The sequence below is a fragment of the Desulfatiferula olefinivorans genome, assembly GCF_054657895.1.
This window is the reverse complement of the sequence record NZ_BAAHXV010000033.1, coordinates 1-47,255: the sequence shown is the minus strand read 5'-3', so window position 1 is coordinate 47,255 and position 47,255 is coordinate 1. Positions and strand designations below refer to the sequence as shown.

36 protein-coding genes and 1 tRNA gene are annotated in these 47,255 nt (G+C 57.5%); 22 read left to right on the top strand and 15 right to left on the bottom strand.

Annotation, left to right across the window (positions count from 1 at the left end; translation table 11 throughout):
* The first annotated feature begins 412 nt into the window (after nt 1–412).
* The 5 genes from ACYQ11_RS17945 (at nt 413) to ACYQ11_RS17925 (ending at nt 6,772) form a co-directional block, all read left to right on the top strand.
* Nucleotides 413–2,218, top strand: a complete 1,806-nt coding sequence (locus ACYQ11_RS17945; protein WP_459925190.1) for an acyl-CoA dehydrogenase — start codon at nt 413–415, stop codon at nt 2,216–2,218.
* A gap of 194 nt (nt 2,219–2,412) precedes the next feature.
* Nucleotides 2,413–2,709: a phasin family protein gene (locus tag ACYQ11_RS17940; RefSeq protein WP_459925189.1), complete on the top strand. Its 297-nt coding sequence runs from the start codon at nt 2,413–2,415 to the stop codon at nt 2,707–2,709.
* Nucleotides 2,710–2,724: 15 nt separating this feature from the next.
* A complete protein-coding gene (locus ACYQ11_RS17935; protein ID WP_459925188.1) occupies nt 2,725–4,422 on the top strand; it encodes an ABC1 kinase family protein in 1,698 nt (565 codons plus the stop codon).
* A gap of 146 nt (nt 4,423–4,568) precedes the next feature.
* Nucleotides 4,569–5,720 carry a hypothetical protein gene (locus ACYQ11_RS17930; protein WP_459925187.1) on the top strand — a complete coding sequence of 384 codons (1,152 nt, stop codon included), beginning with the start codon at nt 4,569–4,571 and terminating at the stop codon, nt 5,718–5,720.
* 50 nt (nt 5,721–5,770) lie between these two features.
* Nucleotides 5,771–6,772, top strand: a complete 1,002-nt coding sequence (locus tag ACYQ11_RS17925) for a tRNA 4-thiouridine(8) synthase ThiI (RefSeq protein WP_459925186.1) — start codon at nt 5,771–5,773, stop codon at nt 6,770–6,772.
* 84 nt (nt 6,773–6,856) lie between these two features.
* On the opposite strand, the gene ACYQ11_RS17920 is transcribed toward ACYQ11_RS17925, so the two are convergent.
* Complete coding sequence (locus tag ACYQ11_RS17920; protein ID WP_459925185.1) at nt 6,857–8,032, bottom strand: LysM peptidoglycan-binding domain-containing protein; 1,176 nt, start codon at nt 8,030–8,032, stop codon at nt 6,857–6,859.
* A gap of 275 nt (nt 8,033–8,307) precedes the next feature.
* On the opposite strand from ACYQ11_RS17920, the gene ACYQ11_RS17915 reads away from it, so the two are divergent.
* From ACYQ11_RS17915 to ACYQ11_RS17885, 7 genes are all read left to right on the top strand, one after another.
* Complete coding sequence (locus ACYQ11_RS17915) at nt 8,308–8,859, top strand: HD domain-containing protein (RefSeq protein ID WP_459925184.1); 552 nt, start codon at nt 8,308–8,310, stop codon at nt 8,857–8,859.
* 263 nt (nt 8,860–9,122) lie between these two features.
* Nucleotides 9,123–10,469, top strand: coding sequence for an HD domain-containing phosphohydrolase (locus ACYQ11_RS17910; protein ID WP_459925183.1), 1,347 nt, complete (start codon nt 9,123–9,125; stop codon nt 10,467–10,469).
* A 7-nt stretch (nt 10,470–10,476) separates the two neighbouring features.
* A complete protein-coding gene (locus ACYQ11_RS17905) occupies nt 10,477–11,253 on the top strand; it encodes a motility protein A (protein ID WP_459925182.1) in 777 nt (258 codons plus the stop codon).
* Nucleotides 11,254–11,256: 3 nt separating this feature from the next.
* Complete coding sequence (locus tag ACYQ11_RS17900) at nt 11,257–12,078, top strand: OmpA/MotB family protein (RefSeq protein WP_459925181.1); 822 nt, start codon at nt 11,257–11,259, stop codon at nt 12,076–12,078.
* 219 nt (nt 12,079–12,297) lie between these two features.
* Entirely contained in the window at nt 12,298–12,987 is a 690-nt protein-coding gene (locus ACYQ11_RS17895; protein ID WP_459925180.1) for a PTS sugar transporter subunit IIA, read from the top strand.
* Complete coding sequence (locus tag ACYQ11_RS17890) at nt 12,984–14,711, top strand: chloride channel protein (RefSeq protein ID WP_459925179.1); 1,728 nt, start codon at nt 12,984–12,986, stop codon at nt 14,709–14,711. Before ACYQ11_RS17895 ends, ACYQ11_RS17890 begins: the two co-directional genes overlap by 4 nt.
* 46 nt (nt 14,712–14,757) lie before the next feature.
* Nucleotides 14,758–15,588 carry a universal stress protein gene (locus ACYQ11_RS17885; protein ID WP_459925178.1) on the top strand — a complete coding sequence of 277 codons (831 nt, stop codon included), beginning with the start codon at nt 14,758–14,760 and terminating at the stop codon, nt 15,586–15,588.
* Nucleotides 15,589–15,591: 3 nt separating this feature from the next.
* Here ACYQ11_RS17885 and murI read toward each other — a convergent pair whose 3' ends face one another.
* Nucleotides 15,592–16,389: a glutamate racemase gene (gene murI / locus ACYQ11_RS17880; protein ID WP_459925177.1), complete on the bottom strand. Its 798-nt coding sequence runs from the start codon at nt 16,387–16,389 to the stop codon at nt 15,592–15,594.
* A 100-nt stretch (nt 16,390–16,489) separates the two neighbouring features.
* Between murI and ACYQ11_RS17875 the strand changes: the two genes are divergently transcribed.
* Entirely contained in the window at nt 16,490–16,756 is a 267-nt protein-coding gene (locus tag ACYQ11_RS17875) for a hypothetical protein (protein ID WP_459925176.1), read from the top strand.
* Nucleotides 16,757–16,771: 15 nt separating this feature from the next.
* On the opposite strand, the gene ACYQ11_RS17870 is transcribed toward ACYQ11_RS17875, so the two are convergent.
* The 5 genes from ACYQ11_RS17870 to ACYQ11_RS17850 form a co-directional block, all read right to left on the bottom strand.
* On the bottom strand, nt 16,772–17,206 hold the full coding sequence (locus ACYQ11_RS17870) for a YkgJ family cysteine cluster protein (RefSeq protein WP_459925175.1): 435 nt from the start codon (nt 17,204–17,206) through the stop codon (nt 16,772–16,774).
* Nucleotides 17,196–17,795 (bottom strand): recombination mediator RecR, encoded by a 600-nt coding sequence (gene recR, locus ACYQ11_RS17865; RefSeq protein WP_459925174.1) that lies wholly within the window; start codon nt 17,793–17,795, stop codon nt 17,196–17,198. Before recR ends, ACYQ11_RS17870 begins: the two co-directional genes overlap by 11 nt.
* A gap of 1 nt (nt 17,796) precedes the next feature.
* The gene (locus ACYQ11_RS17860; RefSeq protein WP_459925192.1) at nt 17,797–18,108 is read right to left on the bottom strand and encodes a YbaB/EbfC family nucleoid-associated protein; all 312 of its coding nucleotides are present in this window, start codon (nt 18,106–18,108) and stop codon (nt 17,797–17,799) included.
* A gap of 19 nt (nt 18,109–18,127) precedes the next feature.
* Nucleotides 18,128–19,852: a DNA polymerase III subunit gamma/tau gene (gene dnaX / locus ACYQ11_RS17855; RefSeq protein ID WP_459925173.1), complete on the bottom strand. Its 1,725-nt coding sequence runs from the start codon at nt 19,850–19,852 to the stop codon at nt 18,128–18,130.
* A gap of 183 nt (nt 19,853–20,035) precedes the next feature.
* Nucleotides 20,036–20,125: transfer RNA gene (locus ACYQ11_RS17850), tRNA-Ser, on the bottom strand.
* Nucleotides 20,126–20,457: 332 nt separating this feature from the next.
* Here ACYQ11_RS17850 and ACYQ11_RS17845 point away from each other — a divergent pair.
* Both ACYQ11_RS17845 and ACYQ11_RS17840 read left to right on the top strand, forming a co-directional pair.
* Nucleotides 20,458–21,777: a DUF1015 domain-containing protein gene (locus ACYQ11_RS17845; RefSeq protein WP_459925172.1), complete on the top strand. Its 1,320-nt coding sequence runs from the start codon at nt 20,458–20,460 to the stop codon at nt 21,775–21,777.
* Nucleotides 21,778–21,910: 133 nt separating this feature from the next.
* Nucleotides 21,911–22,186 carry a hypothetical protein gene (locus tag ACYQ11_RS17840; protein ID WP_459925171.1) on the top strand — a complete coding sequence of 92 codons (276 nt, stop codon included), beginning with the start codon at nt 21,911–21,913 and terminating at the stop codon, nt 22,184–22,186.
* Nucleotides 22,187–22,212: 26 nt separating this feature from the next.
* On the opposite strand, the gene ACYQ11_RS17835 is transcribed toward ACYQ11_RS17840, so the two are convergent.
* Complete coding sequence (locus ACYQ11_RS17835) at nt 22,213–22,635, bottom strand: hypothetical protein (RefSeq protein ID WP_459925170.1); 423 nt, start codon at nt 22,633–22,635, stop codon at nt 22,213–22,215.
* Nucleotides 22,636–22,895: 260 nt separating this feature from the next.
* Complete coding sequence (locus ACYQ11_RS17830) at nt 22,896–24,590, bottom strand: acyl-CoA dehydrogenase family protein (RefSeq protein ID WP_459925169.1); 1,695 nt, start codon at nt 24,588–24,590, stop codon at nt 22,896–22,898.
* Between the two features lie 281 nt (nt 24,591–24,871).
* Here ACYQ11_RS17830 and ACYQ11_RS17825 point away from each other — a divergent pair, with 281 nt between their 5' ends.
* The 6 genes from ACYQ11_RS17825 (at nt 24,872) to ACYQ11_RS17800 (ending at nt 32,647) form a co-directional block, all read left to right on the top strand.
* The gene (locus ACYQ11_RS17825; RefSeq protein ID WP_459925168.1) at nt 24,872–26,047 is read left to right on the top strand and encodes a MerR family transcriptional regulator; all 1,176 of its coding nucleotides are present in this window, start codon (nt 24,872–24,874) and stop codon (nt 26,045–26,047) included.
* Between the two features lie 203 nt (nt 26,048–26,250).
* The gene (locus ACYQ11_RS17820; protein WP_459925167.1) at nt 26,251–27,666 is read left to right on the top strand and encodes a hypothetical protein; all 1,416 of its coding nucleotides are present in this window, start codon (nt 26,251–26,253) and stop codon (nt 27,664–27,666) included.
* Between the two features lie 100 nt (nt 27,667–27,766).
* The gene (ptsP, locus tag ACYQ11_RS17815) at nt 27,767–30,058 is read left to right on the top strand and encodes a phosphoenolpyruvate--protein phosphotransferase (RefSeq protein ID WP_459925166.1); all 2,292 of its coding nucleotides are present in this window, start codon (nt 27,767–27,769) and stop codon (nt 30,056–30,058) included.
* Nucleotides 30,059–30,091: 33 nt separating this feature from the next.
* Nucleotides 30,092–30,358, top strand: coding sequence for a DUF4405 domain-containing protein (locus ACYQ11_RS17810; RefSeq protein WP_459925165.1), 267 nt, complete (start codon nt 30,092–30,094; stop codon nt 30,356–30,358).
* Between the two features lie 5 nt (nt 30,359–30,363).
* Nucleotides 30,364–30,798 carry a nucleoside 2-deoxyribosyltransferase gene (locus ACYQ11_RS17805; RefSeq protein ID WP_459925164.1) on the top strand — a complete coding sequence of 145 codons (435 nt, stop codon included), beginning with the start codon at nt 30,364–30,366 and terminating at the stop codon, nt 30,796–30,798.
* A gap of 4 nt (nt 30,799–30,802) precedes the next feature.
* Complete coding sequence (locus ACYQ11_RS17800; RefSeq protein WP_459925163.1) at nt 30,803–32,647, top strand: peptidase U32 family protein; 1,845 nt, start codon at nt 30,803–30,805, stop codon at nt 32,645–32,647.
* A 293-nt stretch (nt 32,648–32,940) separates the two neighbouring features.
* Here ACYQ11_RS17800 and ACYQ11_RS17795 read toward each other — a convergent pair whose 3' ends face one another.
* The gene (locus tag ACYQ11_RS17795; RefSeq protein ID WP_459925191.1) at nt 32,941–36,546 is read right to left on the bottom strand and encodes a DUF3683 domain-containing protein; all 3,606 of its coding nucleotides are present in this window, start codon (nt 36,544–36,546) and stop codon (nt 32,941–32,943) included.
* 55 nt (nt 36,547–36,601) lie between these two features.
* Nucleotides 36,602–38,203, bottom strand: coding sequence for a peptide chain release factor 3 (locus ACYQ11_RS17790; protein WP_459925162.1), 1,602 nt, complete (start codon nt 38,201–38,203; stop codon nt 36,602–36,604).
* Nucleotides 38,204–38,551: 348 nt separating this feature from the next.
* Here ACYQ11_RS17790 and ACYQ11_RS17785 point away from each other — a divergent pair, with 348 nt between their 5' ends.
* Nucleotides 38,552–40,615 (top strand): response regulator, encoded by a 2,064-nt coding sequence (locus ACYQ11_RS17785; RefSeq protein ID WP_459925161.1) that lies wholly within the window; start codon nt 38,552–38,554, stop codon nt 40,613–40,615.
* A gap of 27 nt (nt 40,616–40,642) precedes the next feature.
* Here ACYQ11_RS17785 and ACYQ11_RS17780 read toward each other — a convergent pair whose 3' ends face one another.
* The 4 genes from ACYQ11_RS17780 to ettA all read right to left on the bottom strand — a co-directional run bounded on the left by ACYQ11_RS17780 (nt 40,643) and on the right by ettA (nt 46,955).
* Nucleotides 40,643–40,924 carry a hypothetical protein gene (locus ACYQ11_RS17780; RefSeq protein ID WP_459925160.1) on the bottom strand — a complete coding sequence of 94 codons (282 nt, stop codon included), beginning with the start codon at nt 40,922–40,924 and terminating at the stop codon, nt 40,643–40,645.
* A 214-nt stretch (nt 40,925–41,138) separates the two neighbouring features.
* Entirely contained in the window at nt 41,139–42,638 is a 1,500-nt protein-coding gene (locus ACYQ11_RS17775; protein ID WP_459925159.1) for a sigma-54-dependent transcriptional regulator, read from the bottom strand.
* 168 nt (nt 42,639–42,806) lie between these two features.
* Nucleotides 42,807–45,251: a PAS domain-containing sensor histidine kinase gene (locus ACYQ11_RS17770; RefSeq protein WP_459925158.1), complete on the bottom strand. Its 2,445-nt coding sequence runs from the start codon at nt 45,249–45,251 to the stop codon at nt 42,807–42,809.
* Between the two features lie 18 nt (nt 45,252–45,269).
* Nucleotides 45,270–46,955 carry an energy-dependent translational throttle protein EttA gene (ettA, locus tag ACYQ11_RS17765; protein ID WP_459925157.1) on the bottom strand — a complete coding sequence of 562 codons (1,686 nt, stop codon included), beginning with the start codon at nt 46,953–46,955 and terminating at the stop codon, nt 45,270–45,272.
* Nucleotides 46,956–47,255: the final 300 nt, after the last annotated feature.

Here is a 47,255-nt window from a genome sequence, read left to right as displayed (position 1 = left end):
CCTGAGTACCTGATCAATCCCTGCCAAAGATGGACGTCATACCGACACGCCTTTCGAAAAAGGACAGGATAGCTGTTTCTTTTTTGTACCGGCACGAGCGGGAAACGGCTCGAGGAGGACGTTTTTGGGCGTTTCGGTTCAAAAGGAATGCGCTGATGACGAATTTGGGTTTATGCGGCGTGTCCATCTTGGATGGGGAAGGGATGTGGGGTCGGTACGGACGACTTTGGTATATAATTTGACTGTCCCCATTGGAATGATTTCCCAGGCTTGACAAGCATTGGTCTATATTTTAATATAACGGGTTCTTAAAGTCTGGTGGTTTGGTGTGACGGATATATTCAAGAAATGATTTTTTCTTAATTTTTATATTACACACAGGATTAATTTTAAAGAAAAAGGAAGAAGAATTATGGCACAGCCGATTGCGGATCGTAGAGATGTGGATTTTGTTCTTCATGAACAACTGAACGTGACCCAGTTGACGGAAAAGGAAATATTCGCCGATTTCAACCGGAAAACGGTGGATATGATCGTTTCCGAAGCCCGTTCTCTGGCCATCAAGGAAATCATGCCCACCCAGAAACCCAGTGACGAGGGATGTACCTTCTCAGGCGGTCAGGTGACGGTTCCCGAATGTTTCAAACGTCCCTGGGACCTGTTTATGGAAGGCGAATGGCTGGGCATGAGCGATGATCCCAAATGGGGCGGGGGCGGCATGCCCAAGACCGTGGCCCTGGCCGCCAGCGAATACTTTCAGGGCGCCAATGTGGCCTTTATGCTCTATCACGGCCTGACCCACGGCGCTGCCAAGATGATTGAGGAAATCGGCACCGAAGAGCAGAAAAATCTGTATCTCAAGAAACTCTACTCCGGCGAATGGGCCGGCACCATGCTGCTGACCGAAGCCTGTGCCGGTTCAGACGTGGGCGCCCTTGAAACCGTGGCTACGAAAAATGCCGACGGGACTTACAACATTTCCGGCAACAAGATTTTCATCTCCGGTGGTGAGCAGAACATGACGGCCAACATCGTGCATCCCGTTCTGGCCCGCATCGAAGGCGCACCGGCCGGGACCCGCGGTATCTCCCTGTTCCTGGTGCCCAAATACCGCGTGAATCCCGACGGCAGCCTGGGCGAGTTCAACGACGTGGTCTGCACCGGTATCGAGCACAAGATGGGCATCAACGGCAGTGCCACCTGTTCATTGACCCTAGGCGGCGCCGGCAAATGCATCGGTACTCTGCTCGGTCAGGAAAACAAGGGGATGAGCTCCATGTTCATCATGATGAACGACGCGCGTCAGCTGGTGGGGCTTCAGGGCTTTTCCGTGGCCACCACATCCTACATGCATGCCCTGGCCTATGCCCGGGAACGGATTCAGGGCGCCAACATGCTCAAACCCAAAGACGGCGGCGTTCCCATCATTCAGCATCCCGATGTTCGCCGTCAACTGCTTGAAATGAAATCTCTGGTCGACGGTATGCGCAGCCTGATCTACTTCTCCGGGATCTGCCACGACACGGTGAAAACGGCCGAAACGCCCGAAATCAAGGAAGAGTACAGCCAACTTCTGGAGATCCTGACCCCGATCATCAAGGGTTACATCACCGACAAGGCCAACGAGGTGTGCAGTCATGGTGTTCAGGTTTACGGCGGTTACGGCTACTGCAAGGATTTCCCGGTGGAACAGCTGCTGCGCGACAGCCGTATTTTCCAGATCTATGAGGGGACCAACGGCATTCAGTCCATGGACCTTCTCGGACGGAAAGTCGGTATGAACAAGGGTAAGCCCTTCATGGGCTTCCTCGGCCGTATCAAGGCCAGTATCGACCAGGCCAAACAGACGGCGGGTCTTGAAGCTCTTGCCGCGCGGGTCGAAGCGGTTTACACCAAATACACCGAAGTGGTCGGCACCATTGCCCAGGCAGCCATGAGCGACAAGGTTCTCAACGCCTTTGCCCAGTCTCATCCCCTGTTGACGGTCACCGGTGATCTGACCATGGCCTGGATGCTGCTCTGGCGCGCCCAGACCGCCCAGAATGCCATCTCAGGCGGAGCGAAAAAGAAGGATATTCCGTTCTATGAAGGCCAGGTCAAGACCTGTGAATATTTCGTCAACAACACTCTTTTCGTGACCGAAGGCCGCCTGAACGCCATCACGAACATGAACGGCGCGGTCAACGAGATGAGTGAGGAGGCGTTCGGCAGCAAGTAAGACGACGTAGGGATCGTTCGGGTTCATCATAACGATCATTCGGGGGAACACGGCCCATGGGACCGCGTTCCCCTTTTTTCTTTGCGTTCAGGACAAAAACCTTCTAAGATAAGCCATTTCCGGCCATAAGGGGGAGACAGACGCCCCGAGTCGATTATTCAACCCGCCGATTTATCAGAACAAAGGAGTGAACCATGCCATTGGAATTCATGAAAAAAGCCATGATGACGGGACTGGGGATGGCCCTCAAGACCCAGTCGGAAATCGAGGAATTCACACGCGAAATGATCAACAAAAGCAAGATGAGTGAGGATGAGGGCCGGAAATTTATCGATGACATGATGAAACGATACGAGGACGCCCGCAAGGATATGGAAAAACAGATCAGGGACGGCATTGCCGATTACATGTCCAAGGCCGACATCGCCAGTAAGAAAGAACTTGATGCCCTGAAAAAAGAGGTTGAAAAACTCAAGAAAGCCGGTAAGTAGGGGATCGTCCCGTAGATGGTAAGCATCCGAAAAATCGGTGTGATCGGGCGGACTTACCGCCATTTCAACCGCTATCGCCAGGTTCTGGCCATCGTGTTTCGTTACGGTTTCGATGACGTGGTTGAACGCCTTCGCATCGATCAGTATCTGGAAATCGGTCTCCAGATGATCTCCCGAAAAAAACGGGACAATGTGGAAAAGCTCAGCCGGGCCGTGCGGATCAGGCTTCTGTTCGAAGAACTGGGACCGACGTTTATCAAATTCGCCCAGATTCTGTCCACCCGCCCCGATATTATCCCCGCCGACGTGATCGAGGAGTTTGAAAAACTCCAGGACGAAGTCCCTCCTTTCCCCTTTGAGGAGGCGTGTCACATTATCGAGCATCAGCTTGGGGAGACCGTCGAATCGCTTTTTGCATCCATCGATGAACGCCCGCTGGCTTCGGCCTCCATCGGTCAGGTTCACCGGGCCGTTCTCCCCGACGGCGACGTGGTGGCGGTGAAGGTGCAGCGCCCCCGGATCCGCAAGGTCGTCGAGGTGGATCTTGAAATCATGCTTCACCTGGCCACACTGATGGAACGTCATGTGGAAGAGCTGGCGTTTCAGCGTCCCGTGCAGGTGGTCGAGGAATTTGCCAGGACCCTGGAGCGTGAACTCGACTACGGTATCGAAGCATCGAGCCTGGAGCGGACGGCGGTTCAGTTCCTGAGGGATCGCACCGTGTATATCCCCAAATTTTATCCGGACTATTCGGGCTCACGGGTGCTGACCCTGGAGTTTATTCAGGGCATCAAGGTCTCTGATGTGGGCCGGTTGGATGAGGCCGGCCTGGATCGGAAGACGATAACGGCCCGGGGCGCGGATTTCATCATGCGTCAGGTGTTCGAGTTCGGTTTTTTTCATGCCGACCCCCATCCGGGCAATGTGTTTGTCCTGCCCGGAAACGTGATTTGCCCCATCGATTTCGGCATGACCGGATGCGTGGACCGAAGGCGGCGCGATCTGTTCGTCGATATTCTGGAGAGCGTGGCCCGACGTGATCCGGCCCGCTCCGCCAGGTTGCTGCTGGAACTCGGTGAATACGACGAGGAACCGGATCTTCGGATATTCGAAAAGGAAATCGAGGATTTCATGGGGCGCCATCTGTTCAAATCCCTCAAGGATATCGATGTGGCCCGTCTGCTTCAGGATTTTCTGGATATCGCCACCCGGAACCGGGTCCGGGTGCCTCCGGTGATTTTTCTGATGATGAAGGCCTTTGCCGCCGTGGAAGGCATTGCCCGGCTTCTGGATCCGGGGTTTGACATGATCGCCCACGCCGAACCCTTTGTGAAACGGGCCAAAATGTCGCGTTACTCACCGCGTAAAATCACCGAAGGGGTTCTGGCCGTCCTGGCCGACTCCTTTACGGTGTTTCAGGACCTGCCCCGGGAAATCCTGCAGGTGGCCCGGAACACCCGGCAGAACAAACTGACCGTGAATGTTGAAATCAAGGGGCTGTCCGATTTTCTGAGAACCCATGACCAGGTGAGCAACCGCGTGTCGTTTGCCATCATCATCGGCGCTCTGATCATCGGATCGGCCCTGCTTCTGGCCTTCAAAACCCCACCCCTCTTTTACGGGGTCTCTCTGGTGGGCATGATCGGCTTTTCCGCAGCCGCCGTCTTCGGCGTCTGGCTGTTGATCGCCATCTTGAAAAAAGGGATGCTCTGAGGGCCCCCGCTCATTCATGGTTTGATTTTGTGCTCAATTCTGTTATAAATCCCGAAAAAATAATTGGGAACTATTGATATTCATTCAAAACCGGTTTGTCTCGTTTGATGATGATTGATGTCTGTAAGAGGTGCCTTGGCGCCCTTGTGTGTGTTTTTTTTGTCTGCTGTTCGATTCCGGTCCTGGGTGAACCCTGCGCCGGCCGATTGCCCCTTGATGGGTTTGCCCATTTGAGGGCCCTGGTGGGCGAGAGCCCGGAACCCTTTGATCCCGAAAAGATTCGCCTTCTTCTCGATCATGTGGATTCCGACGGCTTTGCGGAAGAACCCCTTTTCCGGGGCGGGCTCGACCGTGCCGCATCGGCGTATCACGCCTTTGAGTTCCGGTCGGATATGGCCCGGCTGATCCGCTACTGCTACAATCCCCGTATTCCCTCCTGCGCCGTGATGCCGTCGATGATCCGGCTGTCCGCCTGGAAGAGCCTTCACGATCTTTCGGCTCCGTCCGAGCTCGCTCATCTGGAACGCCGTCTGCCGGGTCTTGTCGAACCCGTGGTGATCCGCAGCGTCTATTACATGCAGAACACACCCGATCCCCATACCGGTGCCTACTACGGCTACGACTCCTATCGCACCGTAATTCTCATGCCGTACAAGGGGCGCAGGGTCCTGTTGTCCATTCTCAAGCAAAAGGATGTGTCCGATGTGGGCAGGAAAGGGTATATTCTGGGCAGGGAACAGGAACTCGATTTTTTTTATTCGGGTGAAAAGGGCCTGACCGCCCGGGGCCTGGGCTGGGTGAAGTCCTACGTATACGATTCGTTTTCGGTATCCGTTTACATGGAGAGCCCCGGTTCTGCCGACCGGCTGCGCTGCGCCACGTTCAAATGGCTCCGGGCGGGGTGGGCCGGAAAGAACATGGCCGGGGATCATCATGTGCACCAGGGCTTGCTGCGTTTTGCCGAGATGTTTCGACAGGTTATGGAAGCCGACGATTTCCCGTCTCCGGATCAGCTGGCAGACATCTGTACGGGGTATACGGGTCTTTCCGATTCGGAGTTGAAGTCGAAAATGGAGGAGTACCTGGCGTTTCTTCAGGGCAAGTGCGCCTCGCTGTCCGGCTGTCCCCGTTATCTCAGGTCGGCCGAGGCGGCGGCCCGCTACGTCGATTCCCTGAGTCCCATGGAAATGAGCGCCACCCTCATTGTGGACCATGTCAAACACATGATCACCCGTGATGAAAAAACGGGTGACGTGGCCCTGGGGCCGTCCGGCTTATCGGACGGGGTGGTGTTCTGATTTTTTCTTCATGCCGTATCCCCAATGACCCCAACGATGGAAAGAGGTTCATGAAAGATAATGAAAAACAGGTTCGCGCCCTGGGATTGTGCTCCGGCGGCCTGGACAGTATTCTTGCCGGTCTGGTTTTGAAGCATCAGGGGATCGATGTCACATGGCTGAGTTTTGAGACCCCCTTTTTCAATGCGGACAAATCCCGGAAGGCGTCGCGTCGCACCGGTATCCCCCTGATCACGATGGATATCACCGACACCTATCTGGCCATGCTCAAGGATCCTCCGCTGGGCTACGGGAAGCACATGAATCCCTGCCGGGACTGCCATGCGCTGATGTTTCGTCTGGCCGGCGACATGATGGCGGATTCGGGGTATGATTTTTTGTTCAGCGGGGAGGTGGCCGGCCAGCGGCCGCTTTCCCAGACCAAGCAGGCCCTCCGGTATGTGGAAAAAAAATCGGGGTTTGACGGCATGATTCTCCGTCCCCTGTCTGCCCGGATTCTTCCGGAAACCGAGGTGGAAAAGCTGGGACTGGTGGACCGGGAACGACTGATGGATTTCTCCGGACGATCCAGAAAACCCCAGATTCAACTGGCCGCCGAACTTGGGCTCACCGACTACCCCTCACCGGCGGGCGGCTGTCTTTTGACGGATAAAAATTATTCGATCCGGTTGAAGGATCTGTTCGACCACGACACGCCCTTCGGCATCGGCGATCTGCATCTGCTTCAGTTTGGCCGTCATATCCGTCTGAATCCCTCGGTGAAAATTATCGTCGGAAAAACCCGGGGAGACAATCAGTCGATTCTCAGCCATTACGACCCGGCCGCCTATGCCGTTCTGGATGTCAGGGGGGTGGGCAGTCCGGTGATTCTCGTTCCGGTCCATGCGGACCGGCAGAGTCTGGCCGTGGCGGCGGCCGTCGGGGCCGGATATACCCGGATTCCCGCCGGTCAGGAGGCCGAGGTTCGCGTCCGGTGGCCGGGAGGACGGGTGGAGACGCTGACGGTGACCGCCATGGCGTCCGATCAGGTGAAGCCCATGATGCTGGGCTGATACGGGCACGCGCCTCTACGAAAAAAAGCGGCCATCTCCGACAGTCCGGAGATGGCCGCTTGACGTTGCAGGGGCGTGATGGTTCTATTCCTGGGGATAATGCCAGGTGTCGCCGGAACTGACGCCCTGATAGGCGCTGGTGATCAGGACCGTTGAGGTGGTGTCCTCGGTGTGAAGGACAAGGATGGAGGCGAAATCCACCGGAACGAACAGCTTCTTGCCGCCGATCAGTTCGGCCGAGGCTTTTTCTTCGGGATAGAAGACGTTGTACATCTGGCCCGGTTTTACGCCGTCGTTGGCGCCCTTGTCGATGAAGGCGACCTTGTCGTCGCCCATCAGGCCCTCATCTTCTTCGGAACAGATGATGGTACCGGTCAGGCCTTCGACGCTGGCCGACAGGGTGATGTCCGGTGACCGGTAGATGTAGGGAATGACCAGGTCGTTCAGGTAGATGGTCCGGTAGGACTGAACGATGGTGCCCACGGCGTAACCGGATTGCTTGCCGGTGATCTGGACGATCCCGGTGATGTAATGCTGGTGGCCGACCCGGGTTTTTTTCGCTTTTTTCTCAAGGTTGTGAAGCCGCGCATCGTTTTCGATTTTTTCCTTGATGTCTGCGGCGTCCTTCAGGCGATAGATGAAATACTTGGCTCCCGGTACCAGTTCCTTGTCGTTGTCTTCCGTGATGAAGACCTCGTCGCCCTTGCTGATCATCAGGCGTTCGGGGCCTTTGAGCTTGAAGATGTAGCCATGGGATTCCGCCGGTTTGGGCCGCATGAACCCGACGCCGCCGATTTTGGAGTAATGGTAGAAGGGCAGCCGGATATCCGAGGGTTTTTCTTCGGTGCTTTCGGCCGTGTCGTCAATGACCACGGCGTCGACGGCTTCCACGGTTTTATCCGTTTCTTCGGGCTCCACCACCGCCGTGTCTTCTTCGACGGCCTGTTCGAGCTTTTTGATCTGATCGATATCACTCCGGAAGAACAGCTTGATTTTCTGGCCGGGGTAGATCCGGTGGGGATTGGTCAGCTGCTGGTTGTCACCCCACATGCCCGGCCATTTCCAGGCGCTGTTGTTGAATCGCTGGGACAGGTCCCAGAGGGTATCTCCCTTTTTCACGGTGTAATAGATCGCCGATTCGCTGTTGAGTTCGGGAGAGCCTTCGTCGTTTGCGGTTTCGGCAAAGCAGGGAGTAAAACTCGAAACAAGGAACAGCGTGCAGAAAATAACTAACGAAAATGATTTTATTGTGGTGTTCATCAGGCGCCCCAGTGTGTGTTGGTTAATATGGAAAAAGGACCAGGCAATGATAATGCATCATCTATAACCCGTACTTTGTTGATTTGTCAAGGTTTTCAATGGCGGGGGAAGCAATGACCCCAAGATAGTCCGTGGCGGGCGACCGATGATTACGGTTGCAAAAAGACCGCTCTTCGAATATGCCTGAAGTCCGAAGGCCGAAAAGGGCTCAAGTCCCTGTCCTTTCCGGCCGAAATACCGTTAGATTCCGTTGACGCTCAGACCGGGAACACGCCATGGACAATATTGCCAATCTTCTTTTCGAAGCAAAAATGCTCAAGGAAATACCCCGGTCGGGGTATCATTTTCTGGGTTCGGGACGCGAATCGGTGGCCGAACATTCGTTTATGATCACCTTTATCGCCTATGTCATGGCATCCATGGAGCCGGAGGTGGATCGGGGCCGGCTGATCAGCATGTGTCTGATGCACGACCTGCCCGAAGCACGGACCGGCGACATGAATTATGTTCAGAAAAAATACGTAACGGTCGATGAGACTAAAGCGGTGAATGATCTGATTCGCCATATCCCTTTCGGTTCCGCCATCCGGGAGCTGATCGACGAGTTCAACGCGTCGAGGACGAGGGAGGCGAAGCTGGCCCGGGACGCGGACCAGTTGTCTTTTATCCTTGAGCTGAAAACCCTGGCCGACACCGGTCGCAAGGGGCCGGAAACCTGGCTGCCCATCGTGATGGACCGGCTTCAGACCGAAACGGGAAAACAAATCGCCGAAAGTATTGTCACCACTAACTGGGATGAATGGTGGAAGAAGAATTATGTTGACTGATAGGGCTAAATATTTTATTTTTATGACAAATTTTGTTTTTTTGTTCCGATGATGCCGTGGGCCGGGCGGAACGAAACGGTTCCGCGCCGGGCCGTTCGGCTCAGGCCTTTGACGTTCGGCATTTTTCGCATACCGTCACCATCCGTTGAATGAAACCCATGGGGATCACGCATGACGGCCGACGCCGGCGGAACCGCCGGGACCCGTCGCCACAGGGATCGGCCGACTGCCCATGACCCCGGAGCGGTATCGAGGAGATGTTCATGGAACAACGCCCCAACAAGGACCGGACCCGGGTTCTCTATATCGACGACGATCCGGATCTGGTCGCCATCTATCACTGTTTCTTCGAAGATTCCGATTACGAGCTGTCCACGGCGGGAAGCGCCGAAGAAGGACTTGACCTGGCCCGGGACCTTCTGCCCGCTCTGATCATCTGCGACGTGATCCTTCCCGGCATGAACGGGCTGGACTTCTGCCGGCACGTTCGAAGCGAATCGTCGCTCAGGGACGTCGTGCTCATGCTGGTCACCGGCATGGACCTGGAGTCCGGAGACATTGTTGCGGGATTTCAGGCGGGGGCCGATGAATACCTGATGAAACCCTTTTCACGGGAGGAACTTTTCGCCCGGATCAACGCCATGATGAAATCCCGGCGATTTTCCCGTGACGGTGCGACGGACGATGTGCCGCCTTCGGACGGGGATTCGGACCGTCTCCGGCGAGAGCTTGAAGACACCCGGGCCTATCTGGCCAAGGAAAAAGACGCCCTGAACGGCGCCCTCCGTCAGGTGGCGCTGATGGCCGATGAACGGGAGAGCAGCGGTCGCGAAATTGAGCGCCTGGAAGGGTGTCTGGCCCAGGATCGCCGGGCCCTGATCGATCTTTTGTCCCGGCTGATCGAGGACAGGCCCCAGTATCACCGGGGACACAGCACGGCCGTGGCCGAGACGGCGGCGTCCATGGCCCGGATGATGGGTCTTCCCGATGATCAGATCGAGGATATTCACAGTGCGGCCCGTCTTCATGAGCTGGGCCGCCTGAGTATTCCCGAGTCGCTGGCGCTCAAACGTCCCCAGGACTATACCCCGGCCGAGAAGGATCTTCTGGCCCTTCATCCGGTGGTCGGGTCGGACATGCTCCGGCGGTTCACCGGGCTCGAACGCGTGGCCCGGATGATCCGCCACATCCATGAACAGGTCAACGGCGAAGGATTCCCCGACGGCCTTGTCAAGGATCGGATTCCTTTGGGTTCCCGGATCATCGCGGCGGTCAACCTGTACGACAACCTGGTCAACCGGGGCGGGGGCATGACGGTTTCCGAGGCCCTGGACGCTCTGGACGCCCTGATCGGCGTGGTGCTTGACGCTTCGGTCATGGGAACCCTGCGGCGGTTTGTCAATCGCCACGTGCCGGATGAAACCCGCAACACCGTTGAACTTCGTCTGTACGAGGTCAAACCGGGCATGACCCTGGCCGCCGGTCTGTACACGGCCAAGGGGGCCAAACTTCTGTCGGAAAACACGGTGCTCACCGAAGACACCATCAATCAGCTGGCACGGTACAACAAAATCGATCTTCTTGACGAGACGGTCTTTGTAAAGGGATAGACGAACCATGGATATTGCCTCTTTAATCGGTGCTCTGGCGGGAACGGCCTTTGTTGCGATAACCATTCTTCTGGGAAGCAGTCTTCTGCTGTTCTGGAACCTGCCCTCGGTGATGATCGTGGTGGGCGGAACCCTGGCCTCAGCCATGATCGCCTACCCTCTCAATGATTTTTTGGGTGTCTTCAAGACCACGGTCAAGGTGTTCATGTTCAAGATCGAAAAGCCCGAGACCCTGATCAAGACCCTGGTTGAGATTTCCAACAAGGCCCGAAAGGGCGGTCTTTTGTCCATCGAGGGCGACATCAAAAGCACCGGCGACCCCTACCTGAGGCAGGCCCTCCAGATGACGGTGGACGGGGTCAAGACCTCGGATATCGCCGCGGTGATGAACAAACGGATGGAACTGACGGCCCGGGACCATAAAATCGGGTATTCGGTACTCAAATCCATGGGCGCCTACGCTCCGGCCTTCGGCATGGTGGGGACCCTCATCGGTCTGGTTCAGATGCTGGCCAACCTGGATGACCCCTCCTCCATCGGCCCCAAAATGGCCGTGGCCATGATCACCACGTTTTATGGTGCCGTCATGGCCAACCTGTTTTTCATCCCCATGGCCGACAAGCTGAAACTGAGAAGTGAAGAAGAGATCATGAACATGACCCTGCTGTTCGAAGGGGTGGTGTCCATCCGGGAAGGGGAGCATCCCCGGCTGATGGAAGACAAGCTGAACGTCTATCTCAGCGGCAATCCCCAGCCCGAGGCCCCCAAGGAAGGAGGGCAATAGACCATGGCCGACGATCTGGACCGTTCCGATGAGGCGCAGTGGATCAGCCTGTCGAGGCCCTCGCCCATTGCCGAAGACCAAGGCGGAGGCGGCGCCCCGGAATGGATGTGTACCTTTTCAGACCTGGTGACGCTTCTGATGTGCTTCTTTGTCCTTTTGTTCGCCATGAGCACCATTCAGGAGGAAACCTTCAAGGAACTGATCGAGTCGATGAAAAGCGCCCTGGGTGTCCAGCAGATTCCCGAGACGGGCACCCGGGAGGGCCTGGTCATGATGACCCAGCCCGTGCCGGACGCCAAGCAGGAACGGCAGGACAACGCCATGGACGAACTCGGCGGCATGGTCCAGAAAGAGGTGGAGGAAATCGTCAGCGACGTGAAGGAGCTGGTGATGTTCAACAAGCTGGGGGGCAAGGTCAAGGTCGAGGAAACCGATGACGGCGCCGTGATCACCATTGCGGACATGGTCCTTTTTCAGCCGGGGGAATCGGCCATTTCACCGGGCGGTCTCGAAATCATGTCCAAAATCGCCAAGGTTCTCGCCCAGTTCTCCTATCCGATCAAGGTGGCCGGCCATACGGACAACGTCCCCATTCGAACGGAAAAGTTCGCTTCCAACTGGGAGCTGTCTGCCAACCGGGCCAGTGACGTGGTCCGTTTTCTCATCAGTCAGGGTATCGATCCCGGCCTGCTGTCGGCCCAGGGTTATGCGGAATTCCGTCCCGCGGCCGACAACAAGACCGCCGCCGGTCGGGCCAAGAACCGCCGGGTCGAAATCGTCTACGAACGTGGAAACATCGCAAGGACGCTCAAAGGGGGAAGATAGGGGGGCTTCATTCTCCCCACGGACGCCTTCAGTGAAAAACGTCCTGCCGGGAACCTGTCAGGGCGTTTTTTATTGCCTGAAACATCATGGCAGTGACCCTTGATTTTATCAAGAAAGATATTGATTTTACATGCTCATCTGTGTAACATGCCACCTTTGTTTTTTTGCGGGCTTTCATGGTGGTCCCAGAGGGTGATAGGGACAGGCAGGGGGTATGACATGAAACTGGAATTGACGGAGCTGGCGGACTGTCTGAAGCTTCCGGTGTACACCGTCGAACGGTGGATCAGGCAGGGGCGCATCCCGGCACGGAAAACCGGAAACCAGTGCGTGTTCAAGCGCGTGGTTCTTGAAAAGTGGGCGGAAAAACATGAGATCCGTTTTACCCTGACGGAAACGCCCTCAAACACCGCGTCCGACGCCGGTGCCGAGGAAAGCCTTTTTCACGCGATCAGGCGGGGCGGGGTCCACGCAACGGTCGGCGGATCAACGGCCCACGGGGTTTTAGAAGATGCCGTGTCCCGTATCCCCGGGTTTACCGATGAAGACCGGTCGCTGCTCCTGTCCAAGCTGATCGAGAGGGAGAATCTGGTGTCCACGGGCATCGGCAAGGGGGTGGCCATTCCCCATCCGCGAAGCCCCCTTTCAGGTCATTCTCGTCCCCCCCTGATCGCGGTGTGCTTTCTTGACCGGCCCATTGATTTCAAGTCCCTGGACGGCAGGCCCGTGTCGGTGATGTTCGTTCTGGTGGCCCCCACGGTTCAGGCCCACCTCCATCTCCTGTCACGGATTTCATACTGCCTTCGCGATGACGATTTTGTGAATCTGCTGCACGGTTTTCCCGCCGAAGACGTGCTCCTCGAGCAGGTCCTTGCGTTTGAACGCCGTCTGGACAAGGCCGGTCAATGAAACGGCGGCCGGCCTTGAGACTGCCCGCGCGTTGGCCCGTGTTCCGGCTTGACGACCGGCTTTTGCTGATCGTTACCGGCATGTTCGTCGGCATTCTGAGCGGCCTGGCGGCCTTTCTGCTCAACCGCGGGCTGGTGTTCATGCTCGACGCCTTCCATCCTTACCGGGCTTGTGGCTGGGCCATTGTTCTGCCGGCGGCCGGGGCGGCCCTGTCCTCTCTGTTTCTATCGAAAATCGTCAACGAGGGCGCCGGTCACGGCGTTCCGGAGGTGATCTACGCCGTGTCCCGTTACGGCGGTCTCATTCGTCTGCGTTCAAGCTTTTCACGGCTGGTATCCAGCTGCCTGACCATCGGCAGCGGCGGGTCGGCCGGTCCCGAAGCGCCGGTGGTGATGAGCGGGGCATCCATCGGTTCCAACATCGCCCGTTTTTTTTCCTTTAACGATCGTCAGCGGGTGACTCTGGTCGGCTGCGGGGCCGCCGGGGCCATTTCATCGATCTTTAACGCTCCCATCGCGGGACTGGTCTTTGTCCTCGAGGTGATTCTGGGCCGATGGTCCACGGTCAATATCGTTCCCATCGCCGTGGCCTCGGTGGCGGGCACCGAGGTCAGTCGCCTTCTGTCCGGCAATCAGATCGCTTTCAGCCATCATCGGTTTCATATCGCCTTCCATGATATTGTCGCCTGTGTGGGGCTGGCCGTGGTCACGGCCCTTTTGTCCGTGCTTCTGACCCGGCTGGTGCGGCGGATGCATCATGTTTCAGGCGGCGTGCGTCTTCCCCTGTGGGTCAAGGCCGCCCTGGGCGGCTGTGCGGTGGGGGCCCTCGGGTTTTTTGTTCCCGATGTGCTGGGTGAGGGGTACCATGCCATCCGGGATATGATCGAGGGCGTATACCGGGAAGGCATGACCCTGGCCGTGACGGCCTGTCTGGCCAAGGTTCTGGCGACCTCCCTGACCCTGGGATGGGGGGGATCGGGCGGTATTTTCGCCCCCAGCCTGGTGGTGGGGAGTTTTGCCGGGCTTTCCTACCATCGGGGCCTTGCGGCTCTGTTTCCCTCGGTCCCCTTTGTGGGTGAAGGCTGTTACGCCCTCCTGGGCATGGCGGGATTTATCGGCGGCATCCTCCAGGCCCCGCTGACCGGGATTTTCCTGATCGTCGAAATCACCGGGGGGTATGAGGTGATTCTGCCCCTGATCCTGACCTCGGCTCTGTCGGCCACCCTCTGCTATTACTTTGAACCGGCTTCGTTTTACATGAAAGACCTGATCGAGCGGGGGCAGCTTCTGAGGCCGGGAACCGATGCCCGGGTTCTTTCCGATCTGAGTATCAGCGAACTTCTCGAAACGGACTGCATCCCGGTGAAACCGGACATGTCCCTGAGGGAATTCGTGAATCTGATCACCCGGTCCCGGCGAAACTATTTTCCCGTGGAAGACCCCCGGGACGGAACGTTTCTGGGGATGGTAAAATTTGACGACATCCGGCCCTACCTGTTCGACTCGATGATGTACGATGCGGTGTTTGTCGAACAGATCATGGACACGAACGTCCGGACGGCCAACACCGGGGACGATCTTTCGGACGTCTTGCGCGTGATGGATGCCCGCGGACTGTTCAGCATGCCGGTTTTGTCCAACAAGCGCTTTGTGGGCATGATTTCCAAAGCCACCCTTTTAGACCAGTATCGCAAGGAACTGATGGTTCAGACCTCCGACAGCTGATCCGGGCCTTGGGGGCCTGGGGTGTCGCAACCCTTAGGAAGAGACCATGGAAACCAGACTTTTTCATATTTTCAGGAACACGCCCCTGGGGCGGGAAACCCTTCTTCAATCCCTGTATTTCTGCGCGGTGACCCAAGCGGCACTGGTGATCTATATTCCGGAATACACGAAATTTCTGATGTATTTCGAGAACGATGTGGTTCAGGTGGACCTGGACGGTTCCTACCTGGCGGCCCCGGAAACCGCCAAAGAACATGCCCTGGAACTGACCGGGGAAGCGGGGATCGAGCCCGTTTTTTTCGTTCCGAAAAACTACACGGCATCGACGCTGCCCGACGTCCCGGCAGAGTTTGATTTCATGTGCTGCCCCAGAAGCATTTCCGATCTGTCGAGCAAGATCAGTCTGGGGCATATCGGGTCACGGGTGCGGCGTATCATTCAGTCGTCCCATTTTCCGGTTCTGGTCACCAGTCCCTGCTACAAGGAGTGGACGAGCATCACGGTGTTTTTCGGAGGGTCGGCCAACTCGGTCAAGGCCCTGGAACTGGGTCTGAGGCTGGCCCGCCGGACGGGCTTTCCCCTGGATCTGTTCACCCAGGCGGAAAAAGGCATGGGCAGGAAAGACTATATGGCCCGTGTGGCCGACGCGGGCCTCGCTACGGCCTGCGACCAGTGGGTCCGGAACTGGCGGGTCTGTGACCGGAAACGGTTCGATGAAAATCTCTATCATGTGTCCCATCGGAGTCTTCTGGTGCTCGGGGCCTATGGCCGGGGGCTGGTCAAGGACATGCTGTTTGAAAGCAAGATGGAGATCGTCCAGTCGGTGCTGTCCAACAACATGTTGATCGTGGGACCGAAATACAGAGTCAAGCGATAGGGGTCAGACCCGGTTGAGAACGACCTTGCGTTTGAGAATGGTTCCGGCGGTTTTTTCGAACTGGTCGGTGATGTCCGACACGAACAGGTCGGCGTTGCCGTTCCGGCTGACGGCACGGTCAAGGTCCGGGTGATCGATGAAAAAACGGCTGATCTTGTCGGCCACGGCCACGGAGGAATCGATAATCCTCACCCGTCTGCCGATTTTCTCCTGAATGACGGCTTTGAGCAGGGGGTAATGGGTGCAGCCGAGAATCAGGGTCTCCACCTGTCTGACCTTGAGGGGGTGCAGGTACTTTTTGACGATCATTCGGGTCTCGGGGCGATGGAACCAGCCTTCTTCGACCAGGGGAACCAGAAGGGGGCAGGGCGTTGAAAAAACGGAGGCCCCGGGGATCTGGGCTTTGATCAGCCGTTCGTAGATGCCGCTGTTGACGGTGCCCCGGGTGCCGATGACGCCGATCCGGTGCCTGGGACTCTGTCGGATGGCCATTTCCACGGCCGGGGTGATCACCTCAAAGACCGGGATATGGAATTTTTCCATCAACACTTCCGTGGCCACGCTGGATGCGGTGTTGCAGGCGATGACGATGACGGTGGCGCCGCGTTCGATGAGAAATTCCGTGTTTTCGATCGCGTATCGGATGACCGTTTCCCGGCTTTTGGAGCCGTAGGGTGTTCGGGCCGTGTCGCCGAAATAGATGAGGTCGTGGCCGGGGAGGGTGTCCATCAGGGCCCGGACCGTGGTGAGGCCGCCGATGCCTGAGTCAAAAATACCGATCATGATAAGGTAACTACTCAAAATGATGAATCAAACAGTCTGCATGACGGCCCGCCTGCCGTCGCGCAACTGATGCCATGCATAACCCAAAACACGCAAATGCACAACTGAAAGGATGATCATGGATCAACAAAACCGTCAGACCCTGATGGATCAACGTATTTTCACGCTCGGGCTGCCCGTTGAAACGGTTTCCGTCTACCTGCTCTGCACCGGTCTGGCCGATGCGGACCGGCCCCTGACCATCGATACCCTGCGCTCGGCCTGGAACGGGTCTGACGATGTCTTGTTGGAGGCGCTGTCGGTGCTTGGGGAAAAAAGCATTGTGACGGTTTCGGATCACACGTCCGGTGAATACCGGGTTCAGCCTTCACGCCGCTGGTGCTGACAGTCAGCCGGACGATCAGTCGTCGATGCCTTCCCTGTCCCGGTCAAGTCGCGAGAGTTCCTGAATCACACAGGCCGCAAGACGCTTTCGGGAGACGTCGGTCCGGATTCCGGGGCAGGCCTGGGCCATGATGTCCCAGTTGCCCGGCGCCTTCAGGATGGGTGCGATAAAGGGCCAGGCCCGGCACATCCGGGGTTTGACCGGATGGATGGTGCATTGCCTTTTTGTATCGAAAAACACGCATTTTCCCCGGTCGTCCACCCGCAGAACCGGCCGGCTTCCGGACATCTGGCAGTAGTCCAGGACAAAGGTGTCCGGGTCGGTGCCGACAAAGGAGGCGATTTTCCGGATATCTCCGGAACTCAGGTAGGTGCCGCCATAGCCGGTGCAGCATTCGCCGCATTGACGGCATTGGAAGAACTCGTCGGGATTCAAAGCGTCAGGTGTCACGTCGGGCCTCCATGGCGCGTTTCAGGGTAACCGGATCCACGTATTTCAGATCGCCGCCGATGGGAACCCCCGATGCGATGCGGGTGACCTTGACGGGAAAGGATTTCAGCTGTCTTGCAATGTAATGGGCCGTGGATTCTCCTTCCACGCTGGTTCCGGTGGCCAGGATCACTTCGGTGACGGTGCCGCTCCGGATACGTCCCATCAGCTCACTGATCCTGATATCCCGGGGGCCCATGTTGTCCATGGGCGACAACACCCCCTGAAGGATGTGATACAGCCCTTTGTACGCGCCGGATTGTTCGATGGCCGCCATGTCCGACGGTTTTTCCACCACGCAGATGATCTGCCGGTTTCGGGACGGGTGGCTGCAGACGGGGCAGAGATCGTCCTCACTGAGGGCGAAACAGCAGGAGCAGAGCCGCAGGTTGTCCTTCAGGTCCAGAATGTGTCTGGCCAGTTGCTCAGCCTCTTTCCGGGGGGCCCGGAGAACGTGAAGCGCCAGCCGTTCCGCCGTTTTCTTCCCGATGCCGGGGAGTCCGGCAAAGCTGTCGATCAGGTTCAGGACGGACCGGGGGTAGTGGTTCATGCTACATCAATCCGGGAATGTTCATACCGCCTGTGAGTTTGCCCATCTGGCTGGACACCATCTCCTGGGATTTGGTCAGGGCGTCGTTGACCGCAGCCGTGATCAGGTCCTGGAGCATGTCCACATCATCGGGATCCACCACTTCCTTTTCGATGGCAATCGACAGAATCTGCTGCTTGCCGTTGGCCACCACCTTGACCATGCCGCCGCCGGCCGTGGCTTCGACGGTCTGTTCGGCCAGTTCTTCCTGGAGTTTCATCATTTTCTGCTGAAGTTTCTGGGCCTGCTTCATCATATTGCCCATGTTGCCCATGCCTTTCATGGTCGTCCTCCTATAGTATCGTGATGTCCACGTTGCCGTCGAAGACCTTGATGGCCTCGGAAACAACGGGGTGGGTCAGGGTTTCCTGTCTGAGCTGATCGTTTCGTTCTTTTTTCTTTTGGTTGGCGTCCGCTTCGGAGTAGTCGGTTACCAGATTGAGGGTGACCGGACTGCGGAAGAATTCCCGGCAGGCCTCGGTCAGCAGGGCCTGGTTCGCCTCCTCGGTGATGCGCCGGATGTCGAAGTTGCTGCCCCCGACGGTCAGGCTGATCCGGTTTTCGGTCCATTCGGTCAGGCGGCTTCGGGACAGGCAGGCGGCCAGGGCCGGTCTGATTCCCGTGAACCAGGCGAGAAAGTTATGCCAGGTCTGATCCGGCGGCTGCCCGGGTTGGGGTGCGGGGGGCCTCTCGGGTGCAGGAGCGTCGGCCGGAGTGGGTTGGGACGGCAGGGCCGAGGCCGGAGGCTGCCCTCCCGGTGCGCCCCCGGAAGATCGGGGCGTGAATCCCGTGCGGCTTTCGCTGAAACCGCCCGCCGGGTCGGGCGATGGCGGTGCCTGCGGGGAACGGGGCGATGGATCGTCGCTCAGTCCGTCTTTCAGACGGTCCAGCTTTTCGATCAGGGCGTCGATGGACAGTGCCGGTTCCACCTGAAGCATTTTGACCAGGGTCATTTCGAGGGCGAAACGGGCCTGGGACGCATAGCGGATCCGGGATTCCTCGGCAAAAAAGAGGTCCGCGATCTGGGTCAGGTACACGGGGGAAACCCGCTGGACCTGACGCGTCATCTCGTCGAGTTCATGGGAGGACACGTCCACCAGGCGGGCGCTGTTCGACGTCATTTTGACGACCAGAAGGTTCCGCATGTGTTCGGTGAGTTTGGCGTAGAGTTTTTTCAGATCGTGGCCGCGGCTGTAAATATCGTCAACCAGGTCGAGAACCCTGGGAGTGTCGCGCTCGAGTATGGCCGAGCTCAGGTCGAAGATGTTTTTCCGGTCCACCGTGCCCAGAATTCCCAGAACCTGGTCATGGCTGACCTCTCCCATGGACGAGCTGATCACCTGGTCAAGGAGGCTCAGGGCGTCCCGAACCGACCCGCCCGCCTCCTGGGCCATCAGGTAGAGGCTTTTTTCCTCGACCGTCACCCCTTCAAGGGCGCACAGCCGTGCCAGATGGGCCGTGACCTGGTCCAGATCCACCCGGCGCATGTCGTGCCGTTGGCATCGCGACAGAATGGTGATCGGAATTTTGTGGGGCTCGGTGGTGGCGAACAGAAACTTGACATGGGCCGGAGGCTCCTCCAGGGTTTTGAGCAGGGCGTTGAAGGCGGCCAGGCTGAGCATGTGCACTTCGTCGATGATATAGATCTTGCAGGGGCTGTGGGCCGGCATGTAACGGACGTTGTCCCGAAGATCCCGGATCTGGTCCACGCTGTTGTTGGACGCCCCGTCGATTTCGAACACGTCCACCGCACTGCCCGAGGTGATTTCCATGCAGGACCGGCAGGTGTTGCAGGGCACGGCCGAGGGGGTTTCCCGGTTGGCCAGGCAGTTGATGGTTTTGGCCAGGATTCGGGCCACGGTGGTTTTGCCGGTGCCCCGGGGGCCCGAAAACAAAATGGCGTGGGCCACCCGTCCGGAGGTGACGGCATTGGCAAGGGTGGTGGTCACGTGGGACTGGCCCACCACCTCTTCAAAGGTCTGGGGTCTGTATTTTCGTGCAAGAACGAGATATGCCATGCTACCCACTTTCAGGGTCCGGCCGCGACCCACGACGGCCCGTTTCACGAAACCCCCGGCGGGCGGTTGCAACCCTTTAAAGAGGCCTCGGTGCAGTTCAGACAAAAAAACCCGGACTTCACTTGAAATCCGGGTTTATCACAGCCGCGTCACGGTACCTTATCTAACCGGATGTTTTTAAAATGGCGGAGAGAGAGAGATTCGAACTCTCGGTACCTGTTAGAGTACACACGCTTTCCAAGCGTGCTCCTTCAGCCACTCGGACATCTCTCCGCAAGAAAAAAACATATACCAGCTTCATGGTCGTTTGGCAACATCTCTTTGACCGGGCCTGAACGGACCGACCATTTCCGGCTCCGCGGCCTGACGGCCATGGAATGTGCCGAACGGGGATGAACAATATCTTTCGAGGGCGGCTTTGTCAAGCTCTGATTTATGAATTTTTTCTTGAACATAGCCTTTGATTTTAGTATCAGATGCTGACCGGACGGTTCGGGCGAAAGGGCGTGGTTCCCTCCGAAATGTGTTCGGTTGTTTGCCCCTCCGGATCGACCAGGGCGCTCCGGTCATTATCAACCTCAATCGGTGTTTAGGAAACAAAGATTATGGCGCGAATCGTCCCCTTCAGAGGGATCTTATACAATCAGGACAAGGTCGATCCGGCGGATGTGGTGGCCCCTCCCTACGATGTGATTTCGGAGGCCAAACAACAGGTGCTGTATGATCGCCATGACAAAAACGTGGTTCGGCTGATTCTCGGGAAGATGTTCGATACGGATACCCCCGGTGACAATCGGCACACCCGGGCCGCAGACTATTTTTCAGCCTGGCAGGCCGAGGGGGTTCTCGACCGGGACCTGGAACCGGCCCTGTATCTCAGTTCGGTGACCTTTCTCGTGGGGGGGAAGGCCGTGACACGTTTCGGCCTGATCACCCAGGTGATGCTGGAAACCTTCGACACGGGGGTGATTCTTCCCCATGAACAGACCTTTTCCAAGGTCAAGTCCGAGCGTTTAAGCCTGATGAAAATCTGCAAGGCCAACTTCAGCCAGATTTTTTCCATTTACTCGGACCAATGCGGCATTCTGGACGCCCTGAAACAGGCGGTCGACGGAAAAGCACCGGATATCGATCTGGTGGATGATGCCGGCGAACGCCACCGTCTGTGGAAAATCGTCGATCCCGGCGTGATCAGCTTTGTCCGGGAGCGGATGAACGACAAGAAACTGTTTATCGCCGACGGTCATCATCGCTATGAAACAGCCCTCAACTACAGGGATTTTCTGAGGGAAACCGATCCCGACTTTTCAGACAGCCATCCGGCCAACGCCATCATGATGTACCTGACCAGCATGGAAGATCCGGGATTGATCATTTTTCCCACGCACCGGCTTCTCAACCAGGTTGATCCCCGGGCCCTTGCGGCCTTTCCAGACAGAGCCGCCGAGGTGTTCGACGTGACGACGATCCCCATTGACGGGGATGTGGAACCGGCGTTCGACGCCTTCCGAAAAGCCCTCTTAGCCGATCCCCGTCGAACGACCCTGGGTGCTCTGATCAAAGGGCATCAGACCTTTTACCTGCTTTCCCTGAAAGCGGGCGTGATGGATCAGCGTTTTCCGGAGATTCCCCCGGCCCTCAGAAGCCTGGATGTCACGGTGCTGACGCATCTGGTTCTGCTGGATCTTTTGGGTCTGACCCAGACGGATCTTGATGAGGAGAAGCTGATCACCTATTCGGAAAACGATCGCCATGCCGTCGAAGCGGTGCTCGAGGGTCGTTGCGAGGCCGGGTTTATTTTGAATCCCACCCGCATGACCCAGGTTCGCGATGTGGCGGAAAGCGGCCGGACCATGCCCCGAAAAACCACGTATTTTTACCCCAAGGCACTCACCGGGCTGGTGTTCAATACCTTGAAGCCCTGATCGATCCGGCCCGTCCCGATTCGCCGGACGGGCCGGTTTATCCCTGCATTCAAGTTATTCCGGACGCGGACCGATAAACATTAGTGCGTGATGACGCTGGTCAAGAACCCCTTGATGAGAAAGGTTGGCAGCGATGAGCCCATATCCCGGACCGTCGACAAATCTGATGGTTCTCTCGCTTCTTTTGCTTTGCGCGGCGATGGTGGCCTACGGGCTGTTTCGCCTGTACAGAATCACATCGGCCGCCCGGCATCGCGACTCCGATCCCGTGTCCATGCAGATGCTTCTGGAAGGCATCCGTGAGGCGACCCGCTCCAAAGACGAGACGCCCGGTACCGCCCTTTCCGATGAGGTGCTGAAAACCTTTTACGAAGACGTGAATCCGCCGGACCAGCGGTATCTCCACTGACCGTTTCCCGCCCTCGAGGTCTTACCCTACATGCATTTCAACGAGGCGAAGTGACGGTTTTTCAGGTTGATCACCGGCAGCTTTTCCGTTCGCTTTTTTTGAACCCCCACATCATAGCAGTTCTCTTCTCCCGCATCCGAGGCGGCATGACACCACTTCACCCGGGCCGTGCAGGAGTCTATCCGGTGGTCGCCGAGATCCAGCCGATTGAAGTTGATCATCTTCGCTTCGATCTCCGTTCCCGGTTCCAGCTTTTTCCGGGTCTGGAAACAGAACCCGTCGGCGCTTGAATTTTTCATGACGCCGCCGAACAGCGTCCTCTCGACCATGCCCTGGGGAGACAGGGGCAGAGCCTGGGTGGGGGAGGCCACCGGCGGCAGATCATCGGGGACGAACGTAAAGGGAATGGTGATTTTTTTTCGCTGATAAAGCCTGTTGGATGTGATCATATCGAAAACCTCCTTGTTGCATGTGGTTCGATAAAACGATCCGCATCCGGCCGTGCGTCAAGAGGAACGACTGCCGCGGGTCAACGGGACGGGTGGGGCGATGGATGATGTCGGCGAGTTGGAGGTCGGCCGGGGCTTGGATTGTACGGTTGCTTAAGATTATAGCCAAGGCGGGGGTGAAAGTCAAAAAATAAAACCGGAGGAGAACGGTCGGTCGGGGGGCAGGAAGGGGGGCAGCCCCCCTTCCTTTCGGTGACCGATTATTCGTTGATGGTGTATGTGCCTTTCAGGGCATAGACCTTGTTTTCATAAATGGACAGGAACCGTGCCTCGTTGGGGACGGGACTCTTGATCATTGAAAGGCAGTACTCTTTCTGGGCGTCGGTGTTGCTGGGTTTGGAAAAAAGAGCCAGGGCGTATTTCGAGAAGTCCCGGACCATGAAGTCGAAGATTTCATCGAGCAGATCGTCCTCGATGCCGAACATCCGGCTGCTTTCGATGATCAACTGTCCGTAGGCCACCAGGGTGAACACGTCGCCCACGGCCAGCAGGTAGTCGATGTCCCGGCTCTGCTGTTTGTCGGGCGTGGCTTTGGCCAGAAAGGTCTTAAAGGCCTTGATCTGTTCCTTGAAGGTGTTGACGTTGGGCAGATCCACGCTGTCGTATGCGATGGCATAGTCGTGAAACCGGATTTTCCCCAGACCGCTGGTGGGACCCTGGTTGAACAGGAAACTGTCGTCGGCGATGTCGTCACGGCGCGGGACCTCCGGGTACTCGGCCGGGTTGAAGAAATAGTTCTGCATGAACTTGACGATGAGGGCCATGTTCACATGGACCGTGCCTTCGAGTTTGGGCAGCATGCGGATCTCGTGGGCCGCGATTTCAAAAAACGGTTCTTTTTCGAAGCCTTTGGCGGCGATGACATCCCAGAGCAGGTTGATCACTTCCTCGCCCTGGCAGGTGACTTTCATTTTGACCATGGGGTTGAACAGAAGGTAGCGGCGGTCGTTCGGGCCGGCCGTGCGCATGTAGTCACTGGCCCGTTCGGCGAAGAGCTTCATGGCGGTCAGTCGGCAGTAGGCGTCGGTGAGCAGGCGTTTGACATGGGGGAAATCCGTCACGTATTTGCCGTAAACAAAGCGTCCGGCCGCATGGTCGACGGCTTCGTACATGGCATGGGTGCACAGGCCGATGGCTCCCCAGCCCAGGTTGAACTTGCAGATGTTGATGGTGTTGAGCATGTCGTCCCAGGCCTTGGGCCCTTTTTCCAGGATGTCGGCGTCGGTGATCGGGTAATCGTGGAGGGCGTATTCGGAAACGTAGTTCTGCTCGTGGACCACGTTCTTGACGCATTCGTAATTCGGATGTTTGGAATCCACAACGAACCAGACGTAATCACCGGTGTCGGACATCTTGGCGAAGGTGGACACCAGGGCCGCCTCGTTGCCGTTGCCGATGTAATATTTGTCGCCGTTTGCCGCATACGTGCCGTCACCCTTGGGGGTCAGCATCATGTCGGTTGAGTAGATGTCGGCGCCGTGTTCCTTTTCGGACAGGCCGAAGGCGAACACCCCGCCTTCGCGGAGCAGCTTGGCGGTCTTGTGCTTGACCTCTTCGTTGGAACCCAGGAAAATCGGGCCCAGGCCCAGCATGGACACCTGGAAGGTGTACCAGTAGGTGATGCCGTAAAACGCCGTGATTTCGGCGAACTCGCAGATTCGGTAGGTGTCCCAGCGTGAATCCTCGGCACCGTATCCCGACGGGGTCATCAAGGTTGCCAGGATGTTTTCTTTTTTGAGAAACTCGACAAAATCATAATTCCACACTTTTTCGTGATAATCCTGCTTGATTTTTTTCAGCCCTTTGCTTTCAAGAAAGGCGATGGTTTTCAGCATGATATCTCTGGACTTCTCGTCCCGGTAGGGGCGGCTGTGCCGGTTGGGGTTCAAAAGCATGGGGCATCCTCCGTTTCAAAAAATAATGATTAATCAGTCCGTTTCTTTCAGGGCATGGTCACGGTGTTTGCGTTTGGATAAAATGCGTATCGTGAATTTCATGCGCCGGATGTGTAAAATAAATGAATCGTCAGTCAAAATTTATGAAAATATACCGATCAGCTTTTTAAAAATCAAGAATTTTATTGAAATTTTAATGTCGATATGATGGGTTATAGGACTTTAAAAGGCTTGAACCGACGTTCCGATCATTCGAATGACACAGGATGAAGGATGGCTGTATGGCCCAGACACGGCGCCAAAAATCACACGCACAGATGAAAATCGGAGAGCTCGCCCGGCTGACCGGAGTCAGCGCCTCCACGCTTTACGAGTATCTGAGATCGGGACTGCTGCCTGCGCCCGCGAAGGAAAGTCCCACCAAGGCCTATTTTACCGAGGACCACGTCCAGCGGATCAGCCGGATTCGTCAGTTGAAGGAGCAGGGCCTGTCAAAGGCCGAAATCCTGGCGCGATTCTCTCCCGAAGGCCGGTCCGCAGCCGAAAGCTCGGATGCCGTCGATGAGATCCGTCTGGCCATCATCGACAAGGCTCTTGAGCTTTTTTCAACCTATCATTATGAAAATACACGGATCAGTGACATCACCCAGGCCCTGAACATGGGAAACGGCACCTTCTACCGATACTTCAACAGCAAGGAAGACTTGTTCCTGGGATGCCTCGACCGGCTGCCCAAGGTGCTGGTGCCCCGGGACGCCTGGGCCGAGGTGGAGAAGGAAACGGATTACATCCAGCGCTTGAAAAAACGCGGCTACGCCATGCTCAACGCCTTTCCAAGCTACATCGGTATTCTCAACTACGCCAAGCTGGCCCTGGGCGGTCCGGACAAGACTCTGGCGGCCAAGGCCGCCGAGTGCCTGGCCAACCTGGTCCGTCCGCTGATGAGGGATCTGAAGCATGCCGTGGCCGAAGGACGGGTCCGGGACGTGGACGCCGAAATGGTGTCCTATTTGCTCCTGGGCATCAACGAAACCTTTGGCTATCTGCTGCTGATCGATCCCCGGCGATCGGTGGAAAAGGGCTTCGCCGTCATCGAGGATTTCATCACCCACGCCCTTACGCCGTCACCCCTTCCCCAAACGGCAAAGAGCGTCAATGCCGAACTGACCGATCGGAACGGTCATCGTTTGAGCATCGACAACCTGACCTGGGGCGCGGATGATGCCGTCACGGGATCCTTTCTGGAAGGCGAACTGCGGATCCCCCTCAGCGAGATGGCACACCTCACCCTGTGCCCCACGCCGACGACCCTCGAAGCCGACATCCGTCTGCGCAACGGCAACCAGCCCCTATTGACCATCGATCCGAATATCGCCTTTTCCGGTCTTTGCCCCTTCGGCCTTTTCTCCATCCCGGGCCGCAATGTCCGCCGCATCGATTTCACCGGGGCTGTGTAGGCTTCCGCCCTACCATAGTGCACCGTTGCGTGTTCCATAATTTGACTGCCCCTTTTTTAGATGATCTTTGATCTTGTCAATGAGGGGCTTATACGTTATGAGCTATCGGTGTGAACGGAGTGATCACATCTCGGGCGAAAAAGGCCGGTTTTTCTTCATATTATCTGAGACAGGGTTCAGGCGACGACAGGGTGGGGTTCTTCATGCCGTTGAAATGGGTACGTTTGATCGCGTTGATCATCATGGTGGGTTGGGTGATCGTTTTGCCGGAAACGGCGAGGGCCAAGCGGGTGTATTATGGTGCTGACGGCACGCCTCTGGTCGACAATGCCGCACCGGGTGACGGAACGCCTCTGGACACTGGGGCCTCGGTGCCCCTGACCCGGGCCGAGCGTATGGCCCGGGATGCGGCGGCCGCGGCGGCCGCAGGCTATGCCCTCGGCCAGACGGTCAAGGTGGAAAAAGGCATCATATACAAACTGGCCCGAGATCCGAACACCGGCGCCTACACCTTCAAGCTGTACCGGCGGGTGGTCAAGACGAAACCGTCCGGGGCGTCCCCGATGACGCCGCCGTCAGCAAAGGATACGGAAAAGCAGCGTCGGGAAGCCCGGATCAGGGAATCCCGACGTCAAGCGATCGCGGCCGCCGAGGCGACACGGGTTCGTGAGGCCAAGCGGCAAGAGGAAGAAGCCGGGCTTGAACGCGAACGTCTGGAACAGGATCGGATTGAGCGCCGGCGTCTGGAAAAAAAGGCCGCCGAAGAAGCGATGGCCCGTGCCGAAGAGAAGCGGAAACAGGAAACGATTCGACAGGCGCGTATCGCCGCCGAAGATGCGGCCATTCGCAAGGCGGAAGCGGATGCCCTGATGCGGGAGCAGAAAAAAACGTCCGCTCATCGGGGACGCCGGCCGGGAACGTCCGGACGGATTGTCGAACGCGGCCGCCTGGCCCTTTCTGTGGAACATGGTTTTTTCAACCGGGAAACGGTACTGAAACACAGAACGGTGACGACGGCCGGCGGAACGGTAGACGATACCGGCGGGGTGGGCGTCAAGGATATTTTCTACACCGATGTGCACAGTGATATGCTGATCCTTCGCTACGGCATTCCGGGACGGATTGAGGTTTTTGCCGAAGCCGGGGCGGTGTTTGAAACGCTCGACGAGGTATCGTCCATGGAGCCGGCCTGGGCCGCGGGTGTTCGCGCCGCCCTGTTCCGTTATGATCTGCAACCCCATGCAGGATTGTTTGTGAATGGATCGGGCCGGTATTATGCCGGTAGCGTTTCGGGGCGTTTTACCGATGCCTACGGCTTTACCTATGACAAAACGTCGGAGTTCTCGGAAATCGAAGCCGGGATCGAGGCCGGTGTTCATTTTCATAATCTGACCGTGTATTCAGGGCTGGCCTGGGCCGCCTACACCGAGGATACGGTGAAAATCCAGAGTCCGGTTCAGCCGGACGGGACCCGTCTCAATGATCGTCTGGAAGAACAGAGCCCGTTTATCGTCAAGGCCGGTGCGGAATATCGCTTTTTTACGGCGTTTTCGTTCTACCTCGAAGCCTGTGTCCTGAACAGGGAAGGCCTTCTGGCCGGAATCTCCTGCCTGTTCTGATTTTCCTCTCTTGTTTTGACATTTCCCGGCGTCGGGCTTAGTATAGACGATTGCCGGGAGGGCCCGTGCGAATCGATCAACCCTTTGCTGGACGGATACGATGAGACGAAAAAACAGAGACCATCTGAGTCTTCTTTGTGATATCGGAGAGTTGGCAGATCTTCTGACCGGAAGTGAGAATATTTTCACCTTTCTCCAGCGCACCGTTGAAATGGTGGCGCGCCATCTGGACGCCCATGTCTGCTCCATCTATCTTTACGAACACGGCAGTCAGGATCTTGTTCTGGCGGCCACGGTGGGGCTGAATCCCCAGGCGGTTGGAAAAATCCGCATGAAACTGGGCGAGGGACTGGTGGGCACCACCCTGGCCTTGCGAAAACCCCTTGCCGTCGACAAGGCCACGTCCGATTCCAACTTCAAATATTTCAAGGAGGCCGACGAGGACCGGTTCGAATCCTTTCTGGCCGTGCCCATTCAGCGGGGTGAAGAGAAGATCGGGGTTCTGGTGGTCCAGCATGAGCGTGAAAGTTTTTTTCTGCAGAGCGATATCGACGCCCTTCGGGCCTCGGCCTCTCAGCTGGCCGGTTCCATCGAAAGCGCCCGCCTGATGATGGAACTGGACTTGAGTCATAATAAGGAAGAGGGCCATCTCGATCTGACGGACCTGAAACTGATCCGGGGGGAAACCGCCTCTGCGGGTTATGCCTATGCTCCCGTGGTCGTGTACAAGAAAACCCAGGGGTTTCTCCTGTCCGATGCCGCAGCCCGTGACGAGGATGCCGGATATTCCCTTGACGATTTTCGTGAAGCCGTCAGTCAGACCAGCCAGCAGCTCAAGGAGATGGAAACGGCCTTTGTCGAACGTCTGCCGGAAAGCGCCTCGCTGATTTTCACGGCCCATTTCATGATTCTCAAGGATCCCAGCTTCGTCACGAAAATGGTCAACCTGATCGAAGACGGGATGAACCCCCCGGATGCCATCCGAACCGTGGCCAACATGTATATCCGGATTTTTTCATCAAGCCCCCACGCCTACATGCAGGAAAAGGCCAATGATGTGGAAGATCTGGGGGGACGGATTTTAAGGAACCTGATCCAGAAAAACAGCCGGGAACCCAGCATCGGCCAGAAGCGCATCGTCATTTCCAAGGAACTGTTTCCGTCCGATGTGATGAAGTTGGCCTCAGACGAGGTGCAGGCCATCATCCTGGTGGGCGGCGGGATCACCTCTCACATTTCCATCCTGGCCCGATCCCTCGACATCCCGCTGGTGATCACCGACAACAAGGAACTGCTTCATCTGCCCGGCGGAACCATGGCCATCGTGGACGCCGACGTGGGCAATATCTATATCGATCCGGCCCCCGAAGTGGTCCGGACCCATGAGGAACGCCAGAAGACCCGGAAGACGGCGGTTTCCGTTCAGAGCGCTATGCTTGATGAGACCCGGACCCGTGACGGGGAGCGGGTCTGTCTTCTGGCCAACATCAACCTGCTTTCCGAGGTCCGCCTGTCCCTGGCCCTCAAGGCCGAGGGCGTTGGGCTTTACCGGACCGAATTTCCCTTTCTGGTCCGGTCGAATTTTCCCACCGAGGAAGAACAGTATGTGGTCTACCGCAAGCTGCTCGATCAGATGGAAAACCGCCCGGTGACCATAAGGACCCTGGATGCGGGCGGAGATAAAATTTTGGCGTATTCGGATGTCGTCGATGAGGATAATCCGGCCCTGGGTCTGCGATCCATCCGATTTTCCCTGAAGATGAAAGAGGTGTTCGTTCAGCAGATTCGGGCAATTCTGAGAGCCGGGGCCGGCAGAAAGAATCTTAGGATCATGTTTCCCATGATTTCATCCCTCGATGAGTTTTCCCAGGCTCGGAGCGTGGTTGAGGAGAGCATGGCCGGGTTGACCGCTGAAGGGCTTGATTTCCATCCGAATCCTGAGGTCGGCATGATGGTTGAATTGCCCGCCGTCATTGAAACCATTGATGAGTTTGCCCGGGCGGCCGATTTCTTTTCCATCGGGACCAATGATTTCGTGCAGTACATGCTGGCCGTGGATCGCGGTAACAAACGGGTGGCGGAATACTTCTGTCCTTATCACCCCTCGGTGCTCCGGGCCCTTTCCAAAATCGCCCGGGCCGGTGAAACGGCCGGGATCGATGTGTCGGTCTGCGGTGAAATGGCCCATGAAGCCGAGTACATCCCCTTTCTGCTGGGTATCGGTATCCGCAGCCTCAGCGTTAACGCCAAGGATCTTCCCGCCGTCCAGGCCCGGATAACCGGGTTGTCCATGGCCGATGCCCGGGAGCATGCCGAGAAGCTGCTCGCCGAAACCACGCTTTCCGGCGCCAGGCGGGTGCTGGAAAGCTTCGACCGTGGAACAGCGGAATAAAAAAACATAATGTGTGGAAGGAAATACGTGACGATGAAAAAGAAAGAGATGCTGCTGTGTGTGAATGCGGCGCTTTTGCTCACGGGTTCGCTGCTTGCCCTGACCGGTTTGATCAACGGTTTGATTTTGCCCAAGGGATATGAAACCGGCAGCAAGGCCCTGATCAGTTTCAGACACGCTCTGGTGGATGTCCATTTCTGGGCCGGGCTGCTGTTTATTATTCTTGTGGGCGTTCACCTCTGGCTGCACAAGGAGTATGTGGTGCAAAACTGGAAAAAATACATCCGCCGCACGCCGTGACGCCTATGCCGACAGATCTTTATTTTGCCGGATCGATCCGGGGCGGGCGCGACGATGCCGCCTTTTACCATGATATCATCGCCTGCCTTGGTGCCTGGGGAACGGTTCTCACCGAGCATGTGGGTGATCCGGCCCTGACCGACCAGGGCGACGACGGTCCCGACGATGCCTTCATTTATCATCGGGATATGGCCTGGCTGGCCCGGAGCAGGGCGGTTATCGCCGAGGTGACCCAGCCGTCACTGGGCGTGGGCTTCGAACTGGGAACGGCCGTGGCTCTGGGCAAGCCGATTCTGGCCTTGTATCGTCCTTCTTCGGTGAGGCCTCTGTCGGCCATGATCGGCGGTTGCCCGTCCATCGACGTGGTTTCATACCGCAGTATTGACGAGGCCACAGAAGCGATCCGTCGATTCCTCTCCGCCCTGATCGCCAAGGAATAATCCCATGACCGATGATTCACGAACCCCCCTCGAACTTTTGGCGCCTGCTGGAAACGCCGATATCGGACGGGCTGCCGTGGATCACGGGGCCGACGCCGTGTATATCGGTGCCCCCCGGTTCAGCGCCCGGTCCGCAGCCGGGGTCGGCATGGACGCCGTTGCCGGGCTGATCGACTATGCCCATCGCTACAGGGCGCGGGTATATCTGGCCCTCAACACCATTTTGACCGATGCGGAGTTGCCCGAAGCCCTCGATCTGATCCGGGAGGCCCATGCCGCCGGATGCGACGGCCTGATCATGCAGGACATGGGATTGCTGGATTTCGATCTGCCGCCCATTCCGCTGATTGCCAGTACCCAGATGAACAACGTCACGCCGGAGAAGGTGGCCTTTCTGGAAAAGGCGGGATTCAGCCGGGTGATACTCGCCCGGGAACTTTCTCTTCCCGAGATCCGGGCCATTCGGCGTCAGACCACCGTCGAGCTGGAATGTTTTGTCCACGGGGCCTTGTGTGTGTCCTTCAGCGGTCAGTGCTACCTCAGTCAGGCCGCCTTCAAGCGCAGCGGTAACCGGGGTGTTTGCGCCCAGCCCTGCCGTCTTTCCTACACGTTAAGGGACGGCAGGGGACGGGATATCCTCTCGCGCAAGCATCTTTTATCCCTCAAGGATCTGAACCTCATCGACCATCTGGGCGATCTGATCGACGCCGGGGTCACCTCGTTTAAAATCGAAGGACGCTACAAGGATGCGGCCTATGTGAAAAATGTCACCGCCGCCTATCGCCGGGCTCTGGATCGTCAGATCGACGCCCGGCAGGCTGTGCGGCGCCAGAGTTCGGGACGGGTGTCTCTGACCTTCGAGCCCGACCTCGATCGGACCTTCAACCGGGGCTACATTCCGTATTTTCTTCGGGCTCCAGAGGCTCTCGATCATCAGGCGGCCATGGATTCGCCCAAATCCATCGGTGCGGCGGCGGGTACCATCACCCGTCTGGACAAAAACGGCTTTTGGCTGTCCGGCGGCACGGTCAACAACGGCGACGGCATGTGTTTTCTCGATCGGACCGGTGTCCTCAAGGGATTTCGGGTGGAAAAGGTTGAGGCGGGCCGGATCATTCCCAGTACCATGGAGGGACTGGCCAAGGGGGTCAGGGTGTTCCGTAATCATGATCACGCCTTTCTCCGGGAACTGGACAAGGATTCGGCGGTGCGGACCATTGACATCACCATGGTCTTTCATCAAACGCGGGATGAGATCCGTCTTTCCGTGACCGATGAGGACGGCCATGGTGCCGAATCGGTCCTGCCGGTCTGTGTGGACGAGGCCCGGCACCCGGAAAAGATGCGCGAGCAGATCCGATCCCAGCTGACCCGAACAGGCGCCACGATGTTTTCCGTGAGGGAACTTCACCTTGCCGTCGACTGGCCGGGCTTTCTGCCGATGAGTCTTCTGAACGGGCTGCGCCGTGAGACCCTGGAACGTCTGGAGCAGGTGAGGCGGGACGCCTATGTTCCGGCCCTGCGAAAAGAACCGTCCGACCCGCCGCCCGTCTTTCCGGCCTCCAGTCTGGATTACAGCGCCAATGTGCTCAATGACCATGCCCGTGCCGTCTACCGTCGCTTCGGTGTCCGGGTGATCGAGGATGCCTTCGAGGCCGGCCCGTCTGTTCCCGGCCGGATACTGATGACCACCCGCTACTGCCTTCGCCGCGAACTGGGCGCCTGCCTCAAAGACCCCCATCAGACAGTGGACCTTGTTCCCCCCCTGACCCTCGTCGGCGGCAAACGCACCCTCCGTCTGACTTTCGATTGCGCCCGCTGCCGCATGCACGTGCTCGCGGACGAATGATTCCATCCCCAAAAGGGACAGGAGAAAAAATCGTTCTAAAGGGGACAGACAATAAAGGGGACAGACGAAAAAAACACGGACATCCACGGACATCCACGGACGGGCACGGACGGGATGATTGCAGGGATGGTCGCCGCTTTGGCGGGCGGAGGTGAACGTTTTGCCGGATCAGGAGATGGCAGTGCCGTCGGGCATTTTTTTGTTTTGGGGGAGGGGATGGGGCACAAAAAAACCGGCCCGGCCATGGAAGGTTCATGGCCGGGCCGCGTGATTGTGGGCGGGGGCGCCGTCGATCAGAAGGTGATGGCTTCGGCGTTTTTCAAAAGGGTCGTCAGTTCCTCGGGCCAGGTGTCTCCGCCGGTTTTCAGAGCCAGTTCCACGGAAAGGTGGCGGGGGACGATGCCCAGATCCCGGTTGCGGCCCAGGCCCTGGATACAGGCCGGGCAGTTGGTCAGGACCACCCGGGGGCTGCCTGAGACGGCGGCTTTGAGGCTTTCGCGTTTTCGGTCGAGCATGGCGTTGGCAATGTCCGGGCGTGACAGGGGCATGGTACCGCTTTCCGAGCAGCAGCCGGGCGTGGCCGTGACCTCGTATCCCGGCAGTCCGGCCAGGATGCCCATGGCCTTGCCCTGGAGGGAATCGTGACAGGGCGCGTGGTACAAAAAGGGGCCGGACCCCTTTGCCGAAATGCCGTTTTCGAGGGCAAAGGCGCTGATGTCCATAATGGGACTCTTGAAGATGCTTTCCGCATCGATGTCGACAAGGGCTTCCCGACAGGTGCCGCAACTGATGATGCAGGCACTGAAGGTGATGTAGTTGAGCATCTCCCGGATCTGGCTGAAGATGATCGTGTTTCTCAGGATGATTTGGTCGTGCTGCTCGGTTTTCGCATTGACCTTCAGGGGATAACCGCAGCAGAGGAAGGCCGGCGGAAGGACCACCCGGACGCCCGCCTTGAGCAGAAGATAAATGGATGCCTTGGAAATATCGGAAAACAGCCGTTCCGATCCGCAGCCGGGGAAATAGAACACGGTCTTCACAGCCTCGCCGGGCGGGTTGATCACCAGGGCCTGATTGTTCTGGCAGGGGGGAAGGACGTCCCTGAGTGTGTCGGAGGACGGTACCGGCAGGGCGGATTTCACCATCTGCATGGGATAAAGATCCTTGAGCCTGCGGACCTCGGCGACGGGACGGGTCAGCTTGTGGCCCAGGCGCTGGACGTTGCCGCCCCAGGTGAGCACCACCTTCCGGAAGGCGGCGTTGACGATGCGCGACTGGCTCTGAAGATAGCGCAGGGACATCCGGGTGGCCAGGGAGGTGTGCTTGTAATGCCGGGCGGCCAGGATGTTTCGCTCCAGAATGGACACCTCCCCCGTGTCGATGGACACCGGGCAGGGGGTCAGGCATTTGTGGCAGACGGTGCAGTGGTCGGCGATTTCCTCCAGCTGCTTGAGATGCTTGAACCGGGTGGAATGGGACCGCTGGACATCATACAAAATGGCCTCGATCAACGAGGCGATGGCCAGGTTCTTGTTCCGGGGATGGTAGAACATGTTGGCCTGGGGATAGAAGGTGCAGCAGTCGATTTTGCATTTTCCGCAGCGCACGCAGGTGGAGATACGGGCGGCCAGGTCCTCGAGCGATCCGTGCTGGAGAATGCGGGCCTCGAGTTCGAGCAGGTTGAACGAGGGGGTGAAGACCTTCTCGTGGATCCGTGGGTCCTTGAGCTGACCCGGATTCATCACGCCGCCGGGGTCCACGGTGCTCCGGTATTCGTTGAGCGCCTTGATTTTCGAAGGATCCAGATATTTCATCTTGGTGATACCGATGCCGTGCTCACCGCTGACCACGCCCTTTAAGGCCACGGCCTTGTCCATGACGGCGTCGGCGGTTTTTGAGGCCCGGGCCATCATCTCCATGTCGTTGGAGAAGACGGGGATGTTCACATGGACGTTGCCGTCGCCGGCATGCATATGGGTGGCGATGATGATGCGACGCTCCCGGTTGGTCTGATAAATCCGCTGGATTTCACCGAGGATGCGTTTGTAACCCCTGAAAAATTCCAGAAGATCGGACAGGAGTTTTTTGGAAAAGGCCTCGTTTTTCAGGACCTCGGGCGCAGCAGCCCTGAGATCCGACAGGGCGCTGCTGCAGAGTTCCCTGGCCTTGGGCAGACGGGCAAGCAGCCATTCCCTGTCTTCCAGGGGCTCGGCGTGTTCCAGATAGGCCATGACGTCCCGGATGAAGCATTCCTGGTTGTACCGGTCCTCTTCCATGTTGTACAGGTCGGCAAAGGCGGTAAATTCCGCCAGGGCGTCCAGGGGCAGGACGATATCCTCGTTGAGCTTGAAGGCGTTGGTCCTTCGGGCGATGGCCCCGAGTTTTTTCCGGTCCCGCCAGAACCGTTCGGCCTCGATCTCGTCTCTGGCCGTGAAGACATAGGTGTTTTCATAGGGTTCGAGCAGGGCTTCCAGGCGCTTCACCCCGTTTTCGATCTGCTCGGGGGTGTGCCCCACCATGTCGATCAGAAGGGCCGCCTTGGGGCTTTCCTTTTTCGGGGCCTTGACCTTGTAATTGATGGCCGTCATGTATTCGTCGTCGAAATGTTCGAGGGCGATTAAGGCTTCTTTGCCCTCGTTGACGAATTCCCGGGAGATCTCCACGATGACCCGGCTGGCCTCGACCATGTCATTGCCGAAAAATTCCAGGCAGAAGGTTTTGGTGTGCTCGTATTTTGGGTAGAGGATGAACCGGGCCGAGGTGATGATGCCGTCGGTGCCTTCCTTCTGGATGCCCGGCAGGCCGCCCAGGGCCTTGTTGGTGATGTCCTTGCCCAGGCCCTCCTTGCGGATGTCCGTGCCGGACAGGGTGATGGTCCTGACCTTGTCGCCCGTCTGGTCGAAGATGGAAAAACCGACCGTGTCGCCGGGCAGAATTTTGCGCATGGGATGGTTGTCCCGTCGGACCTCAAAGGAGTTCCCTCCGGGCATGGCGATGCGGTAGGAGACCAGGTTGTCGATGGCGGTTCCCCACATGACGGCCTTTTTCCCGCCGGCGTTTTCGGCGATGTTGCCGCCGATGGTGCAGGCCCAGGAACTGGTGGGGTCGGTGGCGAAGACCAGGCCCTTTTCGGCGGCGAATTCCATGGCGTTCTGGGTGATGACGCCGGATTCCACATGCAGCACGTTCATGGAGACAGGCGACCCGTCGGGCGCCGTGAAGTCCATGGGCTCCATGCCCCGGATATGGTTGAGCTTTTCCGTGTTGATCATCACGCAGTTGGGGGATACGGGCACGGCCCCGCCGGTGAGACCGGTGCCGGCGCCCCGGGGAATCACGTGGAGTTTCAGGTCTTCCACCCCTTTGAGCAGCGGCGCGAGCTGCTCTTCACAGGTGGGGCGCAGCACGGCCAGGGGCAGGTACAGACGCCAGTCCGTGGCATCGGTGGAATGGCTGATCAGGGTGAAGGGATCGAAAAAGATGTTGTCCGCCCCGATGACGGGCCCGAGCACGCGCCTGATGCGCCGCTGTTTTTTGGCGTGATGGGCAATGCCGTCGGACAGCTTTTTCAGGTATTTCCGGCACCGGGCGATGATTTTCGTCACCTCGACGTCACCGCCGGTTTTTTCGATGATGGAAAGGTCGTTGGCGGCGGTGCTGAAAAAACGGTGCCGCCGGGGAATCGAATCCACCAGGTCCTGATACAGAAAGGGATTGCGCCTCAGGATGAACATGTCGCCCATCAGGCGCATCAGAAGCTTGGCTGACCGGCCGGTAATCCGCCGTGCCCGCAAGGCTTCCAGCGCCTTCCAGACGGATTCGCCGAACAGATGCCGGACGATCAGTTCGTCGTCGGCTGAGGTGTAGTTGTACGGTATTTCCCTGAATTTGTTTATCATCACAGCACTCATCCATTCCGGCCTAATCGTTTGCGAAAAACGTCCGGCCGTGAGGTCAGTTGAATTCCCTGGTTTTCATGAAACGAATGTCCGGATTCTGTTCCATGATAAAGCCCAGCTGCCATTCGCTGGTGGTCAGATAGCTTAAATACCCTTCCGAATCAAGGGCCAGGTTGGACAGGTTCCTTTCCTTGAACGCGTCCAGGGTTTTTTGATTGTCGCAGAAAACCCAGCGGGTGACGCCGTAGTCCACGTGTTCGTAAATGGCGTCCACGCTGTATTCGTTTTTCAGGCGGGCCATGGTCACCTCGAACTGAAGCTCGCCCACGGCCCCTAAGATGTACTGGCCTCCCCGCATGGGCTTGAACACCTGAACGGTGCCCTCCTCGGCCAGCTGGGTCAGCCCCTTCTGGAGCTGTTTGGTTTTCAGGGGGTTTTTGAGGATCACCCGTTTGAAATGCTCTGGGGCGAAACTGGGAATACCCGTAAACTTCAGTTCTTCCTTGATCGAGAAGGTGTCGCCGATCTTGATGGTGCCGTGGTTGTGCAGGCCGATGATATCGCCGGGATAGGCCTCTTCCACGTGGGCCCGGTCCTGGGCCATGAAAATCGTGGCGTTGGACAGGATGATGTCCTTGCCGATGCGGTGGTGACGGACCTTCATGCCTTTGGTGAATTTCCCCGAGCAGATTCTGAGAAAGGCGATGCGGTCCCGGTGGGCCGGGTCCATGTTGGCCTGGATTTTAAAAACAAATCCGGAAAAAGGCTCCTCGTAGGGTGAGACTTCCCTGGTCTGGGTCATCCGGGGGATGGGCCGGGGCGCCATGCCCACGAAGGCGTCGAGCAGTTCACGGACGCCGAAATTGTTGATGGCGCTGCCGAAAAACACCGGAGTCTGGGTGCCTTTGAGGTAAAGATCCATGGACAGGGGATCGGCGGCACCCTCGATCAGCTCGATATCCCCGCGCAGTTCGTCGGCCTGGCTGCCGAGAAGCTCGTCGAGTTTGGGATCGTCGAGGCTGGTGATGGTGATGCCGGAGTCCGGGGCCGTGGTGCCTCCCGGCGTGAACAGGTGCAGTTCCTTTTTATAGAGGTTGTACACCCCCTTGAACCGTTTGCCCATGCCGATGGGCCAGGACAGGGGCGTGCATTCGATCTGCAGCTTGTCTTCGATGTCGCCCATGATATCAAGGGGGTTCATGCCTTCCCGGTCCAGTTTGTTGATGAAAGTCATGATGGGGGTGTTGCGCATCCTGCAGACTTCCATCAGTTTTTCCGTCTGCATTTCCACGCCCTTGGCGCTGTCGATGATCATCATGGCGCTGTCCACCGCCGTCAGAACCCGGTAGGTGTCTTCGGAAAAATCCTTGTGGCCGGGGGTGTCCAGGAGGTTGATTTCATAATCGCGGTAGTTGAATTTCATGACCGAGGACGTGACTGAAATGCCGCGTTCCTGTTCGATGGCCATCCAGTCGCTGGTGGTGGCCCGGTCGTTTTTTCGTGATTTGACCGCTCCGGCCTGCTGGATGGCGCCGCCGAACAGCAGCAGTTTTTCCGTGAGGGTGGTCTTGCCTGCGTCCGGATGGCTGATGATGCCGAAGGTCCGCCGCTTGTCGATTTCCCTGATATCCGAGGGTTTTAACGCCGTTTCCGCCATAATATGCTTATTTTCCTGACTATTTTAATGGTTGCGCTGTTGTTTCCCCCTGCGAAGGGAAAGCGCTTATTATATAAAAAAGACACAGTTAATAAAATAGAATAATGGAAAATTTTGAAGAAAACCTGCTGTCTTCGACAGAAAGCCCGATTGACGGGGTTTTACGGAAAGAATTTGTTGACTTGATCGATTTCTTGAAATAGATTTTTTCCATCGTTTTTCAGGGGATTTGCATTCATCGTTATCCGATCCGTTGTGCCGATTTCATTCATAGGTGTTAAGCTGAACCGAGTCCGATGTGAATGTCCCGGGATGTGCCTTTTGACTGTTCAAAATTGAAAAAGACCTATGCCGAAAATTCTGACCATCGACGATATCGAAGACAATCTGATCATTCAGTCCGTCATTCTGACGCGTTATATCCCCGATTGCACCGTGATCACCGCGTCGTCCGGTGAGGAAGGCATCGAAAAAGCCGTTGCCGAACTGCCGGACACCATTCTTCTGGACGTCATGATGCCGGGTATCGACGGCTTCGATGTCTGTCGCCGGCTGAAGAGCATCGAGGCCACCCGATCCATTCCCGTGATCATGCTTACCGGGGTCCGGATGGACACCCGGAACCGTGTCAAGGGTCTGGACGTGGGGGCCGACGCCTTTCTGACCAAGCCGGTGGAGGCCATCGAACTGGTGGCCCAGGTGAACGTCATGCTCAGGATCAAGCATGCCGAAGCCGAACTGCGCAAGGAAAAAGAACACCTGGAAACCCTGGTCCGCAAACGGACCCGGGCCCTTCAGACCCTCAGCCACTGCAACCGCGCCCTGGTGCATTCGGAAACCGAACTGGAATTTGTCCAGGACATCTGCCGCATCGTTGTCGAACAGGGGAAATACCGCATGGCCTGGGTGGGATTTGCCGCCGACAATTCGGATCGCTCCATTCATTCCATCGCCTACTGGGGCGATAAGGCCTGGTACCTGGCCCTGACGTCCCTTGCCATGACCTGGGCCGATTCGGGTATCGGCAGGGGGCCGGTGGGAACGGCCATCCGGACCGGGAGACCCTGCGTGATCCACGATCTGAAGGAGGACGCCTTCTTCAGGGAATGGCGGCCCGACGCACTGGACCAGGGCTGTGCTTCGATTCTGGCCCTGCCCCTGATGAGCGGGGGGCGGCCCCTGGGGGTGCTCGCCATCATCGCCGAGGAAACCGGAATTTTTGTAGACACGGAATACGACCTTCTGATGGAACTGGCCGACGATCTGGCCTACGGCATCATGATGTTCCGACTCCAGGTGGAACGGGAAGCGGCCCAGGCGGCCCTGAAAAACAGCGAAGAACAGTACCGGAGTCTGTTTACCGGCGTTCCCGTGGGGATTTACCGGGCCACCACCGACGGCAAGATCATCGACGCCAACCCGGCCCTGAACGCTATTTTGGGCTGCACCGATCCCAATGCTTTGAAATCTTTAAATTTTATCAAGACCTTTCTGTCCGAGGACGAGGCGTACCGTTTGTACGACGAGGTCCGGGCCAAGGGCAAGGTGGATCATTTCGAGGCCCGGATCCGTAATTTCGCAGGCCGGGATATCTGGATTTCATCGAAACTCCAGGCGGTCTACGAGAACCGGACCGGCCGGATCCTCTATGTGGAAGGGGCCGTGGAGGACATCACCCACCGGAAACGGGCCGAAGAGCACATCCACAGCCTGACGCAGGAACTGATCAAGGCCCAGGAGGGCGAGCGGCAGCGCATCGCCCGGGACCTGCACGATCATGTGGCCCAGAACCTGGGGGCTCTTAAGATCACCTGTGAAACCCTGTTCATGACTCAGCTGGAAAACCCCGAGCTGATGAAGAAAAGCATCAGTAACTTCTCCGGCATTCTGTCCGAATCCATTTCTTCGGTCCGGGATATCGCCTACAACCTGCGTCCCCCCAACCTCGATCAGCTGGGCCTGATCCGGACCATCGCCCAGTACTGCGACGATTTTTCCGACAAAAGCGGGATCGCCGTGGATTTTTTCTCCGCGGGCATGGAGCACGTGGGACTTGATTTCGATATGGAGATCAATCTGTACCGTCTGGTTCAGGAGGCCCTTGCCAACATCAAGAAGCACTCCGAAGCCCGCAATGTCCTGGTACGGATCGTGGCGTCGTCCCCGGACATCATTGTCCGCATCGAGGATGACGGCAAGGGCTTCGAGGTGGAAAAACGGATGTTCGACGCCTTGAACGAAAAGCGGATGGGCCTGAAAAGCATGGAAGAGAGGGTCAGTCTGCTGGGTGGGGTGATGAGTATCAAATCACGTCCCAATGAGGGAACGAAAATTGTGATCAAGGTCCAGCACGCAAACCCGGATCTCCTTATGGATGCTTGCCGGGAGATCCGGGAATGCGATTTGCAGTAAACGGGGCCCCCTCCGACCCCGCTTGCCTCAGTGAACCGTATGTGAACTGATGGTGTATTTGAATTCTTTTTCGAGAATCGTCAGAATGAGTTCCAGAATATAATCGTCAACCGCCTGTTTTTGCCAGCCCAGGCCTTCGAGCTCACGGTTGATGGTGGTGACGGTGAACACCCCGCCTTCCCTCAGGATGTTGAACACATCCTTGACCAGCTGATTGACCTGATTGGGCGCAAGTCCCTGATCGGAAAGATGCCAGAAAAGAGTGGAACAAATATCCGCTGTGTTGATGTCTTCCGTCGTTCGTTCCATGACCCGCTCCTTGTTCAAGATAGTGGCACACATCATCGTGTGAGCCGCGTTTCAGCCATAGATAAATCAAGAACCGTGCCACGGAAACTTTAGATAAATAATTCGTTTAAATTCGAGCAGATAGGGTTTTATCGATCGGCGGGGCCCAAGGGTAGGGGCTTCGTGTCGTCTGCGGGAGGGGACGTGTGTTCACTATAGTGAAAAAATGTTCATTTCAGGGCAGGTCTGCGGCCTGGTTTTCGCTCCAGCCGGTCCGTGAAATGTTGTACTTTTTGAGCAGGGTGTAAAGCCGGGTCCGGCCCAGGCCGGAAATCCGACAGGATTCCTTGATATTGCCCCGGGTCAGGCGCATCAGATCACGCAGGTAACGGATGTCGGCCTTCTCCAGGGCTTCTTCCCGGCTCATCAGGCTCGAGCGGGTCATCACCGCGTCGATATCCGGGGGCCGGCTGTCGGGCCGGCGATCGTCGCCGGGGGCTTTTTCGACCAGCCAGGCATGGGGCGTCTCCGGCGTGTTCCGGCCCATGTTCCGGTCCACCGACGATCGGATCACATGGACCCTGATCGTGTCCGGCAGATGTTTGGGAAAGAGAATCGGTTCGCTGTAGGCCTTGCTTACGGCGCCTTCCAGGGTGTTGACCAGTTCGCGGATGTTGCCGGGCCATTTGTATCGGGTGAGGGTGTTCATGAAGTCCGGCGAACAGCCCTTGACTTCGATGGCAAGTCCTCTGCAGATCCGTTTGATGTGGAACAGGGTGATTTCGGTGATGTCCTCGGCGTGACGGCGAAGAGCCGGCAGCTCGATGGCGATGGTTTTCAGACGGTACAAGATGTCACTGCGGAAGTGGCCGGTTTTGACCATGGCGTCCAGGTTCCGGTTGGTGGCCGCCACCAGCCGGAAATCACTGTTCACCTCGGCCTTGCCGCCCACCGGACGAAAGCGTTTTTCCTGGAGAACCCGGAGAAACACCTTCTGCAGGGTGGGGTTCAGTTCTCCGACTTCGTCAAGAAACAGGGTGCCGCCGTCGGCCTGTTTGACAAGACCCTCGGCCGCCTGGTCCGCACCGGTGAAGGCCCCCCGGGCATGACCGAACAACGCGCTTTCCTTGAGGGATTCGGGCAGGGCCGCGCAATCCACCACCACGAAATTCCCTTTCGCCCGCTTGCTGTTGGCATGGAGAGCCCGGGCGAACAGCTCTTTTCCGGTTCCGGTCTCTCCGGTGATCAGGACGTTGGCGTCGTTGCGCGAGGCCTGGGCCAGAATGTTCAGGCAGTCGTGGATCTCCTGGCTGCTGCCGATGATGCCTTCGTGCTTGAGGACCACCGCAGGCGGCGCGGTATTTTCAAGGTTTTCACGGTACTGCATCACCCGGGTCAGGGGCAGGGTGATGTCGTTTAAGGAAAAGGGCTTCTGGAGATAATCCCAGGCCCCGTTTTTGATGGCCAGTTCGGCGCCGTCGGGATCACCGGCCCCGGTGATGATCACCACCTCGGGCCGGGAGGCCGTGGCCCGGATGGTGCTGATGGCCTGGAGGCCGTTGCCGTCGGGCATGTTCACATCAAGAAACACCACATCGAACGTCTCGCGGGCCACCCGGTCAAGGCCCCGGGACAGGGTCTGCTCCGTGCACACGCGGTGCCCGCTGCGTTGAACGAATTCACAAAGGATGTCGCAGATCACAGTGTCATCATCGATAATCAGTACATTGGCCATGAGTTATCCCGAATATTGCCGGTTCGGAGGTCGTATGCAAACCCCATCCTTACGATAGATCATTACGTTTCGAACGCGTCTGGGTGGACGTCTGTGCGGGGCGACAACTTGAAATTCTCAGATTAATCAGAGTAAACGCAGTCAATGTAGCAAGATCGGCCGGGTTTTTCAATGGGGAAGTTGGATCAGGAAGCGGACGCCCTGATCCGGTGCGCCGGTGCATCGGATCTGCCCCTTCAGTTTGGCCGTGACGATGTTGTAGACGATGTGCATGCCGAGCCCCGTGCCGCCCGATGCCCGCCGGGTGGTGTAGAAAGGATCGTAGATGTGTTTGAGGGTTTCCGGCCCCATACCCGTTCCGTTGTCCCGGTAGTCGATGGTCCAGTGATCCGTTGAGGTGTTCATGACGATCAGGATCTCTCCCTCATCCCTGCCGTCGAACCCGTGAATCAGGGAATTGATGACGAGATTGGTCAGGATCTGGGACAGGGCGCCGGGGTAGCTTTCCACGGTAATGTGATCCGGACATCTGAGAGTCAGGGCAAACTTCGTCCGTTTGAACCGGGGCTGAAGGCTCTGCAGGATGCTTTCGGTGTACTCTTTCAGGTTGAAGGCCCGTCGGACCTCGTTTGACTGATCCACGGAAATCTGTTTGAAGCTGTTGACCAGATCGGAGGCCCGGTGAAGGTTGCCTGCAATCATGGAGGCGGCCTCCGCCGCCTGGGCGATGAAGCTGTCGATCTCCCTGTCCGTGAGCCGGCCCTTTCTGTGTTTGCGTTCGAATTCGGCGGTTTTCTGCTGAAGAAAGGTCGACGCGGTGATACTGATGCCAAGGGGGGTGCTGATCTCATGAGAGACCCCCGCCACCAGGCTGCCCAGAGCGGCCATTTTTTCAGACTGGATCAGTTGCTCCTGGGTTTTTTGGAGGGCTTCGAAGGATTTCACGGCGGCGGCTTCGGCCGTTTTCCTCTCACTGATGTCTCGGGTCACCCCCATGAGTCCCACGTGGCGGCCTTGGCGATTTTGGATAAACGATATCCTGACCTCGGCCCAGTAGGTATGTCCGGCTTTATGGATGTGTTCCAGTTCGATGAGGTTGACGGTGTCGGATGATTTCCCGGCCTCGTCCCGGTGAGCGACCGCCTCGCGGAACCGCTTTCGGGATCCCTCGGTCAGATGTGTCCCCACCGGGCAGGCCATCAGTTCGTCCAGGGGGTAACCGCTCATCTGGCAGGCCGACGGGCTGTAATATACCGGTTTCAGGTCCATGTCCGACGTCCAGATCACGTCCATGGCGTTTTCGGCCAGCAGACGGTAGAGCTTCTCGCTTTTCAACAGGGCCTTTACCGCCTGTCTGCGCTCGTTGGACAGGGTGTCCAGATCGGATTTGATCAGGCCGATGGCCTCGAAAATCGGAGAGAACAGATGCCCCGACGGGATCTTCCCCATGGTGTTGTCCAGACCGTCGATTTCCCAGTTGATGTTGCCCAGGAAATGAAGCAGGTCATCGACGGACTGGTCGATCTGGTAGGCTGTGTAAGCCGTTGCGATGAAACCCCGTTTTTTGTTCTGGGAAAAAAACGACGGGGGCGGCATCGTATCGGTCTGTTTGTGATGATCCATGGCGGCGACGGCCAGGGTGACGGCCTGCTCGTAGGCGTCCGCCACCGCCATGGGGAAGGGCGGCTTGACCAGGCGTCTTCCCGCGTTGAGGGCGAATTTCACGCCCAGGGGTACCTGATAGGCGATGTAGCCCGCCATTCGGTCGGCATACACCGCCATGCGGTCGACAAACAGGCGCCGCATGGTTTTGGACGGGGTCCTGGCCGTTTTCAGATTTATAATTTCGAAAAAGGGCCTGTCTGATCCGAAGGCCTGGTCGATCACTCGGCTTCGCATTCGGAAAAAGCCTTCAAACCCGTCGAGGCCGGGTCGACCCGCCGGTTCGCACAGCAGGATGCCGGTGCCGATGATCTTGAAACTCGCCGAATAGCCGGGGCCCAGGTCCACATCGGTCCATTCGGGCCGGGTGCTGACGGTAAGGCCGGACACGGGGCAGTAGCTCTGGGTTTCAAAGGTCGTGAACGGTTTGAGGGTGGTGTCCACCTGGTACTGGTGGCTGACGGGAATGCGGCCGTCCAGGATTTTTTCCGCCAGGGTCACCGCTTCGTCGTAATCGTTGACCAGATGGATGCCGAAACCCAGCTGGTTGAATTTGCGGGCCAGACGGATCGAAATGTTGAACAGGAGGGGCGTGTTGTAGAAAATGTGCCCGAGGATGCCCCGCCTGCGGGCGATGGTTTCCTGGTAGATCTGACGGCTGGAGGTGGTAAACCCCGTGATGCCGTGCATGTTGTAGATCTGGACGAACCCCTGATCTCCGCTGAAGTAGTCGCAGATGACGTCGTCCAGAAGCCGGCTGGTGTCCCGGCTTTCCTGCGGTCCTGAAAACCCGCGGATGTCGGTTCTGAGGATTCGGTTTCCCAGAATCGAGACCTCGGCCGTGTAATCGTTTTCAGGCACATGAATCTGCCAGCCGGGTCTGTGGATTTCACACAGACCCGTTACCGGGCAGGTCGATCGGATTTCCTCTCCGCGTGCACAGACGTCCATGGGCCTCACGGACGCAGACTAACGGGTCATCTGACGGTACTTGATCCGGTGGGGCTGATCCGCTGCGATGCCCAGACGTTTTTTTCGATCCTTTTCATATTCGGTGTAGTTGCCGTCGAACCAGACCACCTGGCTGTCGCCTTCAAAGGCCAGGATATGGGTGACGATGCGGTCCAGAAACCAGCGGTCATGGCTGATGACCACGGCGCAGCCCGCGAAGTTTTCAAGGGCCTCTTCCAGCGCCCGCATGGTGTTGACGTCCAGATCGTTGGTCGGTTCGTCGAGCAGAAGGACGTTGGCCCCGGCCTTGAGGATACGGGCCAGGTGGACCCGGTTGCGCATGCCGCCGGACAGGACGCCCACCTTCTGCTGCTGGTCGGATCCGGAAAAATTGAACCGCGCCACGTAGGCCCTTGAATTGACTTCCCGGTTGCCGAGAACCACCGTGTCCTGACCCTCGGAAATGGTTTCCCAGATGGTTTTTTCAGGATTGAGCACATCCCGGCTCTGGTCCACATACCCCAGTTTGACGGTCTGACCGATCTTGATGGTGCCGGTGTCCGGAGCTTCCGCGCCGGTGATCAGCTTGAACAGGGTGGTTTTACCCGCGCCGTTGGGACCGATGACACCGATGATGCCGCCGGGGGGCAGGGCGAAGCTCATGTTTTCGAACAGCAGTTTGCCTTCAAAGGATTTGGACAGGTTTTCGGCCTCGATGACCACATCGCCCAGCCGGGGTCCGGGGGGAATGTAGATCTCGATTTCCTTTTCCTGTCTGGCCGTGTCCTCACTCAGCATTTTCTCATAGGAGTTGATGCGGGCCTTGGCTTTGGTGTGGCGGCCCTTGGGTGACATGCTGATCCATTCCAGTTCGCGCTCCAGGGTTTTCTGGCGCTGGCTCTGGGTTTTTTCCTCCTGCTTCAGGCGTTTGCTTTTCTGGTCCAGCCAGGACGAGTAGTTGCCTTTCCAGGGGATGCCCTCGCCGCGATCCAGTTCAAGGATCCAGCCGGCCACGTTGTCCAGGAAGTACCGGTCGTGGGTCACGGCGATGACGGTGCCTTCGTAGCGCTGGAGGTGATGTTCCAGCCAGGCCACGGATTCGGCATCCAGATGGTTGGTGGGTTCGTCGAGCAGGAGGATGTCGGGTTTCTTGAGCAGCAGCCGGCACAGGGCCACCCGGCGTTTCTCACCGCCGGACAGGGGGCCTGTCTTTACATCACCCGGCGGGCACCTCAGGGCGTCCATGGCCATCTCGAGCCGTGAATCCAGGTCCCAGGCATCGAGGTTGTCGAGTTTTTCCTGGAGGTTCCCCTGGCGGGCGATCAGGGCGTCCATTTCGTCATCGCTCATGGGCTCTGCGAACTTCTCGTTGACGGCCTCGTATTCCTTCATCAGGTCCACCACCTCCTGCACCCCTTCCTCGACCACCTGGCGCACGGTCTTTTCAGGATCCAGCTGGGGCTCCTGCTCCAGATACCCCACGGTCAGGCCCGGAGAGAGAATGGTTTCCCCGTTGAATTCCTTGTCCACCCCGGCCAGGATGCGCAGGAGAGAACTTTTACCCGACCCGTTGAGCCCCAGCACCCCGATCTTGGCTCCGTAAAAATACGAGAGGGAGATATCCTTCAGCACCGGCTTTTTGTCGTAGAACTTGCTGACTCTGATCATGGAATAAATGATTTTATTATTGGGCTCGTTGGCCATGATAATCCGTCCTCCACCTGGGATGAATGGGTTGTTTTTTTAGAAAAATTACAAAATGTGCCGTACAATACCAGACCCGAAACAAACCTGCAAGAGGCATGATCAATTGGGGACATGCAAATTATGCATTTCATCCCTTTACAAGCCCGTGTTCCTTCTGCTATGTTGGCCTCAAAAACCCAAAAAGCCATGATGATCATCGATGGAGGAGTTCAGCCATGCCGCGAACAACCCGCCCGTATGCTCAGTTCGGATCAAAAGAGCGTTTACCATGTAATTTCCCGGACGGCGCTGGACGGC

Coding starts and splice junctions, on each gene's coding strand:
- ACYQ11_RS17945 (WP_459925190.1), top strand. CDS start 413: ATGGCACAGCCGATTGCGGATCGTAGAGATGTGGATTTTGTTCTTCAT.
- ACYQ11_RS17940 (WP_459925189.1), top strand. CDS start 2,413: ATGCCATTGGAATTCATGAAAAAAGCCATGATGACGGGACTGGGGATG.
- ACYQ11_RS17935 (WP_459925188.1), top strand. CDS start 2,725: ATGGTAAGCATCCGAAAAATCGGTGTGATCGGGCGGACTTACCGCCAT.
- ACYQ11_RS17925 (WP_459925186.1), top strand. CDS start 5,771: ATGAAAGATAATGAAAAACAGGTTCGCGCCCTGGGATTGTGCTCCGGC.
- ACYQ11_RS17920 (WP_459925185.1), bottom strand. CDS start 8,032: ATGAACACCACAATAAAATCATTTTCGTTAGTTATTTTCTGCACGCTG.
- ACYQ11_RS17915 (WP_459925184.1), top strand. CDS start 8,308: ATGGACAATATTGCCAATCTTCTTTTCGAAGCAAAAATGCTCAAGGAA.
- ACYQ11_RS17910 (WP_459925183.1), top strand. CDS start 9,123: ATGGAACAACGCCCCAACAAGGACCGGACCCGGGTTCTCTATATCGAC.
- ACYQ11_RS17905 (WP_459925182.1), top strand. CDS start 10,477: ATGGATATTGCCTCTTTAATCGGTGCTCTGGCGGGAACGGCCTTTGTT.
- ACYQ11_RS17900 (WP_459925181.1), top strand. CDS start 11,257: ATGGCCGACGATCTGGACCGTTCCGATGAGGCGCAGTGGATCAGCCTG.
- ACYQ11_RS17895 (WP_459925180.1), top strand. CDS start 12,298: ATGAAACTGGAATTGACGGAGCTGGCGGACTGTCTGAAGCTTCCGGTG.
- ACYQ11_RS17890 (WP_459925179.1), top strand. CDS start 12,984: ATGAAACGGCGGCCGGCCTTGAGACTGCCCGCGCGTTGGCCCGTGTTC.
- ACYQ11_RS17885 (WP_459925178.1), top strand. CDS start 14,758: ATGGAAACCAGACTTTTTCATATTTTCAGGAACACGCCCCTGGGGCGG.
- ACYQ11_RS17875 (WP_459925176.1), top strand. CDS start 16,490: ATGGATCAACAAAACCGTCAGACCCTGATGGATCAACGTATTTTCACG.
- recR (WP_459925174.1), bottom strand. CDS start 17,795: ATGAACCACTACCCCCGGTCCGTCCTGAACCTGATCGACAGCTTTGCC.
- ACYQ11_RS17860 (WP_459925192.1), bottom strand. CDS start 18,108: ATGGGCAACATGGGCAATATGATGAAGCAGGCCCAGAAACTTCAGCAG.
- dnaX (WP_459925173.1), bottom strand. CDS start 19,852: ATGGCATATCTCGTTCTTGCACGAAAATACAGACCCCAGACCTTTGAA.
- ACYQ11_RS17845 (WP_459925172.1), top strand. CDS start 20,458: ATGGCGCGAATCGTCCCCTTCAGAGGGATCTTATACAATCAGGACAAG.
- ACYQ11_RS17840 (WP_459925171.1), top strand. CDS start 21,911: ATGAGCCCATATCCCGGACCGTCGACAAATCTGATGGTTCTCTCGCTT.
- ACYQ11_RS17835 (WP_459925170.1), bottom strand. CDS start 22,635: ATGATCACATCCAACAGGCTTTATCAGCGAAAAAAAATCACCATTCCC.
- ACYQ11_RS17830 (WP_459925169.1), bottom strand. CDS start 24,590: ATGCTTTTGAACCCCAACCGGCACAGCCGCCCCTACCGGGACGAGAAG.
- ACYQ11_RS17825 (WP_459925168.1), top strand. CDS start 24,872: ATGGCCCAGACACGGCGCCAAAAATCACACGCACAGATGAAAATCGGA.
- ACYQ11_RS17820 (WP_459925167.1), top strand. CDS start 26,251: ATGCCGTTGAAATGGGTACGTTTGATCGCGTTGATCATCATGGTGGGT.
- ptsP (WP_459925166.1), top strand. CDS start 27,767: ATGAGACGAAAAAACAGAGACCATCTGAGTCTTCTTTGTGATATCGGA.
- ACYQ11_RS17810 (WP_459925165.1), top strand. CDS start 30,092: ATGAAAAAGAAAGAGATGCTGCTGTGTGTGAATGCGGCGCTTTTGCTC.
- ACYQ11_RS17805 (WP_459925164.1), top strand. CDS start 30,364: ATGCCGACAGATCTTTATTTTGCCGGATCGATCCGGGGCGGGCGCGAC.
- ACYQ11_RS17800 (WP_459925163.1), top strand. CDS start 30,803: ATGACCGATGATTCACGAACCCCCCTCGAACTTTTGGCGCCTGCTGGA.
- ACYQ11_RS17795 (WP_459925191.1), bottom strand. CDS start 36,546: ATGATAAACAAATTCAGGGAAATACCGTACAACTACACCTCAGCCGAC.
- ACYQ11_RS17790 (WP_459925162.1), bottom strand. CDS start 38,203: ATGGCGGAAACGGCGTTAAAACCCTCGGATATCAGGGAAATCGACAAG.
- ACYQ11_RS17785 (WP_459925161.1), top strand. CDS start 38,552: ATGCCGAAAATTCTGACCATCGACGATATCGAAGACAATCTGATCATT.
- ACYQ11_RS17780 (WP_459925160.1), bottom strand. CDS start 40,924: ATGGAACGAACGACGGAAGACATCAACACAGCGGATATTTGTTCCACT.
- ACYQ11_RS17775 (WP_459925159.1), bottom strand. CDS start 42,638: ATGGCCAATGTACTGATTATCGATGATGACACTGTGATCTGCGACATC.
- ACYQ11_RS17770 (WP_459925158.1), bottom strand. CDS start 45,251: ATGGACGTCTGTGCACGCGGAGAGGAAATCCGATCGACCTGCCCGGTA.
- ettA (WP_459925157.1), bottom strand. CDS start 46,955: ATGGCCAACGAGCCCAATAATAAAATCATTTATTCCATGATCAGAGTC.